52 protein-coding genes and 2 pseudogenes (2 of these 54 running past the window's edge) are annotated in these 56791 nt (G+C 65.6%); 32 read left to right on the plus strand and 22 right to left on the minus strand.

The annotated features are described in order from the left end of the window. From PQB87_RS21905 to PQB87_RS21920, 4 genes are all read left to right on the plus strand, one after another. Positions 1-791: the 3' portion of an aldehyde dehydrogenase family protein gene (locus PQB87_RS21905; protein ID WP_111939365.1), read on the plus strand. The gene continues 658 nt to the left of window position 1, outside the view; only the last 791 of its 1449 coding nucleotides appear in the window; its start codon lies beyond the left edge, outside the window; its stop codon occupies positions 789-791. Between the two features lie 192 nt (positions 792-983). Then, the gene (locus PQB87_RS21910; RefSeq protein ID WP_153489176.1) at positions 984-1484 is read left to right on the plus strand and encodes a hypothetical protein; all 501 of its coding nucleotides are present in this window, start codon (positions 984-986) and stop codon (positions 1482-1484) included. 318 nt (positions 1485-1802) lie between these two features. Then, positions 1803-3083 carry an NAD(P)/FAD-dependent oxidoreductase gene (locus PQB87_RS21915; RefSeq protein ID WP_226145451.1) on the plus strand — a complete coding sequence of 427 codons (1281 nt, stop codon included), beginning with the start codon at positions 1803-1805 and terminating at the stop codon, positions 3081-3083. A 38-nt stretch (positions 3084-3121) separates the two neighbouring features. Continuing rightward, positions 3122-3454 (plus strand): MDR/zinc-dependent alcohol dehydrogenase-like family protein, encoded by a 333-nt coding sequence (locus PQB87_RS21920; protein WP_489243788.1) that lies wholly within the window; start codon positions 3122-3124, stop codon positions 3452-3454. A gap of 390 nt (positions 3455-3844) precedes the next feature. On the opposite strand, the gene PQB87_RS21925 is transcribed toward PQB87_RS21920, so the two are convergent. Beyond that, complete coding sequence (locus PQB87_RS21925; protein WP_048023289.1) at positions 3845-4510, minus strand: TetR/AcrR family transcriptional regulator; 666 nt, start codon at positions 4508-4510, stop codon at positions 3845-3847. Between the two features lie 896 nt (positions 4511-5406). Between PQB87_RS21925 and PQB87_RS21930 the strand changes: the two genes are divergently transcribed. From PQB87_RS21930 to PQB87_RS21945, 4 genes are all read left to right on the plus strand, one after another. After that, positions 5407-6771, plus strand: coding sequence for a DUF1329 domain-containing protein (locus PQB87_RS21930; protein WP_048023288.1), 1365 nt, complete (start codon positions 5407-5409; stop codon positions 6769-6771). Positions 6772-6853: 82 nt separating this feature from the next. Next, positions 6854-8695, plus strand: coding sequence for a DUF1302 domain-containing protein (locus PQB87_RS21935; RefSeq protein ID WP_111939367.1), 1842 nt, complete (start codon positions 6854-6856; stop codon positions 8693-8695). 45 nt (positions 8696-8740) lie between these two features. After that, entirely contained in the window at positions 8741-11101 is a 2361-nt protein-coding gene (locus PQB87_RS21940) for an efflux RND transporter permease subunit (protein WP_060061335.1), read from the plus strand. A gap of 341 nt (positions 11102-11442) precedes the next feature. After that, on the plus strand, positions 11443-12411 hold the full coding sequence (locus PQB87_RS21945; RefSeq protein WP_175829772.1) for a WD40/YVTN/BNR-like repeat-containing protein: 969 nt from the start codon (positions 11443-11445) through the stop codon (positions 12409-12411). A gap of 170 nt (positions 12412-12581) precedes the next feature. Here the strand turns inward: PQB87_RS21945 and PQB87_RS21950 are convergent. After that, a pseudogene (locus PQB87_RS21950) lies at positions 12582-12833 on the minus strand (DNA cytosine methyltransferase); the annotation flags it as partial. Between the two features lie 34 nt (positions 12834-12867). Here PQB87_RS21950 and PQB87_RS21955 point away from each other — a divergent pair. The 4 genes and pseudogenes from PQB87_RS21955 to PQB87_RS21970 form a co-directional block, all read left to right on the plus strand. Next, a pseudogene (locus PQB87_RS21955) lies at positions 12868-13063 on the plus strand (hypothetical protein); the annotation flags it as partial. 579 nt (positions 13064-13642) lie between these two features. Next, a complete protein-coding gene (locus PQB87_RS21960; RefSeq protein WP_301863292.1) occupies positions 13643-14932 on the plus strand; it encodes an NAD(P)/FAD-dependent oxidoreductase in 1290 nt (429 codons plus the stop codon). 17 nt (positions 14933-14949) lie between these two features. After that, positions 14950-15507, plus strand: coding sequence for a helix-turn-helix domain-containing protein (locus PQB87_RS21965; protein ID WP_153489179.1), 558 nt, complete (start codon positions 14950-14952; stop codon positions 15505-15507). A gap of 151 nt (positions 15508-15658) precedes the next feature. After that, positions 15659-17005 carry a glutamine synthetase family protein gene (locus tag PQB87_RS21970; RefSeq protein ID WP_069254829.1) on the plus strand — a complete coding sequence of 449 codons (1347 nt, stop codon included), beginning with the start codon at positions 15659-15661 and terminating at the stop codon, positions 17003-17005. Between the two features lie 29 nt (positions 17006-17034). Here PQB87_RS21970 and PQB87_RS21975 read toward each other — a convergent pair whose 3' ends face one another. Further along, positions 17035-18207, minus strand: a complete 1173-nt coding sequence (locus PQB87_RS21975) for an FAD-dependent oxidoreductase (protein ID WP_489243792.1) — start codon at positions 18205-18207, stop codon at positions 17035-17037. A gap of 148 nt (positions 18208-18355) precedes the next feature. Here PQB87_RS21975 and PQB87_RS21980 point away from each other — a divergent pair, with 148 nt between their 5' ends. Next, on the plus strand, positions 18356-19291 hold the full coding sequence (locus tag PQB87_RS21980; RefSeq protein WP_059687023.1) for a LysR family transcriptional regulator: 936 nt from the start codon (positions 18356-18358) through the stop codon (positions 19289-19291). Here PQB87_RS21980 and PQB87_RS21985 read toward each other — a convergent pair. From PQB87_RS21985 to PQB87_RS22010, 6 genes are all read right to left on the minus strand, one after another. Then, a complete protein-coding gene (locus PQB87_RS21985; protein WP_489243794.1) occupies positions 19271-19816 on the minus strand; it encodes a GNAT family N-acetyltransferase in 546 nt (181 codons plus the stop codon). The two genes, PQB87_RS21980 and PQB87_RS21985, sit on opposite strands and share 21 nt — an antisense overlap. 50 nt (positions 19817-19866) lie before the next feature. Further along, a complete protein-coding gene (locus tag PQB87_RS21990; RefSeq protein ID WP_060156274.1) occupies positions 19867-20445 on the minus strand; it encodes a hypothetical protein in 579 nt (192 codons plus the stop codon). Between the two features lie 62 nt (positions 20446-20507). Then, on the minus strand, positions 20508-20897 hold the full coding sequence (locus tag PQB87_RS21995; protein ID WP_021163471.1) for a lysozyme inhibitor LprI family protein: 390 nt from the start codon (positions 20895-20897) through the stop codon (positions 20508-20510). Positions 20898-20951: 54 nt separating this feature from the next. Further along, positions 20952-21716, minus strand: coding sequence for an N-acetylmuramoyl-L-alanine amidase family protein (locus PQB87_RS22000; protein WP_059686740.1), 765 nt, complete (start codon positions 21714-21716; stop codon positions 20952-20954). A gap of 124 nt (positions 21717-21840) precedes the next feature. Beyond that, positions 21841-23460: an FAD-dependent oxidoreductase gene (locus PQB87_RS22005; RefSeq protein WP_301863296.1), complete on the minus strand. Its 1620-nt coding sequence runs from the start codon at positions 23458-23460 to the stop codon at positions 21841-21843. After that, positions 23460-24974 carry a polyamine aminopropyltransferase gene (locus tag PQB87_RS22010; RefSeq protein ID WP_059812807.1) on the minus strand — a complete coding sequence of 505 codons (1515 nt, stop codon included), beginning with the start codon at positions 24972-24974 and terminating at the stop codon, positions 23460-23462. Before PQB87_RS22010 ends, PQB87_RS22005 begins: the two co-directional genes overlap by 1 nt. A 121-nt stretch (positions 24975-25095) precedes the next feature. Between PQB87_RS22010 and PQB87_RS22015 the strand changes: the two genes are divergently transcribed. The 6 genes from PQB87_RS22015 to PQB87_RS22040 are packed head-to-tail and all read left to right on the plus strand — an operon-like array spanning position 25096 to position 29016. Then, positions 25096-25482, plus strand: a complete 387-nt coding sequence (locus PQB87_RS22015) for a DUF350 domain-containing protein (RefSeq protein ID WP_021163477.1) — start codon at positions 25096-25098, stop codon at positions 25480-25482. Positions 25483-25509: 27 nt separating this feature from the next. After that, on the plus strand, positions 25510-26550 hold the full coding sequence (locus tag PQB87_RS22020; protein ID WP_059686735.1) for an SPFH domain-containing protein: 1041 nt from the start codon (positions 25510-25512) through the stop codon (positions 26548-26550). Positions 26551-26559: 9 nt separating this feature from the next. Continuing rightward, positions 26560-28077 (plus strand): DUF4178 domain-containing protein, encoded by a 1518-nt coding sequence (locus PQB87_RS22025; protein ID WP_301863297.1) that lies wholly within the window; start codon positions 26560-26562, stop codon positions 28075-28077. Continuing rightward, on the plus strand, positions 28074-28223 hold the full coding sequence (locus PQB87_RS22030) for a hypothetical protein (protein ID WP_153489189.1): 150 nt from the start codon (positions 28074-28076) through the stop codon (positions 28221-28223). The genes PQB87_RS22025 and PQB87_RS22030 overlap by 4 nt, the downstream gene beginning before the upstream one ends. After that, positions 28220-28615: an adenosylmethionine decarboxylase gene (speD, locus tag PQB87_RS22035; protein WP_059485463.1), complete on the plus strand. Its 396-nt coding sequence runs from the start codon at positions 28220-28222 to the stop codon at positions 28613-28615. The genes PQB87_RS22030 and speD overlap by 4 nt, the downstream gene beginning before the upstream one ends. Before the next feature lie 14 nt (positions 28616-28629). Further along, positions 28630-29016 carry a hypothetical protein gene (locus PQB87_RS22040; RefSeq protein ID WP_059587004.1) on the plus strand — a complete coding sequence of 129 codons (387 nt, stop codon included), beginning with the start codon at positions 28630-28632 and terminating at the stop codon, positions 29014-29016. Between the two features lie 173 nt (positions 29017-29189). On the opposite strand, the gene PQB87_RS22045 is transcribed toward PQB87_RS22040, so the two are convergent. The 3 genes from PQB87_RS22045 to PQB87_RS22055 all read right to left on the minus strand — a co-directional run bounded on the left by PQB87_RS22045 (position 29190) and on the right by PQB87_RS22055 (position 31652). Next, positions 29190-29978 (minus strand): lysozyme inhibitor LprI family protein, encoded by a 789-nt coding sequence (locus PQB87_RS22045; protein ID WP_489243798.1) that lies wholly within the window; start codon positions 29976-29978, stop codon positions 29190-29192. 121 nt (positions 29979-30099) lie between these two features. Further along, positions 30100-30987 (minus strand): DUF4261 domain-containing protein, encoded by an 888-nt coding sequence (locus PQB87_RS22050; protein ID WP_489243800.1) that lies wholly within the window; start codon positions 30985-30987, stop codon positions 30100-30102. 212 nt (positions 30988-31199) lie between these two features. Further along, positions 31200-31652: a type II toxin-antitoxin system RatA family toxin gene (locus PQB87_RS22055; RefSeq protein WP_489243801.1), complete on the minus strand. Its 453-nt coding sequence runs from the start codon at positions 31650-31652 to the stop codon at positions 31200-31202. 181 nt (positions 31653-31833) lie between these two features. Between PQB87_RS22055 and PQB87_RS22060 the strand changes: the two genes are divergently transcribed. Together PQB87_RS22060 and PQB87_RS22065 are read left to right on the plus strand one after the other, a co-directional pair. Further along, positions 31834-32874, plus strand: a complete 1041-nt coding sequence (locus PQB87_RS22060; protein WP_027789549.1) for a bifunctional nicotinamide-nucleotide adenylyltransferase/Nudix hydroxylase — start codon at positions 31834-31836, stop codon at positions 32872-32874. A 74-nt stretch (positions 32875-32948) separates the two neighbouring features. Further along, complete coding sequence (locus tag PQB87_RS22065) at positions 32949-34382, plus strand: nicotinate phosphoribosyltransferase (protein WP_059686724.1); 1434 nt, start codon at positions 32949-32951, stop codon at positions 34380-34382. Positions 34383-34547: 165 nt separating this feature from the next. On the opposite strand, the gene PQB87_RS22070 is transcribed toward PQB87_RS22065, so the two are convergent. Next, complete coding sequence (locus PQB87_RS22070) at positions 34548-36005, minus strand: aminotransferase-like domain-containing protein (protein WP_059858256.1); 1458 nt, start codon at positions 36003-36005, stop codon at positions 34548-34550. Positions 36006-36131: 126 nt separating this feature from the next. Here PQB87_RS22070 and PQB87_RS22075 point away from each other — a divergent pair, with 126 nt between their 5' ends. Further along, complete coding sequence (locus tag PQB87_RS22075) at positions 36132-37019, plus strand: DMT family transporter (RefSeq protein ID WP_489243803.1); 888 nt, start codon at positions 36132-36134, stop codon at positions 37017-37019. A 58-nt stretch (positions 37020-37077) separates the two neighbouring features. Here the strand turns inward: PQB87_RS22075 and PQB87_RS22080 are convergent, their stop codons facing one another. Next, entirely contained in the window at positions 37078-37236 is a 159-nt protein-coding gene (locus PQB87_RS22080; protein WP_233344160.1) for a VOC family protein, read from the minus strand. 8 nt (positions 37237-37244) lie between these two features. Between PQB87_RS22080 and PQB87_RS22085 the strand changes: the two genes are divergently transcribed. Then, positions 37245-37445 (plus strand): WYL domain-containing protein, encoded by a 201-nt coding sequence (locus tag PQB87_RS22085; RefSeq protein WP_319003020.1) that lies wholly within the window; start codon positions 37245-37247, stop codon positions 37443-37445. A gap of 46 nt (positions 37446-37491) precedes the next feature. On the opposite strand, the gene lysA is transcribed toward PQB87_RS22085, so the two are convergent. Further along, positions 37492-38730 (minus strand): diaminopimelate decarboxylase, encoded by a 1239-nt coding sequence (gene lysA, locus PQB87_RS22090; RefSeq protein WP_489243806.1) that lies wholly within the window; start codon positions 38728-38730, stop codon positions 37492-37494. A 109-nt stretch (positions 38731-38839) separates the two neighbouring features. Here lysA and PQB87_RS22095 point away from each other — a divergent pair, with 109 nt between their 5' ends. Both PQB87_RS22095 and PQB87_RS22100 read left to right on the plus strand, forming a co-directional pair. After that, positions 38840-39754 carry a LysR family transcriptional regulator gene (locus PQB87_RS22095; RefSeq protein ID WP_059698619.1) on the plus strand — a complete coding sequence of 305 codons (915 nt, stop codon included), beginning with the start codon at positions 38840-38842 and terminating at the stop codon, positions 39752-39754. Between the two features lie 63 nt (positions 39755-39817). Then, positions 39818-40417, plus strand: coding sequence for a GNAT family N-acetyltransferase (locus tag PQB87_RS22100; protein ID WP_226145372.1), 600 nt, complete (start codon positions 39818-39820; stop codon positions 40415-40417). A gap of 108 nt (positions 40418-40525) precedes the next feature. Here the strand turns inward: PQB87_RS22100 and PQB87_RS22105 are convergent, their stop codons facing one another. Continuing rightward, complete coding sequence (locus PQB87_RS22105; RefSeq protein ID WP_111939383.1) at positions 40526-41095, minus strand: DUF4142 domain-containing protein; 570 nt, start codon at positions 41093-41095, stop codon at positions 40526-40528. A gap of 383 nt (positions 41096-41478) precedes the next feature. Further along, the gene (locus PQB87_RS22110) at positions 41479-42102 is read right to left on the minus strand and encodes an HAD hydrolase-like protein (protein WP_059587015.1); all 624 of its coding nucleotides are present in this window, start codon (positions 42100-42102) and stop codon (positions 41479-41481) included. Between the two features lie 203 nt (positions 42103-42305). Between PQB87_RS22110 and PQB87_RS22115 the strand changes: the two genes are divergently transcribed. Together PQB87_RS22115 and PQB87_RS22120 are read left to right on the plus strand one after the other, a co-directional pair. After that, the gene (locus PQB87_RS22115; RefSeq protein WP_060066591.1) at positions 42306-42749 is read left to right on the plus strand and encodes a GNAT family N-acetyltransferase; all 444 of its coding nucleotides are present in this window, start codon (positions 42306-42308) and stop codon (positions 42747-42749) included. Positions 42750-42806: 57 nt separating this feature from the next. Further along, entirely contained in the window at positions 42807-43025 is a 219-nt protein-coding gene (locus PQB87_RS22120) for a DUF1653 domain-containing protein (RefSeq protein WP_006480837.1), read from the plus strand. 73 nt (positions 43026-43098) lie between these two features. On the opposite strand, the gene PQB87_RS22125 is transcribed toward PQB87_RS22120, so the two are convergent. Both PQB87_RS22125 and PQB87_RS22130 read right to left on the minus strand, forming a co-directional pair. Next, entirely contained in the window at positions 43099-44310 is a 1212-nt protein-coding gene (locus PQB87_RS22125) for a winged helix-turn-helix domain-containing protein (protein WP_111939384.1), read from the minus strand. Between the two features lie 382 nt (positions 44311-44692). Further along, positions 44693-46081 carry an MFS transporter gene (locus tag PQB87_RS22130; RefSeq protein WP_059686706.1) on the minus strand — a complete coding sequence of 463 codons (1389 nt, stop codon included), beginning with the start codon at positions 46079-46081 and terminating at the stop codon, positions 44693-44695. Positions 46082-46603: 522 nt separating this feature from the next. On the opposite strand from PQB87_RS22130, the gene treA reads away from it, so the two are divergent. After that, positions 46604-48355: an alpha,alpha-trehalase TreA gene (gene treA / locus PQB87_RS22135; protein ID WP_111939385.1), complete on the plus strand. Its 1752-nt coding sequence runs from the start codon at positions 46604-46606 to the stop codon at positions 48353-48355. A 96-nt stretch (positions 48356-48451) separates the two neighbouring features. Here treA and PQB87_RS22140 read toward each other — a convergent pair whose 3' ends face one another. After that, a complete protein-coding gene (locus PQB87_RS22140; protein ID WP_226215946.1) occupies positions 48452-49939 on the minus strand; it encodes a carbohydrate porin in 1488 nt (495 codons plus the stop codon). 108 nt (positions 49940-50047) lie between these two features. After that, entirely contained in the window at positions 50048-50317 is a 270-nt protein-coding gene (locus PQB87_RS22145) for a hypothetical protein (protein WP_233344158.1), read from the minus strand. A gap of 1069 nt (positions 50318-51386) precedes the next feature. On the opposite strand from PQB87_RS22145, the gene PQB87_RS22150 reads away from it, so the two are divergent. Together PQB87_RS22150 and PQB87_RS22155 are read left to right on the plus strand one after the other, a co-directional pair. Further along, complete coding sequence (locus tag PQB87_RS22150) at positions 51387-51524, plus strand: hypothetical protein (protein ID WP_162923104.1); 138 nt, start codon at positions 51387-51389, stop codon at positions 51522-51524. Positions 51525-51640: 116 nt separating this feature from the next. Further along, the gene (locus tag PQB87_RS22155) at positions 51641-53287 is read left to right on the plus strand and encodes an Nramp family divalent metal transporter (RefSeq protein WP_153489203.1); all 1647 of its coding nucleotides are present in this window, start codon (positions 51641-51643) and stop codon (positions 53285-53287) included. Positions 53288-53414: 127 nt separating this feature from the next. Here the strand turns inward: PQB87_RS22155 and PQB87_RS22160 are convergent, their stop codons facing one another. After that, the gene (locus PQB87_RS22160) at positions 53415-54320 is read right to left on the minus strand and encodes a helix-turn-helix transcriptional regulator (RefSeq protein ID WP_059686700.1); all 906 of its coding nucleotides are present in this window, start codon (positions 54318-54320) and stop codon (positions 53415-53417) included. A gap of 283 nt (positions 54321-54603) precedes the next feature. Here PQB87_RS22160 and PQB87_RS22165 point away from each other — a divergent pair, with 283 nt between their 5' ends. Then, positions 54604-55437: a helix-turn-helix transcriptional regulator gene (locus tag PQB87_RS22165; protein ID WP_059686699.1), complete on the plus strand. Its 834-nt coding sequence runs from the start codon at positions 54604-54606 to the stop codon at positions 55435-55437. A gap of 260 nt (positions 55438-55697) precedes the next feature. Continuing rightward, positions 55698-56791: the 5' portion of an asparagine synthase (glutamine-hydrolyzing) gene (gene asnB / locus PQB87_RS22170; RefSeq protein ID WP_060066567.1), read on the plus strand. Its footprint extends 874 nt past the window's final position; the window shows 1094 of its 1968 coding nt (coding positions 1-1094); its start codon is at positions 55698-55700; its stop codon lies off the right edge, out of view.

Raw genomic sequence — 56791 nt, forward strand, 5'->3', positions numbered from 1 at the left:
CCGACTTGGATTTGGCCGTCAGCCGAATTGCTGCCACGCGTGTCGTGAACGGTGGGCAGGTTTGCCTTTGCCCGGACTATGTTTGGGTACCCAAAGGCATCGTGACGGAGTTCGTTTCCAAGCTTATCGCCGAATACAACTATATATTTCCCACCTATCTGGAGAATCCCGCGGTTGTTTCCGTTGTGAACGAGCGAAATTTCGATCGTATCGTTGGCCTCGTGGATGATGCGGTCGCGAAGGGCGCAAAAAAGTATATTGCGGCGCCTGAAAGTGAAGCCGAGCGGTTGCCTAATCGTACGGCGCGAAGAATTCCGCCGACTATCTTGGTCGATGTGCCTGAGTCGGCAGAGATTTCCGATGAGGAAGTATTCGGCCCCGTGCTTGTCGTATACGGTTACGACGACACGCAGGAGGCTATCGATTACATCACGGCACGTCCCGCGCCACTTGCCGCTTACTGGTACGGCGAGGATGGTGAAGACTTCCGGCGTTTCCTGGAAAGCACGACGAGTGGCGGGGTCACGCGGAATGATGGATTGCTGCATGCACTGCTGCCGGGGGCGCCGTTCGGTGGAATCGGCAACTCTGGCTCCGGCGCCTATCACGGCAAGGCCGGATTCGATACATTCACGCACCGTCGCTCAGTGGCCGCGGTCACCCGTCCTGACGGAGTCGCAAATCCGCTGGTTGGCGGATCGCTAGTTTCGGAGCAAATGCGAGGTTATCTCGACGGGGCGATTGCGTCCGCCATCGAAGCGTTCGAGGCCAGGCTGCCCGATACGAAATAAATCAGGTGTGTCGCGATGTCGGATCGCGACACACGTATATTTTGCTTCGATTTTACTCTTCACATCCTGAAAAATGGTGAATGTTTATTCGTGAGCGCCGTGCAAATCTTTTAAAATAGAAATCCGGTATTTCGAGGGCACTCACGACGAAACTGTTTCCTCGCCAGACATAAATCGCATGAGGTAATTGTAATGTGGCCTTCCAGTGAGTTTTTAGATGGATTTGATGGCGAAATCCAAAATAGGGCGTTTGCACTTCGCGCTATTGGGCGTCTTTCAAATCGTCTTGACGGCGATCCGCGCCAGCCACTCTGGGCAGCCTATCTGAAGTTGGAGGAGTTCAATGAGCCAATCTATCATGAAGCAGCAGCCCGATGGGCGATGGATGTGACTCCGAGAACCGGGACATTGATTAAGGCATGGATACTCGGCTCTGTTCCGAAATTTCTTTTAAGACCATTCTTGAAACTCGTCTATTCAAAAACGGTAAAATATTGCGATGAACTTCGCAAGATAAGAAGTATCGGGCCATTAAGCGCCAAAGAATTCCTTGATTACATGGTTGATCAGGAGGATTTCCAGATCGAAATGATGCGGCTCTCACTCGATGGCAAAGATGTTGTTCTGGCCCGGAAAATTGATTCGTTCATCGCAACGTACGATCAGAAATTCAAAGTCAGCCAACATGGCTAAAAGTCGACACATTTGACGCACCAGGGCTGCGACAGAGGTTCTGAGTTGTTGCTGCGATGACAAAGCGATCACTCCGACATCTGGGGCATACATCTCGCAATATACTCGCTCGCCGCTCGATGGCGCCTGAGCTCGACCATGCGCCGCATACGTTATCGGGCAACCATTTCGCTCCAACACCTGAGCAGAAGAAACTGGTTGATCCGGAATCCGATCCCGTCACGCGAAAACTCCGCTATGTCACCTGATCAAGAATCACTTCTTCAAAACCGGTCTTTTTGGCAGTATGCCTATGGAGCGTATTTGCCCAATCCCCCCTTGACGGAAGATCTCAAGGTTGACGTCGCGATCGTCGGGGGCGGCTTCACGGGGTTGAACACGGCATGGCAGTTCAAGAAAGACAACCCCAATACACGCGTAGTCGTGCTTGAAGCCGCGATTGTCGGCTTCGGCTCCAGCGGTCGCAACGCAGGCTTCAGTACCAAAATGTTCGGCCTTGAGCCCGAAATGGTCTTGCTGCGCTGGGGTAAGCAGAAGATGGTTGACGCCCATCGCTATTTGCAGCTCGCGGTCGAGCACACCAGATGCCTGATCGCGGAGCACAATCTTCAGTCGGACTACTGTCACGCTGGGCTGGTTCGTGCCACGTATACGAAGCAGCAGCTGGGCAGAATGCAAAAGACCTTTGAGCTATTCCAGCAGTTGGGCATCGACGACGACATGGTGTGGCGGAGCGCAGAGCAATTTCAGCAGGACTTCCACTCCGAGCGCTTTGCCGGCGGCATTTACGAATCGGGAACCGGATACCTCAATCCGTGCAAGCAGGTCCGATCCCTCAAGAGCCTGGCGGAATCAGTCGGTATATCTGTTTACGAAACGACCCAGGTCACAAATATCGAAAGGATGCCATCTGCAATAGTTGTCAGCACACCGAATGGAAAGATCACGGCGGACAAGCTGGTCATTGCGACAAACGCATACACCCGAGATATCCCCGGCCCGAAAAGGGTCCGCTCACGCCAGTATCCACTCTGGACCTACCAGGTCGTCACTGAACCTTTGAGCGAAGCCCAATGGAACAGCATCGGCTGGACCGAACGGCAATCCTTTGGCGATAACCGACAGATGCTGCACTACTTCAGACCGACGGCGGACGGTCGGATCATAATGGGCGGTGGCGATGCGATCACGTACAGGACAGGGGCATTGAAAGAGGTTTCCGCGCCAGCGGCGTGGCAGCATTGCGAAGATCATCTCAAATGGATCTACCCTCAGCTCAAGAACACGCGCATCGACTATCGTTGGGGCGGCCCTGTCTCGGTAACCGCAGACATGGCCCCCGAAATCAGCTTCATCGAAGACGAGCGCATCATCTACTCGGGCGGATGTTTTGGTCACGGTGTTGCGCTGACGCATCTCAATGGCCGAACCATCGCCGACCTGCTTGCCGGGACGCAATCGGAACTGACGGATTTCTGGATCGTGAACCGAAAGTCGTTGTCGATGACGAGCGACACACTCTCTTATCTCGGGGGCAGGGTGGCTCGCCAGGCACTAAAGTCTTGGGATTGGTGGGAGGAGAAAGGTCTTAAAAGGTGACGTCGGAGGGTGGTGGTCTCTTGGGCGGTGCATGAGCATTGACGACCAATACGGCTGATCGTAAAGCGCTATACCTAACATGGCAGCGACAGCTATTATTGATTGGTTTAACTGGTGGCGAATTGCCTTTATCGCTGCCACTATTGCCGCTCAAGCTAATCTCGATCGAAGGATGTTATATCGAGAGTTTGAACGAACTTCGCGAACTTGTAGAACTGGCTCGCCGTAGCAATCTTCCACCATTGCCGACATATTGCCGATCACTTCATGAGGCGGAGGCCTCGCTAGCGGATCACGAAGCTGGTCGAGTGATTGGTCGGGTCATTCTCGTTCCAGAAGTGGATGAGCCGAAGTTGGCTTTCCGGGTCTGAATTCGACTTGGCGATATTAATCGAATGGCGATCCCTAATTTTCCGAAATTTTCTTGGAATAAGTGCTGGGAAATCGATTATAAATCGCCACAAAAAGATCTCGTGACGCTATTTAGTTTGAAGCATCGTACTTACAGTCTCGGTGTGCTGCCCAACTTCGTTGCCACCTGAAAAACTGGACGCGTTTTTGGCAAATCGTTCGACCTTTGAGGAGTCGCATTAAATGCATCGATCGGGCCGGCATTGCTGGTGCGGCACAGTCTATTGAGTGGTTGCGCGATCCTGAGCCTCGCTTCAACCTACCCGCCGGGGCACCCAAGCGGGTGTGTGAAAAATTTCCATACTCTACCCCTTTGAGATTTGGCCGTATGTGTAGTGCTTTGAGCCCCCTCATGGCATGGAAGCGACTGTGATAATCGCTTTCACGGCCTCATCCTCGATACCTTTTATATCCGACGGGAAGCGATTGCGCTGAGGGATCAATACCAATAACCCTTCGATTTGCCCCGCAATAAGCGCAGCACGGCGCGCAAGCACATTTGGCGATAACTGCGGATTGACGGCCGCTACGAATCCACTAATCATACGGCGCTGGAACAGATACGCGTCTTCCATGCTCTTTCGCGCAAATTCCTGCATTTGCGCGAGCGCCCAGAAATTGACAAAGAGGCTTTGGGTTCGGGGCTGTTTGCCGTCTTCGATGAGCAAGCGGACAAGCTTCTCCAATCGTTGCTCGGGGCTGAGCGAAGCATCAATGCGAATGCTTTCATAGTTTCCCGAGTATTCTGCGATGGTCTCGGTAATGATCGCCGCAAAAAGATCTTCACGCGTCGGGAAGTAGTGCTGCAAATTCGATAGCGCCAAGCCCGCGCTGGTCGCCACCTTTCGCATGCTAAGCCCACCGTAACCCTCGGCCGCGAAAATCTCGATGGCACTCGCAAGGATGCGAGCAACCGTGTTCCGGCCACGGCCCGTCAACACACGTTTCGTGCCGGCGGCTTGTGGCTCAATGGACACATCCTGGTTGCGATTTTTTTGGGCACTTTCGTCTTTCATCGGTCTCACGGCTATTGGGTTAGCTTCCTGGTTTGAACGGCAAGCGTATTCTTCGGGTCGAAACAGTCAAATACAGGTCGCGTGACCTCATTCGTGCAGCGGTGGCTTGGCAAACTTTCGTTGTCTAACGCCGGGTAGAGGCGACGTGAGCCAGGGGCCACAACTTGCGCCGGAACGAAGGCATGCAGCAAGACCACATTGTAGGCTTGGCGTTCATGTTTCGCGTGCAAAAAGCAATTGTGGATCATTGTGCCGCGGTCGGGCGTGTGCCACCGAGGCCGTGTCGATAGGCTCTTGTCCTTCCTGATGGCGCATCACAGATCTGTGTTCCGTGCGCCCATCTTTCCCTTAAAAGCTCATTTTTAGGTCTTAACGACTAAATTCAGCGCGCACGACCATATCGTCGAATCGTCGCGGGAGCTGGGCGCGTGCTCGCAGGCATGAAGTTTGAGGGGGCACTTGCAGTCAAATTTTAGTCAATGAAATCAATGGCTAACTCTACCTCTCGCTCCCCGTTCGCTGTACTTCCACAACGGGCAAGGGTTTAGCCTTAGTTGCGACCAAAAAGTCCGCTGTGTATAACGTCGAATAGGTCATGCGACCCATTTGCGATCGAGCGACGAGCAATCAGCCGGGTAAGAGCGGCATACCTTCATGCGGAGTCCAGAACCCCCAGTGGCATCGCCTGGTGTCTTCCGGAAGCCCCGCCCAAAGCGGGCCTGCGCCGATCGCGGTGTCGCGGTCCGTCCATGGAGTTCATGGGAACCTGAAATGAAGTGGATTGCGTATCGACTATTCGCTATCTGAAGCAATAGCGTTCCTTATCGAGGTCCTGCATGGCTCACGGCGAATCGCCGTGTTCTGTGCGCGAGAAAGAAGGCAAAAGGAGAGTGGCAATGAACAAGCGGAAATTTTCAGTTGCGTCGTGTTTGACCGCCTCGCTGTTGTTGGCCAGCGTGGCAGCCGTCGCAGAAGGCGACCTGACGCCCGCAGGCGCGGAAAGTGCGGCAAGCAAGGACGGTCTCGTGCCGTCGTTCGCTGGGCGGCAAGCTCCTGCATCCGGTTGGGAGTGGGGCAAGTTTCGTGGTGGTTTCTGGAAACATCGTGCAGAGAAGCCGCTTTATTCGATCGATGCCTCGAACGTCGACAAGTACGCAGACAAGCTCTCTCCCGGTGAGATTCAGTTGGTCAAGCAACTGAAGGGCTATCGTATGGACGTGTATCCGTCACACCGCGAATGCCAATTGCCCGATTTCGCTGAACAAAACTCGAAAGCGAATCTAACGGCAGCGAAGCTCGATGCGTCCGGCGAAATGATCCAGACCGCCGCGTTTCCCGGTGTCGCGTTTCCCCAGCCGAAGACTGGGGCCGAAGCGATCCTCAACTACGAAACCCGGTATCGAGGCGTAGGAGTCGAATGGACGCCGATCATCACTGCGATTTCCCCGCGTGCGGGCAGTAGCGATTGGATCGATGCAATCGGCCCGCAGGTCTTTTACTTCCCCTACGGGAAGAGCGGCAAGACGGCACCGCAGGATGTAGATCAGCTCAGCCTGGCCGCTTACTTTTCGGCAACTTCCCCAGCCGCATTGGCCGGGCAAGCGTTTGTTCAGCGTCAGTATTTCAACCGGGATTCAGAAACGTACTACTACTTTCCGGGTCAGCGCCGCGTGAGACGCATGCCGGCCTATACGCACGACGCACCGCTGATCGGCTTCGAGAACCAGTACTTGATCGACGAAGCCAACATGTTCAACGGCTCGATCGACCGCTTCAACTGGAAACTCGTGGGCAAGAAGGAAATGATCGTTCCGTACAACGCATTCGGCATGTACGCGTTCAAGGACAAACTGCATGACGTGGCGGCACCTGGCGGAATTTCGCCGGACCACCGTCGTTACGAGGTGCATCGCGTATGGGTCGTCGAGGCGACGGTCAAGCCCACCGCACGCCATGCTGCGTCCAAGAAAGTGTTCTACCTCGACGAGGACAGCTGGCTCGCGCTCGTCGGCGAAGACTATGACGCGCAAGGCAAGTTGTGGAAGGTGCGCGAGAGCTACCCGATTCCGGTGTGGGAACTGGGCGGTGCCTGCGACAACGAACCGTTCGTCCAGTACGACTTGATCAACGGACGATACGTATTCGACGGATCGTCAGTCGGTCAGGGTAAGGACCTTCGCTGGTACGAGCGCGCCGACGATTCGCGCCTCAAGTCCGACTTCTTTACGGCGGAATCGCTGAGATCGGCCAGCGAACGCTGATTGCCGTAGTCAAAAAAAGAAAACAGGCCCGACGTGCGCACTCGCGCGTCGGCATCCGGTCTGGAGATGGGTGGGTGGTGCGATGAAAGCAAGCAATATCGTTAAGAGTACTACGGTGTCGATTGCCATGCTGGGTGCGGCAACGTCGACCGCGTACGGGTACGAGTTCACGCTCGGGGACGGCGCTGTTCAGGGGTCGTGGGTGACCAATCTCACGGCGGGCGGCGGGATCCGGACCAGGAGTCCGAGCTGCTCGCTGACCGGCGATCCGAACGCATACGGCTGCGGTGCGGCTGCCAACACGGATCAGTGGGGTTACGGCGACAACGGCGACCTGAACTACCGCAAGGGGCAGCCGTTCAGCACCTACGTGAGCGCGACCAGCGAACTGCTGCTGAAGATGCCGGGCGAAGGGCTCAAGTTCATGGTGCGCGGCACGGGCATGTACGACTTCCTCGCCGGGAGAACGGCCAGAACGCCGCTGTCGAGCACGGCGGCCGCGCAGGTGGTGTACAACGCGCAGCTGCTCGATCTGTGGGCGCAGAAGGATTTCACGATCGGCGGTCGCAACGCGCACGTGCGGCTCGGTAACCAGGTGATCAACTGGGGCGAGAGCATCTACGCGCAGAGCGGCATCAACGCGACCAACTCGATCGACGTCCAGAAGCTGCTGATCCCAGGTTCGCAGCTCAAGCAGGCGCTGCTGCCGGCGCCGATGCTGAGCCTCGCCGCCGATCTTTCCCACGGCTTCAGCACCGAAGCGTATTACCAGTTCCAGTGGAACGGCAACCGCCTTCCGCCGGTCGGTTCGTACTGGTCGCTGGCGAACGTCATCGGCCGCGGCGCCGAACCGTTCACGATCAACGCGAACAACCCCAATGTTGCTGGCCCGGGCGTCGGCACGATCGCCAATGCGATCGGCGGCGGGGCCGCGGCGGGTAACCAGGACACGCTGAACGCGATCAGGAACGGGCTCGTCAACGGCGCTTTCGCCGGGCCGCCGTTCAACGACCTCGGCATTCCGGTGTCGACGCAGCTGCCCGCGAAATACCGGCCGCAGTTCGGCGTGAAGTTCAATTACTCGCCGCGCTCGTTCGATGCGAACTTCGCGTTCTACTACCTGAACTACACGGACAAGTCGCCGGTGCTGTCGACGCTGTCGAACGGCACCGCGCAATGGTCGTATCTCCAGAACCGGCAACTGTTCGGCGCGAGCGCGAACTTCGGGGTCGGCCCGTGGGCCATCGGTACCGAGCTGTCGTATCGGCCGCGCGATGCGGTCGCGCTGTCGAGCTGCTACGGCGCGGGCGGCCCGACCGACCTCATCACGAACGGCGTGCAAGGCGTCAACTGCCAGCAATGGGCCGACAAGAAGAAGTTCCAGCTGGATGTCAACGGGCTGCTCGCGCTGACGCGCAGCGAGTACCCGTTCCTGAAGCTGATCGCCGCGGATTCCGCTGCGTTGACCTGGGAACTCACGTGGATCTACTACCCGGGCCTCGGTTCGGACGTGACGCGCACGGTGGACGGGCAGCCGGTCACGCAGGTGCCGGCCGCCGGTTATTTCCCGTGGCTGAACCACAACTCGGGGCTCGGCTATCCGATCACGCAAGGGCAGGGCACGTCGAGTTCGGTGGGCGCGACGGTCGACTTCAACTGGACGTATGACGGCTCGCTGATCCCCGGCTGGCAGGTGACGCCGGGCGTGACGTTCAGCACCGGCCTCTACGGGTACACGCCGACCTTCACCGCGAACTACATGCAGGGTGCGAAGTCGGTGAACGTCTACGTGCTGTTCAACCAGAATCCGCCGAAGTGGCAGGCAGGCATCAACTTCGCGGCGTTCTTCGGCGGTCACCAGTCGGTGGGCAATCCGTATGCGGACCGCAATTTCGTCGGTGTGTTTGCTACCCGGAACTTCTGACGCGCGCGCGTCGGGCATCGCCGGAATACATGAAGGGGTAATGCAGTGCTCAATCGTCTGGTCAGCCGCCTTGAAAGGCTATTCTTCGGTCATCGCGCGATCGTGCTCGCGGCGATCGGCCTGTTCACCGTCGTGATGGCCGTGTTCGCGATGCAACTGCGCATGGATGCCGGCTTCGAGAAGCAGATGCCGATCGGCCACGAGTACATCCGCACGTTCCAGCAATACCGGAACGACCTGCTCGGCGCGAACCGGATCACCGTCGTCGTGCGCGCGAAGCACGGCTCGATCTGGACGCCGGACGGGCTGACACGGCTGTACAAGGTCACGCAGGCGGTGACCTACCTGCCGAATGTCGACCGGATCGGCGTGCGCTCGCTGTGGACGTCGAACGCGTTCGTCAATGAAATCACTGACGAAGGCTTTCGCGCGGAGCCGATCATTTCCGGCACGATCACGCCGGACCAGCTGACGCCGGAGATCGTCGGGAAGATCCGTCGCGCGACGACGCTGGGCGGCTATGTCGGCACGCTCGTGTCGCACGGCGAGGACAGCGCGATGATCACGGCCGAGCTGAACGAGCGCGACAGTGCGGGCAAGGTGCTCGATTACGTGGCGTTCAATCACTTGCTCGAACAGAAGATCCGCCAGCCGTTCGAGGATGCCGGCTACGAGGTGCAGATCATCGGCTTCGCGAAGCAGATCGGCGACATCGCCGACGGCGCGAAGGCCGTGCTCGGCTTCTGCGCGATCGCGCTGCTGCTGACCGCGCTCGCGGTGTACTGGTATTGCCATTCGCTGCGCTTCACGGTGCTGCTGATCGCGTGCTCGCTGACGTCGCTGGTCTGGCAGTTCGGCACGCTGAAACTGCTGGGTTTCGGCCTCGATCCGCTCGCGGTGCTGGTGCCGTTCCTGGTGTTCGCGATCGGCGTGTCGCACGGGGTGCAGCAGGTGAACTTCATCGTGCGCGAGATTTCGCACGGGCACAGTTCATACGAGGCGGCGCGCCGCAGCTTCAGCGGGCTGCTGATTCCGGGCGTGCTGGCGCTGATCACCGCGTTCGTGTCGTTCATCACGCTGTTGCTGATCCCGATCCCGATGGTGCGCGAACTGGCGATTACCGCGTCGCTCGGCGTGGCGTACAAGATCGTGACGAACCTGATCCTGCTGCCGGTGGCCGCGTCCTGCTTCAACTTCACGAAGCGCTACGCGGACAGCGCGCTCAAGCGCGGCGAGCGGCGCTCGGCATGGCTGCGGCCGCTTGCGCGCGTCGCGCAGCCGAAGTATGCGGGGGCGACGGTCGCCCTGACGCTGGTCGTGTTCGCGCTGGCCGCGTGGCAAAGCCGCGATCGCGTGATCGGCACGCTGCAGCCGGGCGCGCCGGAACTGCGCGCGGATGCACGCTTCAATCGCGACGCGACGTCCATCGCCGGCAACTACGACATGGGCCTCGACTGGCTGACGGTCGCGATCGAGTCGGCCGGCAAGAGCTGCAACAACCCGGCGGTCGGACTGTACGAGGACGACTTCGCGGCGGCCATGCGCACCGAGCCGGGCGTGGTGTCCGTGCAGTCGTACTCGGGCATGCTGCGCGGCTACAACCAGGGCTACAACGAAGACTATCCGAAGATGAGCGTGGTGCCGATCGACCCGGAGAACTACGGGGCGGTGTCGGTCGACGTCGGGCGCGTGAAGGGCTTCATGAAGGCCGACTGCACGATGTCGGCCGTGCACCTGTTCCTGACCGACCACAAGGCGACGACGATCAACCGCATCCTCGACGACGTGAAGCAGTATCGCGCGTCGCATCCGTTCCCGGGCATCGCCGTGCGGCTCGCGGCCGGCAACGCGGGCGTGCTGGCGGCGACCAACGAGGAAGTCGCGGGCAGCGAGCTGCCGATGATGCTGTACGTGTACGGCGCGATCCTGATCCTCGTGTTCCTCGCATACCGCGACTGGCGCGCGATGATCGCGTGCTGCGCGCCGCTGTCGGTCGCGACCTTCATCGGCTACTGGTTCATGAAGGAGCTGCAGATCGGGCTGACGGTGGCGACGCTGCCGGTGATGGTGCTCGCGGTGGGGATCGGCGTCGACTACGCGTTCTATATCTACAACCGGCTGCAGGTGCATCTCGCCGGCGGCCAGCACATCGTGAAGGCCGTGCAGCACGCGATGCTCGAGGTGGGCGTCGCGACGATCTTCACGGCGATCACGCTCGCGATCGGCGTGGCGACGTGGAGCTTCTCCGCGTTGAAGTTCCAGGCGGACATGGGCAAGCTGCTCGCGTTCATGTTCATCGTGAACCTGGTGATGGCGATGACCGCGTTGCCCGCGCTTGCGTCGCTGCTCGAACGCTGGTTCCCGCGCCGCAAGCCGGCCCGCGCGCCGGGTTTGTTCAGTCACTGAAGCTCGTGAACCTGCCGATGGAGATTCGTTCATGGTCAAGACGCTAACTGTTTGCGCCGTACTTTGCATCGCGGCGGGTGCGTTCCCGCGATTTCATGAAACGGGCGCCGGTCGGAGTACGCCGGCTCGTGCGTTCGCGATGGACGCGACACGCACCGGTGTGCACCACGCCGCAACAGGCGAAACCGGTGTCGCCGCGTCGTCGAACGACGGCGGAGCCGAGCGAAGGACAGCGGCCGCGCAGGGCAACGGCAGGCCGCCGGCCGTGGTGCTCAGCGAAGCGAATGCCGGCTGGTCGGCGCTATTCAACCATTGATGCCCGCACACTACCGGGATTCACCATGATCAAGACGCTCATTTCCTGTATCGCGCTCTGCACGGCCGCGACGGCCTTCGCGCAACCGCAGGACGGAACGGTCGCGGCCTGGGCCGCGAAACCCGCGCACACGTGGGCCGCGCCGACGCACATGATGCTGATGGACGCGACGCGCGCCGGGTCGCGGATCGTCGCCGTCGGCGAGCACGGCATCGTGCTGCTGTCCGACGACGACGGCAAGACCTGGCGTCAGGCGCGACGCGTGCCGGTGTCGGCGACGCTGTCGGCCGTGTCGTTCGCGGATGCGAAGCATGGCTGGGCCGTCGGCCAGTGGGGCGCGATTCTCGCGACCGACGACGGCGGCGATACGTGGGTCACGCAGCGGCTCGATACGTCGGTCGACCAGCCGCTGTTCTCGGTGCTGTTCACGAATGCACAGGACGGCATTGCCGTCGGCCTGTGGTCGCTGATGCTGCAGACCCACGACGGCGGCAAGACGTGGACTCGTACGACCCTGCCGAAGCCGCCCGGCGGTGGCAAGGCTGACCGAAATCTCTATCACGTGTTTGCCGACCCTTCTCATGCGCTCTACGCCGTGTCGGAGCAAGGGATGGTGCTCAAGTCGGCCGACGGCGGCGTGAACTGGAATTACCTGCCGACCGGCGGCAAGGGCACGTTGTGGTCGGGTGTCGCGATGCCCGATGGCCGGATCGTGGTCGGCGGCCTGCTCGGCAGCCTGTACCAGAGCAGCGACGGTGGCGCGAACTGGACGGCCGTCGACAGCCGCACCCGGAGTTCGATTACCGGTCTGATCGATGCGGGCGACGGCCTGGTCGGCGTCGGGCTCGACGGCCTGGTATTGAAGCAGCGGGCGGCGTCCGCGACGGTCGAGGTCGCGCAGCGCCCGGACCGTGCGACGCTGACCGCCGCGCTGCCCGGCAAGGGCGGCGCGCCGATTCTTTTCTCCCAAGACGGCGTGCTGGTCGGGCCATAGGCGGACGTTTTTGCATCCGTCTCGTCAAAGACAGGATCCGCCAACACAACTCGAACACAGACACACGCGGCATCTCTCGGACTGTCACGGTCACCGGCGCCAACCGGCAAGATTCGATGGTTCTCGCGCGCACGCTCAATGCCATTCTGGCGATACCGGGACTGAGCGGTAAGCCGATCCCACGTTTTCCACTGCAGGGACGGGGTACGGTGCATCGGACCGCCGGCGCCGGTATCGCCGGGCAGCGGCATGCGACCGAGCAGCGTGCCGACGCCCTGCAGTCGCTTGATGGGCGGCTCGTACAGGAAGGGCGGCACCTTCTCGGTATGCCGCGCGATGAGCAAGAAGCGTTTCCGGCTCTGCGCGAGACCGCCGATCTCGCCACAGTCGTGCGTCGTCTCGTTCACGGCATAGCCGTAGTGACTCTCGGTATCAACGCGACACGCGGTTGGCCAGGGGAAATCCGGTCGTTGTGTCGCCGACGCCTATGTATTTATTGGCAAACGCGCCGTACAGCTTGGTTGCGAGCAACGGGCCGGATTCCCGGACTCAACGCGGCGCAAAGGACTCAGAGGGTCGACGCGGCCGCGAGACATGGGAAGCGCGGGGCCGCCCGCTGTCAAACTTCTTCGATATCATCCGCGCTAACGCTCGATAGGTCTCACCTAGGCGTTCGATCGAATACCGACGCAGCCCTCCGTACTTCGGCCTTGGACTATCGCGCAGCGCGGTAGCGTACCGGCGCAATGCCGAGGCATATCACGGCGAGTCACGTGAAATAAACTTCAATAGAATTAATCAGGAATCCAATTCATATAACAGACATTGGCGCCGAAAAGTCTGTGGTAGCCATAGGGAATTCCAGGTTCTGTACGCGTGCACTTCTGGTCACGTGTGTACCGCTGAATTGCAAGAGCGGGCGCTGGAGCAAGGAGATGCCGGCTTGATGCAGTCAACAGTCGCCCACACGCGACTTCAGCGCGCAGCAGCCGGTGCATCGGTCGGTGGTTGATCGCGTTGTAGCGCTGAGGGCGTGTGGCGACCTCTTCAAGCTATTGTTTCATTGAGGAATATTCGCAGGCGTTCGCGGCCGGCGTGGGCCCTTGCAAGTTCCGATTTGAACGAAAAAATTCCAAGTTGAACGCATCTGACATCCCGCCCGCTTGCTCCCGTGAAATTGTCATGCTAGTTTTTCATGAAATTTCTCGGCAAGAATTTCACGGGAGTCCGCATGTTCGTGCAGTCCGACCGTCACGTCGCAAGCTACTACGCCGGTACGTATCCGGAGCCGATCCCGCATCGTCCGGAACTGGACGAGCGCATCGACGCCGACGTGCTCGTCGTCGGCGCGGGGTTCAGCGGGCTGCATACGGCGCTGCGCCTTGCGCTCGCCGGCAAGCGGGTCGTCATGCTCGAAGCGAGCCGCGTCGCGTGGGCCGCGTCGGGCCGCAACGGCGGACAGGCGCTGCTCGGCTGGTCGTGCGACATGCAGCCGCTCGAGGATTCGCTCGGCCGCGACGGCGCGCGCCTGCTGTGGGACAGCATGCGCTGGGCCGCGACCGAGGTGCGGGAACTGCCCGGGCGGCATGGTTTCGACATCGACTATCGGCCCGGCAGCCTGTGGGCGGCGGTGCGGCCGCGCCGCGTCGCGATGCTCGCGCAGGCCCGCGACGAAGCGGCCGAGCGCTGGGGCTACGACCGGCTGCGCGTGATCGAGCGGGCCGACATGCCCGAATGGATCGGCGGCACGCGCTATCTCGCGGCGCTCTACGATCCCGAGGCCGGCCACCTGAACCCGCTGAAGCTCGCGCTCGGCCTCGCCCGGACGATCGAGCGCGCGGGCGGCCACATCTTCGAGCAGAGCCGCGTGCTCGACTGCCGCGAAACGGCCGGGGGGCACGTGGCCCGCACGGCGCGCGGTGAAGTACGCGCGGACGTCCTCGTGCTGGCCTGCAACGCGTATGTCGACCGGCTCGATCGCGACCTCGCGCGCCGGCTGCTGCCGGTCGGCACGTACCAGGTCGCGACCGCGCCGCTCGCGCCCGACGTCGCGCGTTCGCTGCTGCCGCGGAACAGCTGCGTGATCGACAACCAGTTCGTGCCCGACTATTTCCGGCTGAGCCCCGACAACCGGCTGCTGTTCGGCGGCGGCTGCACGTATCTCGGCGGCATTCCGGCCGATATCGCGGCGGCCACGCGCCCGCACCTCGAGCGCGTGTTTCCGCAACTGGCCGGCGTGCCGCTCGATTACGCGTGGGGCGGCCATATCGACATCAGCATGCGCCGCACGCCGGACATCGGCCGCCTCGGGCAGCGTTTCTGGCTGCAAGGCTTTTCGGGGCACGGCGTGCTGCCGACGCTCGCGGGCGCGCGCGCGGTGGCCGACGCCGTGCTCGGCGACGAACGCCTGCTTGCGCAGTACCAGCGCATCCGCAACCCGCGCTTCCCCGGCGGCGACCGGCTCGCCGCGCCGCTGGAAGCGGTCGGCAAGGCCTGGTACCGTCTGCGCGATACCGTTTGACTGCACCGGAACCCACCATGAACGAACAGGAAGAGATAGAAAGCCTGGCGATCCTGATCCGCGACCTGCGCAAGCATCGCAAGGTCACGCTCAACGATCTCGCGGAACGGATCGGCCGCTCGGTCGGCTTTCTGTCGCAGGTCGAGCGCGGGCTGTCGCGCCCGACGGTCGCGGATCTCACCGCGATCGGCGAGGCGCTCGGCGTGCCGACCACCTATTTCTACAGCCTGAGCAAGCCGCGCAGCGTGCCGTGGGTCACGCGGCCCGACGAGCGGCGCACCGTGTATTACGCGGCCGGCATTACCGACATCCTCGTGTCGCCGAACATGCGCTCGCGCTTCTCGATCCTCGAAAGCCATCTCGCGCCGGGCGCGAGCAGCGGCGAGCGGCCCGTCGACGACAGCGACGAGCAGGGCGGTTTCGTGCTCGAAGGAGAACTGACGATCTGGATCGACGGCGACGACACACCCGTCACGCTCGGCCCGAACGACGCATTCCAGCTTCCCGCGCACAAGCGCTTCCGTTATGCCAACCTGACCGACGCGCCGACGCGCATGATCTGGGTATTCACCTGAGTGGTCGGCGGGGCGGGCGGCATGACGGGCCGCCCCGCCAAGCAGCCTGTTTGCAGTACTGATCGACATGATGCATGCGACGTGATGCATGCGCGTGAATCCGGTTCGCCGCGCTGCGGCACCGCCATACAAGACATGGAAAGGATGAGACATGGCTGACGTCGTTCCCGCGCTGGTCGGTGAAGTCCGCGCATTCCGGCAGGCGCACCCCGAGATCCGTTATGTCGACCTGATCTGCCTCGACCTGCCCGGGCATTTCTACGGCAAGCGCTACCCGATCGACGCGCTCGAAAAGGTCGCGTCGGGCTCGTTGCTGAAGCTGCCGCAGAATTGCGTGCTGCTCGGCACACAGGGCGGCCTCTACAAGATCGGCGACTACTGCTTCAACGACGGCGACCCGGACGCGCCGCGCCGGCTGATTCCCGGCACGTTGAAGCCCGTGCGCTGGGAGCGGCAGCCGCTCGCGCAGATGCTGATCAGCTCCGACGGCACCGATTCGCCGATCGAGTTCGAGCCGCGCGAGGTGCTCGCGCGCGTGCTGCGGCGTTTCGCGGCGCGCGGCATCCGGCCGGTCGTCGCGTTCGAGCTCGAGTTCTACCTGTTCGCCGCGCAGCTCGCGGAAGGGATGCCGCAATATCCGCGCGACCGCCTGAGCGACGATCGCGACGATCAGCCGAACATGCATATCGAGCGCCTGTCGCGCTTCTCCGACGTGCTGCACGAGATGGTCGAGGCCGCGTGCGAGCAGGGCGTCGACGCGACGGTGATCACGGCCGAGCTTGGTCCCGGCCAGTTCGAGATCAATTTCGGCCACACCGACGATGCGTTGCGCGCGGCCGACTGGTCGGCACTGTTCTGCCGCAGCACGCGCGGCGTCGCGTTGCAGCACGGCTATCGCGCGAGCTTCATGGGCAAGCCGTACCTGCATGCGCCGGGCAGCGGGATGCACGTGCACGTGAGCCTCTACGACGATGCGGGGCGCAACCTGCTCGCGGCGGACGGGCAGCAGCCGCTGCGGCACGCGGTGGCCGGATGCCTCGCGGTGCTGCCGCACTGCATGCCCGTGTTCGCGCCGAATCACAACGCGTTCCGGCGCTACGGATCGATGGTGAATGCGGCGAGCCGCGCAAGCTGGGGCTTCGAGGATCGCGATGCGTGCATCCGGATTCCCGAGTCGGATGCGCGCAACCTGCGGATCGAGCACCGGCTCGCGAGCGCGGACGCGAACCCGTATCTGGTGCTCGCCGCGATTCTCACGGGGATGGAGCATGGGCTCGATGCACGGATCGAGCCGATCGCGCCGCTCAACGAGGATCGCGGCAGCGGGATCGATTTCCCGAAGGAGATGCTGTCGGCCGTCGCGGCGATGCAGGATCATCCGGCCGTGCGCGAAGGGCTCGGCAGCGAGTTCGTGATGGTGTATTGCGAGAACAAGCGGCAGGAGGAGCTGGATTTTCGCAATGAAATCGGCGCGCGGGAGTATCGGTGGTTCTTGTGAGCGGACGCTGCCGCGCGCGCGTCTTATCGTCAGCGCGCCTGCGCCATCGGCAGGTGCGCGCCCCACGCGTTTGTCAGGGCCTCGATTTCCGCGAGCGGGTCGATCTGTTGTCGAGCGCTTTCGTTCACACCGTCGCCGAACAGCAGGTGCGCGAAATCGCGTGCACGCTCGGTGATCGCCGCTGTTTTCGGGCGGCGCCGCAGCGTGAAAGACGAGAGCGCCGCATCGAGGTCGCTGTCGTTGCCTGCTCCGTGCTCGTCGAGACAACGGGCAAGATGCCACGCGTCCTCGAGTGCCTGGCAAGCGCCTTGTCCGGACGTCGGTAGCGGGGCGTGAGCGGCATCGCCGATCATCAGCACGTTGCCGCGGTGCCACACGTCGACCGGATCGAGATCGTGCACGTGGATCTTCGTGATCGTGTCCGACGGTGTCGCACGTATCACGTCCGCGACCGGTGCCGGCCAGGTCGCGAAGCGCCGTTCCAGCATCGCGCCCGGATCGCTTTCCATCGCGTCACCCGGATTGGTTTCGGGCCATGCCGCCGCCCAATACATCCGATGCCGGTCGAGCGCGACGATGCCGAAGCGCTCGCGCACGCCCCAGTAGTCGAATACCGACACCTCGTCGACCAGCGGCACATCACTTTGTGCAATACCGATCCAGTTGACGAATCCCTGGTAGACGGGCGCGTTGTGACCGACCACGTAGTGTCGCGCGACGGAATTCATGCGGCCGTCCGCGCCGATCACGAGATCGGGGGCGATCGTCGTTCCGTCGTCAAAGTGAACGATGGCGCGGCCGTCCGTTCCGGTTTCGATGGCCGTCGCCCCGTGGCCGAAGCGGACGTCGATGCCGCGCGCGGCGAGGTGCCGTGCCAGCACGGCCTGCAGGTCGCGCCGCAGGATCGAATACGTCGGGAAACCCATGCGGCGGTCGAGTTCGCGGATATCGGTAGCCTTGAGCGCGGTGCCGTGCCGGTCGATGCGTCGCATCGCATGCAGGTGGCCGCCAACCTCGACGATGTCCGGCAGCAGGCCGAGTTGCTCGAGCACGAAGCCGGCATTCGGCCACAGCACGACGCCCGCGCCCATCGTCGATTCCGATGGCCGGCGTTCGTACAACCGGATCCGGTGGCCGCGCCCGGCGAGTGCGAGTGCGGTGCTCATGCCGGCAACACCGGCGCCCAGAATGGCGATTTCCATCTTGTTCCTTCCTTGTGTCGTGCGAGCGCTCGCCGGGCCGCGGTTCGTGCGTCGGCGTCGCGTTGACGGGATGAGCATCGTAAATTATGGTCTCGGGCGGGATAAGCCGTGAAAATCGGCACGCTTTGATATCTGAAATGGGCTAATGATGCGGAGCAAGCTGGATCTGAATGCGGTGCGTGTGTTCGTGTCGGTCGTCGACGAAGGCAGTTTTGCCGGCGCCGCGCGCGTGCTCGCGATGCCGGGTTCCAACGTGAGCCGTCATGTGGCGCAACTGGAGTCGAGGCTCGGCGTGCGCCTGCTCGAGCGCAGCACGCGGCACCTGCGCATGACCGAGGCCGGGCGTTTGCTGCACGAGCGCGCGCGACCGATGCTCGATGCGCTGACGCAGGCCGAATCCGAACTGACGTCGCAGCAGACGGAGCTGCGCGGCGTGCTGAAGCTCTGCGTGCCCGGCGAAATCGGGCCGCGCATGCTCGGGCCGATCGTCGCGGAATTCGCGAGCCGCCACCCGCGCGTCGAAATCGACTGCGACACGAGCCTCGCCGGCGTGTCGACGCTGCGCGACGATATCGACCTGTCGATCATCGTCAATCGCGGGAAGCTGGACGACAGCGCATTCGTCGTCAGGCCGCTCGTGAGTTTGCCGAGCGTCGTCGTGGCCGCGCCGTCGCTCGTCGCGCGAGTTGGCTTGCCGACCCGGACGGAACAGCTCACGCAACTGCCGTGCATCACGACGTTGAGCACGCTGAAAGGGCAGCCGTGGCAATTTGCCGACGGTGAAGGGCGGATTCACAAGATTCCGGTGGCGAGCCGGTATCGCGTCAATAGCGGCGAGATGGCAGGGCTGGCTGCGGTGAGCGGGATCGGTTTTGCGATTCTCGTCGAGCGCATGTGCGCGGTCGAGTTGGCCGAGGGGCGGCTGGTGCGCGTGCCGCTGGAGATGACGCCTGCGCCGCTGGAGCTGCATGCCGCTTATGCGAGCCGGAATTCGGTCAACGCGAAGATCCGCGAGTTGCTGCGGATGATGCAGGAGCGGCTGGCGGTGGAGGAGGCGAAACCGTCAACGCGATCGCTTCGGTAACGCGCGCCAATAGCGCACCTCTTCGATAGGACTCCCGTCGATCTCGAACGTCTTGATGTCGTCCTCGGCGACGAAGCCTTCGCGTTCGTAGAACGCCCTGGCCCGACGGTTCTTGAGCAAGACCCACAGCGATACCCACGCATGGCCCAGGTCGTGCAACGACCGGCATGCATGGTCGACCAGCGCCGCGCCGATCCCCCGGCCGCAATACGACGGGTGCAGATAGATCGCTTCGATTTCTCCCCACGCACGATCCTTGTCGGTGTCGCGTGTCGGACCGTAGGCGATCCAGCCTGCCGGCGTGTTGTCCGCGACCGGGACCGCGAGTGCGACGTGCGGCCGCCCGGCGTCGAACGCACCGCGCCACGAGGCCGTGCGCTTGTCGACCGACAGGCCGGCGAGGAACGCCGCCGGCATGATGTCCGTGTAGGTCGCTCGCCACGATGCGACGTGGATGTCGGCGATGGCCGGCGCGTCGGCGGAGGTGGCCGTGCGGATGTCGATTGCCGTCGTGTTCGGTGTCATGCGTGCCTCGTCAGATCGTGTGCCGTTTGCCGCGTTGCCGCGCGCGGGATTCATTCCGCCGGATCCAGGCTGCCGTCGATCGCGAAACGGTAGCCGAGGTCCACTTGCGACGCGTCGCCCGGCGTATCGGTTCGCTTCAGCACGAACTCGAACGCGGGTTCGAACCAGCCGTTGCGCGGCACTTCGCCACCGAGGACTTCGACGTCGTACCAGCCGTTGTCGAGGTCGATCACGGGCCGGCCCGGTTCGCGATAACGCGCAAGCAGCGCGTTCACCGATTCGTCGTTGAAGCGTTCGAGAATGCGCCATGTGTAAAGCATCACCGAACGGTGTTCGACGCGCAGCACGTAACCGCCGCGCCGATGCTGCAGGCGGCTTCCGGCCTTCAGCAGTTCGGGCGTGTCGTCGTCCAGCGTGAAGATGACCGTATACGGATGGTTCTCGATACCGGCCAGCGGAATGACGACGCCTTCGAGCACGGCGTTGTCGCCGCTGTCGCCGGTCGTGAACGCGGACGCGACGTTGTCCGGCAGCCGATGGGTTTCCTTGTAGCGCTTCAGCAGCAGAAGATCGCCGACGAGGAAACAGTCGATCAGGTCGTTGAGGACTTCGGAGAATTCATGCCGCATCGTCGTGTCTTTCGAAGGCGGCGTGCCGCGACCTGCACGGCGGCACACCGCGTCCGGCGAGCTTACTCGCCGAGCCTGGACGTCACGCAACCCGTGCTCGAGCACTCGCGCTCACGCTCGCGCAGGAACGACAGCCGCGACTGCGTCATGTCGTTCGCGCACTGGATATCCACGAGGTAGCTGTTGTTGCGCGTTTCGCTGCACTGCGCATCGCGTTGCTTCAGCCATGCGAGCTGGCCGGCCTTCAGCGCGGCCTGCTGGTCGCCGCTCAGTTGCTTGCGCAGGCGGCCGTATTCGTCGTTCAGATCGCGATCGGACTGAGAGAACTGCGTGCTGGTGCAGTACACCTGGTCGAACGCGCTGCGCGGCTTTCCGCAGCCGGCCGCGTGCGCGGCGAACGGAACGGCAAGCGCGAGCAGTGCGCAGGATGCGAGCAGATTCTTCTTTTTCATGGTGATGCTCCTGACTGGGTGAAAACCGTTGGGCCCGATGGGCGATTTCATCGTTTATTGCGGCGCGGTGCACGCGTCGATCCCGCCCGCGATCGCGGCGGACAGCTTCTGGATCGTCTCGCGACGCGCAAGCCGTGCTTCCTCGTCCGGGTTGACGATCACGCCGGCCTCGACGAGCACCGCCGGAATCGGCGCGGTGCGCAGCACGACGAGATCGTCGAAGCGGTGAATGCCGAGTGCCGGGTCGATCAGCGGGCGGTTCTCGCCGCGGATCGGCTGCGCGTGATACAGCGACGGCCGTTCGCCGGCCGCGACCAGCCGCCCGGCGATCGCCTTCGCGCAACGCAGGCTTTCCGCATAGTGCGGATTGCGTTCCGACACGAACACCGAGAAGCCGCGGAATTCGCGCTGCCGGCCGGCGTCGATGAACTGCTGCTGCATCGAGTCGTGATGGATCGACACGAACAGGTTCGCGTCGGGCGCCTGGGTCGAGCGCTGGTCGAGCGAGATCTCGCGGCCGTCGGCCGACGTGCGCAGCACGCGGTCGCCATGCGCGGCGAGTTTTTCGGCGACCGCCGCGGACAGATCGAGGTTGTACAGGTATTCGACGCGGCCGCTCGCGCCGGTGGAGCCCGGGTGAGCGGGCGTATGGCCGGTGTCGACGACGATGTAGCGCCCGGAGGCGGGCGCGGTGCCGGCGGTGGCCGCGGTGTCGGCCGCATGCAGCGCCGGCGGCGCGCCGAGCAGCGCAGTGCAGGCGAGGACGCGCGCGGCGGCGCGCACGAACGGGCGAAGGCGTCGGATGGTTCGGTTCGTCATTGTTGTTGTCGAGGAGGGCATACGGCGCGTCGGACGGCGCGGCACCGTCGGCCTGCTCAATGCAGTCGGAATGTCGCGCGATTATAGCGGCTGGCGGCGGCGCCGCAATGACGGATGACGGCGGTCAGGCCAGCACGCGCCGGGCGGCGAGCATGCCCCAGTACGACGCTTCCTCGAACAGCGACAGCCCCGACAGGTCCGCATGCGCGAACACGACGGGGCCGTCGGCCTCGCGCAGCGCGAGCAGCCCCGGCCGGCTCAGGAAGCCGACGTCGGGTGTCGCCATCGCATGGCCGCGCACGGTGATCTCGAGCGCCGTCGCGTGCTTCCAGAGTTCGCGTCCGTAGACGGCCTGCAGGTCGATCGCCGCCTGTTCGCGCAACGCATCCGGCTTGGCCTGGGCAAGCCAGCGGCGCGTGTCGTCCGGCGTTTGCGTACTCAACGCCTGATAGGCGGAGAACACCGAACGCGTCGGCGGCGACATCCGGATCAGCTGGTGCGTCGACACGACATAACCGAGCGCCGCGCCGTCGTAGACGACGTTGTCCCACGCGAGCGGCACGCCCGCTTCCTCGGCCGGCATGCCGTCGAGCAGGAAGTTGGACACGAGCCACGGCGCGCGCGGCGGCAGGTCGCGCGCGGGGTCGAAGCCGTATGCGTCGAGCTGCGGAAACACGTGCGCCGCGACGAACAGCGGCATCGCGCTCACGACGCGCCGTGCCTTCAGCATGAACGTCGACAGCGCACCGTCGTTGCCGACGCGCGCGCACAGCACGTCGACGCCGCCCGCGCGTTCGGTCGCGCGCACCGCGAAGCCGTCGCGCGACCACGCGCCGGAGCCGGTGCGCGCGGTGATCGAATCGCTCAGCTTCGTCACCATCGTGTGCAGCCCGTCGGGCCAGGTCAGCACCGCGCCGTCGCTCGCATCGCCCGCGTGCCCGCCGCGCGACGAGAAGTAGTGCAGGCCGGCCCACGCGGACACGCGCTCGTACCCGGCGCCATAGTCGTCGCGGCAGCAGTAGTTCAGGTACCAGTGCAGCGCCTTTGCCGTGTAGCCTTCGTCGAGCAGCCACTGGCGGAACGAGCGCCGGTCCAGCGCACGCCAGCGCGGGTCGCGCGACGATTCGGCGATCGGGATGCAGAACACCTTGCGGCCATCGGCGCCGCGCGCGGTGCGCAGCCCGTCGGTGTAGGCAAAGAACTTCGCCTGTTGCGCGAGTTCGTCTGCGCCGAGTCCGGCGGTCGGCACGATGCCGTCCTGCCACTGGCCGGCGATGAAGAGCCGTTCGTCGGGCGCATGCACGAGCGCGCGTTCGTCGTACACGGGGCGTGCGGAGAACGGCACGGATTCGATCACGCCGAGATCGGCGAGCATGTCGCGCAGGTGCGCGGATTCGAGCGACGGCAGCGGCAGGTAGTGCGCGCCCTTTGGATAAGCGAGATCGCCGAAGCGGCCGCCGGCGGCATTGCCGCCGAATTCGGGGCCCGCGAGCACCGTGAAGCGCGTGTGCCCTGCGCGCGCGAGCTGCCATGCGCACGACAGCCCGGCGGCACCCGCGCCGAGGATCGCGACGTCGGTTTCGATCGTGCCGGAAGGCGGCGGCAGCGTCGCATGGTCGCGCAGCGCGTGGCCTTCCCGCATGCCGGGGTAGCCGACCTGCGGCGTCGTCTCGATCCAGCCGGTGCGCCCGCAGGCGGCGAGCGATGCGGCGGCCGACGCGACGAGGAACGTGCGGCGGTCCATCAGCGCAGCACGTGCTTCCAGTCGTCGTCGAAGCGGCGCACGAGCGGCTGGTCGTTGAGTTCGTTCGGCGACATCGGCAGCGCCGGCATGTCGGCCGGGAAGTGGAACATCTCGGCGGCCGTCTGCGCGTCGAGCCAGCGGGTGGGCACCGAGTAGTGCGTCGGGACCGTGAAATCGCGGCGTTTGCCGGCGATCACGAAGCCCCAGTCGCCGAACGACGGCACGTAGCAGTGGTACGGCCACGTGTTGAGCCCCGCTTCGTGCAGCGTCGCGATGATGGTCCAGTACGCGTGCGGCGCGAAATACGGCGACGTCGACTGGATCACCGCATAGCCGTTCTCCGACAGGTGGCGCGCGAGCAGCCGGAACACGGGCACCGAATACAGCCGGCCGAGCCCGAAGTTGGTCGGGTCGGGGAAGTCGACCACGATCGCGTCGTACACGTCGGCGTTCGATTCGAGCCAGCGTATCGCGTCGTCGTTGATCACGTGCACGCGCGGGTCCTTCAGCGAGCCCTGGTTCAGCTTGACGAGCGGGGCGGACGTCGAGAACAGCTTCGTCATCGCGGGGTCGAGATCGACGAGCGTGATCTGTTCGAGGTTGCGGTGCTTCAGCAGTTCACGCACCGCGAGCCCGTCGCCGCCGCCGAGCACGAGCACGCGCTTCGCCCACGGCAGTGCCTCGATCGTCGGGTGGATCAGCGCCTCGTGATAACGATGCTCGTCGCGCGACGAGAACTGCAGGTTGCCGTTCAGGTACAGCCGCATGTCGTCGTGCCACTGCGTGAGCACGATGCGCTGGTACGGTGTCGTTTCCGAATAGATCGTCTCGTCGCCGTACACGCCGTGTTCGGCCCAGTGCGTGATGCGGTCGGACAGCACGAAGCCGGCGACGAGCAGCCCGATCACGAGCGACGCGCGCATCAGCTTGCCGCGCACGTTGCGGATCTCGTCGCGGAACAGGTGCGTCGTCCACAGCGCGACGAAGGCGTTCAGGAGCCCGAACAGGAAGCTGGTGCGCAGCAGGCCCAGGCGCGGCGCGAGCACGAGCGGGAAGATCAGCGACACGGCGAGCGAGCCGAGATAGTCGAAGGTCAGCACTTCGCTGACGGTATGGCGGAATGCCTGGCGACGCTGCTGGAACGCGCGCATCACGAGCGGGATCTCCATCCCGATCAGCAGGCCGAGCGCGAGCACCAGTGCGTAAAGCGCCGCGCGGAACGGCGCGGCGAGCCAGGCGAATACCGCGAACAGCAGCGCGGCCGACACGCCGCCGAGCAGGCCGACCAGCAGCTCGATATCGACGAAGCGGTCGAGCACGTCGTCGTCCTCGACGAACTTCGCGAGCCAGGAGCCGATCCCCATCGCGAACAGGTAGCTGCCGATCACCGACGAGAACTGCAGGATCGAATCGCCGAGCAGGTAGCTCGACAGTGCGCTGCTGATCAGTTCGTAGCCGAGCCCGCACGACGCGAGCACGAGAATCGACAGGACGAGCGCACGCTTATGCAGCATGGCGCATCCGTTGTGCAGTGTTCGGCAATGTGGATATACTGGCGCGGAATTTTGTCCGCCGGCCCTGCGGGGGCCGGCCGGCGACGGGGCGGCGAACCGAGCACAAAATCCGAGGGAAAGAATGAATAGTGCCTATCTCTATGCGGTTCATTTACTGTCGGCGTTCGTGCTGCTTCTTGTGTTCGCGGCAGTGTACCTGAAGGTCACCCCGTTCGACGAACTGGCGCTGATCCGCGACGGCAACGCGGCCGCGACGCTGTCGTTCGGCGGTGCGCTGATCGGCTTCTGCCTGACGCTCGCGTCCAGCATCGCGCACAATTCCACACTCGGCGAAGTCGTGATCTGGGCCGTCGGCGCGATGGTCGTGCAACTGATCACCTATGCGGCGCTGACGCGCCTGATGCCCGGCATGAATCATGCGATCGAGGATCGCAACGTCGCAATGGGCGGCCTGATGGGCACCGCGTCGCTCGTCGTCGGCATCATCAATGCCGCCTGCCTGACCTGACGCGCCACGCGTTTCGAGGAGACCGACATGAGTCTGGGATCGTTTATCCGCAAGCAATTCATCGACGTCCTGCAATGGACGGAAGACACCGACGGCGTGCTGGCCTGGCGCTATCCGATGGAAGACCAGGAAATCCAGTACGGCGGCAAGCTGACCGTGCGCGAAACGCAGGTCGCGATCTTCGTCAACGAAGGCAAGGTGGCCGACGTGTTCCAGCCGGGGCTTTATACGCTGGAAACGAATACGCTGCCGGTGCTCACGTACCTGAAGAACTGGGACAAACTCTTTCAGTCGCCTTTCAAGTCGGACGTCTATTTCTTCAGCACGCGGCTGCAGCTCGGCCGCCGCTGGGGTACCGCGCAGCCGGTGACGATCCGCGACCGTGAATTCGGTTTCGTGCAGGTGCGCGCGTTCGGCATCTACTCGTACCGGATCGTCGACGCGGCCGCGTTCTATCGCGAGGTCAGCGGCACGCGCGCGCAGTACACGGTCGACGAGGTCGAACAGCAACTGCGCAACCTCGTCGTGACCGCGATGAGCACGACGTTCGGTTCGGCCGACGTGCCGTTCGTCGACATGGCCGCGAACCAGTCGCTGTTGTCGCAACGTGTCGCCGACGCGCTGGCGCCTGTGTTCACGCGCTACGGCCTCGCGCTCGACGCGTTCGCGGTCGAGAGCGTGTCGCTGCCGGCCGAGCTGCAGAAGGCGCTCGACCTGCGGATCGGCGCGGGGATGGCCGGCGATCTCGCACGCGCCACGCAATACCAGACCGCGCAGGCGATTCCGCTCGCCGCGCAGAACCCGGGCGGCATCGCGGGCGTCGGCGCGGGGCTCGCCGCGGGCGCGGCGATCGGGCAGGCGATGGCCGGACAGATCGCGGGCGCCGCGCAACCGGCGCCGGCCGCACCGCCCGCGCCCGCTGCAGCGCCGGTGGCGGCCGCGCCGGCGGAAGGCACCGACTACGTGCAGCGGCTCGAACAGCTGAAGGCGCTGTTCGACAAGGGCCTCGTGACCGAAGACGAATATTCGCGCGCGAAGGCCGAGATCCTCGCGAAGCTCACCCGGTAAGCGTCGCGCATGTTCAGTACCTCGTGCCCCCAGTGCGGCGCGCCGGTCGAGTTTCGCTCGGCGGCGGCGGTGATGGCCGTCTGCGCGTTCTGCCGCAGCACGCTGCTCAAGCGCGGGACCGACGTCGAGCGGATCGGCGAACTGGCCACGGTGCTCGACGATGCGTCGCCGATCCAGATCGGCACGGCCGGGCGCTACGGCAAGCGCACGTTCACGGTGCTCGGGCGCATCCAGATGACCTACGACGCCGGCGTGTGGAGCGAGTGGTATGTCGTGTTCGACGACGGCACGTTCGGCTGGCTGTCGGATGCGTCGGGCCAGTACGCGGTGACGGTGCGCGAGCCCGACGATGCGTCCGGCGGCGCGTGGCCCGCGTTCGGCACGCTGGAGCCGGGCATGCGGATCGACCACGGCGGCCGCGCGTTTCTCGTGTCCGACGTGCGCACCGCGCGCTGCACGGGCGGCGACGGCGAGCTGCCGTTCCGCGTCGATGCCGGCTGGGAGGCGCGCGTCGTCGACCTGCGAACCGGCAACGCATTCGCGACGTACGACTATTCCGACGCCGGTTCGAACGGCGGGAGTCCGGCCGTCTATACGGGCGAAGCGCTGGAGTTCGATGCGCTCGCGTTCACCGGGCTGCGCGATACCGACAACGATACGCGCGAGAAGCGCGGTGCGGAGATGGTGCCGTTCGCGTGCCCGAGCTGCGGCGCGCCGCTGTCGTATGCGCCGAACGTGGCCGACTACGTGGTGTGCGGCAGTTGCCATGCGGGCGTGCAGTGCACGGCCGAGCAGCAGACCGTGTTCGCGGCGCAGCGCAAGCTCGAAGCGGTGAAGGGGGCGCTGGAACTCGGCGCGATCGGCACGTTCGACGGCGTGAAGTACACGGTGATCGGGATGATGCGCTGCCGCGTGCCGGGCGACGAAGAGACGTGGGACGAATACCTGCTGCTGAACCCGAAGCGCGGTTTCCTGTGGCTCGTGCAGAGCGAAGGGCGCTGGGAGCGTGTGCAGGTGCTCGACCAGTGGCCGACGATCGGCAGCGAGTCCGACGTGACCGACGGCGGCAAGACCTACCGCCTGCGTGAGGAATACGACTCGGAGGTCGTCTACGTGGTCGGCGCGTTCAACTGGCGCGTGCAGGTCGGCGATCGCACGTCGATCATCGACTATGGCTGGCAGAAGGACAAGCTGACGCGCGAGCGCAGCGACGCGGAGATCGTCTGGTCGCGCGCGCGGCCGCTGTCGGGCAGCACGCTTGCCGAACGCTTCGGCACGCCGGCGCTCGCGACGGCCGCGGCTGCGGCGGCAACGGGCGCTACCGCGTCGACCGGCCTGTTCGGCCGGAAAGGCCCGCACAGTTTCGCGCCGCTGCCGCTCGTGTTCAGCGCGCTGCTCGTGATCCTGAACATGGGCTCGCTGTTCTCGTTCAGCGGCCGCTCCGTTTACGTGCTGGTCGGCCTGCTGGTGCTGTGGCTGCCTGAATGGCTGTGGAAGAGTTTTGCGTCGGACGGAGGCAACGCGTGATCCGGTACATCCTCTACGGTGTCTACGGCCTGATCGTCGTCACGCTGTTCAGCTGCGCATCGATCGGCGGCAGCGGTTCGGGCGGCGGGGGCTGGGGCAGTTCGTCGGCCCGCAGCGGCTACTCGTCGTACGGGTCGCACAAATGACCGCGCGCGACGGGATCGCGCCGCCGCGCGCGACGTTCGGCTCGCACGTGCTGGCCGACCTGGCCGGCATCGACGCGGCGTTGCTGCGCGACGCCGCACGGCTCGAGACGCTGCTCACCGAAGCGGCGCGGCAGGCGGGCGCGCGCGTGATCGGCGCGCATTTCCATCATTTCGGCGGCGAGCACGGCGTGACGGGTGTCGTGCTGCTCGCCGAATCGCACATCACGATCCATACGTGGCCCGAGCATCGCTTCGCGGCCGTCGACGCGTTCATGTGCGGCGCGGCGCGCGCGGCCGAGGCGGTCGATGCGATTGCCGCTGCGCTCGGTACGCAGGCGCAAGTCCGGCAGCAGGTTGCGCGCGGCGGTGCAGCCACGTGTGCGGGCGTTTGACTCTCGTTGCCGATATGCAGAACCACATTCGATTCTCCGCGTTGCTCGGCTGGGCACTGCTTGCCGGCCACGCTGCCGCCGATGTGCAGCCGAAGGCGCCGAGTCCGGTCGTGATGGTGCACTTCGATTACGACGAGAAGGACACGGCGCGCCTTCATGCGCTCGAGCAACGGCTGGATCGCGCGGTGAAGCGGGCAGGGGCCGGCGAACTGGGCGAGACCGAGCTGCATCGCGACGGCAACGACGGGTATCTGTACCTGTACGGCGCCAGCGCCGACCGGCTGTATGCGGTGGCGCGCCCGATCCTGAAATCGTCAGGATGGCTGACCGGCATGGAGGTGACGTTGCGCCGCGACGCCGGTGCGCAGACGTTCCCGTTGCGCCGCGACGGCGCCCGTTAGTGCGAAGGTGATCCGGGCGGCGCGGCGGGTGCCGCGGCCGTCGCGAATCGGGGCGGAAAAGGTGATTTCATCATGGCCGACGTTGGCGACATGCCGCCGGGGCGTCATCGAGATGACGCATCGCTGCCCGGCGAGTCGTATGCGGGAGGCCGGACACCGTGACGCTCCGGCCGCTAACGATCGAACCGGAACGTCAACACACTGTGCAGCGTCGCGTCGTCGGTGCCGACGAAGCCCTGCGTCCCCGCGACGGCCGAGCGCTTGCCGTTGCTCAGCACGGCCCAGTAGCATTTGCCGGCTGCCGAGTAAAAGCCGGTTTTCGGATCGCTGATGCGGCACATGATCGTCGCGCTCATGCCGTGCCAGCCGGGACCGGAGATGCGCTCGACTTCCTGCGGGATGCCGGGGCCGTACGACGTCACCCATTTGCCGTCATCCTGCTTCACGAATCCCGCTTCTTTTTCCGCGACCGGCTCCAGCGCGCCGTCGACGATCTCGAACGAGATGAACCTGCTGCTATAGGTCATGTTGCGGCCGACGATCGCGACGCAATGGTCGTTGCCGCCTTCCGGGCACGGCTTTTTCACCTGCCGGTTCGCGAGGTATTCGAACGAGATGCCGAGCGCCGGGTCGCGATAGGTTTTCCAGCCCGCGTGTTTCACCTGCTTCAGCGCTGTCGTGCGGTCGCGGTATGCGGTAGCGATGCAGGCTGTGTCGGCGCAGGCATTGCGCTGCGTGAGCCATGCGCGTTGCGACCGGATCACGGCCTGCTGATCGGCGGCGATGCCGACTGCATCGAAGTAGGCGTTCGACAATGCATTGTCGGCCGACATGAGTGCCTCGTCGGCGCAGATCAGGTGCTCGGCGCGCGTCGTCGCACGTGCGCATTGGATGCCGTCGGCATGGGCCGACCACGAGAGGCCGATGGCGGCCAGCGCGAGAGCGGAGCGAATGCCGAACATGGACGACTCCTCAACGGATTCGAACGGCGACTGTCGCGCCGCCGTCAGGTGACGCAATGGCGCACGCGGTTCGCGAAGCGTTGAACCCGTGCGCCATGCAGCGGGATACGACGGGGCGAAATCAGCGATTGATTTCGTCCGCCGAGATCAGCTCGGCCACCAGCACCGGCGCCGGCCCCTGCAGGTAGTACTCCTGCTCGAGCGGCTCACGCAGCTTCATGAACGTTTCCGCGCCGACCTGCATCGTTTCGCCCGCATGCATGCGCGCGCCGCTTTCCAGCAGGTAATGCATCACGCTGTTGAAGATGCCCGAATAGCGCTCGCCTTCGTGATGACCTTCCGCGAGCGCGGCGAAATCCGGCAGGCCGAACACGTCGGCGCCATAGGTGCGCATCCACACGCCCTGGACGCCTTCGACCTCGTATTTCACGAAGCCGCAGAAGAACAGGTTCAGCGGGATATTTCGCAGCACTTCGAGGCTTTCGTCGCCGAGTTCCTTCGCGTTGAAAACGCCCGCCGGCAGCGACGTGTGCGCGTGCTCGTTCAGCACCGCGAGGCCGTTCTGTTCGGCCAGCGCGCCGGCGACGGCCACCAGTGCGACGTACTGGTCGAGCGGATTCGTTTCGTGCCCCGCGTAGTAGAGGATCACGTGGCTGCGGCTCGCGCGCACCTGCTGTTTCAGGTCCTGCCCATAGTGGGCGGGCGCGACACACGCTTCCAGCGCGTCGGACGGATAGGGCGCATCGAAGCCGACGAGCCGGACGACGTGGTTGCCCCAGCCGGCGAGCCCGAACACCTGCGAGAGCGTCGGCTCGGTTTCGACGCGCGCCTGCTTCATGCTCGGGTGGTACGCGCGCAGTGCGGCCGTCAGCGCGGCGATATCGACCTGCAGCGGGCCGTCGAAGACGACCGTCACACTCAGCGGATTCTCGACGTCGGGTGCCGCGGCCAGCGCGACGGGGTTTTCGGGTACTTCCTTGCGGCCAAAGAATCGGGATATCAGGCTCATCGGATTATGTTCGTGTCGAAGCCGTTTCAGGGAGGGGGCCCCGTTCTCTCGGTCGGGGCGCGCCGTCAGGGTGACGGCCGCCCGTAGTTTCCACGGGTTCGGCGAATCTGGCAAATGCGCGGTGAATGCTTGGCGGTGAGGCGACGGCGCGTTCGATTGCGTTCGGCAGGCGGGGCGCAGACACGCCGGGCCGTGCGGCCCGCGCTCGCCGGTCAGTGCGGCAGCGCTTCCGCTTCGGCCCAGCGCTTGAACGAATCGAGACGCCGGCGCGTCTGCACGAGATAGAACGCGCCGATCAGCGGTTCGAGCAGCCAGCGCAGCCAGGCCGGCTGGGCGCGGAAGTGGTACGTGAATTTCACCTCGGTCGTGCCGGGCGTGTGCTCGGTGAAGTTCCAGCTGCCGCTGAAGCGTTCGAGCACTTTCGGGCCGTCGACCATTTCGACGGCCGCGACCTGCGGCGGACGGTACGAGATGTAGCGCGACACCATCGTCGCGCCCGACTGGCTGCGGCAGAACGCGTCGACGCCGACGTCGGCCGTCGTGCCGTCGAGCAGATAGGCATCGGTGAGGAAGCTGTCCCACACGAGCCGCCGCGCGTAATCCTGCGACCACGTGAAGAGGCGCCTGCGATCGACGCCGACGGTCCGGCTGACTGAGATCCTCATGATGGCGGGTGCAATGGCGCGGATTGGGATGGAATCGAGTGTAACCCGCCAATTCACGGCATTTCTTCATACTTCGTCAAGTCGAGCAAAGGCTCGATTGACGCCCTCCGGGATTTCCCCTACGATTCACACCAACCCTTCGGGAAAGACCCGAAGCGTTTCAATCTCTTGAGGGAGCCTCATGAGTACGCAACAGAACCGGCGCTTCGACGCGCTCGTTTTCATTGGTCGTTTCCAGCCTCCGCATCGTGGTCACCTGAACGTGCTGAAGTCGGCACTGAGCCGGGCCGAGCGCGTGTGCGTGCTGATCGGGTCGACCGACAAGCCCCGCACCATCAAGGATCCGTTCTCGTTCGACGAGCGCCGCCAGATGCTGGCTTCGCTGCTCGACGCGTCCGAGCGCGACCGCGTGACGATCGCGCCGTTGCAGGATTCGACCTACAACGACGGCGACTGGGTGCGCTGGGTGCAGGACGCCGTCGCGTCCGCGCTCGGCGACGTCGCGCAGCGCAAGGTCGGGCTGATCGGCCACGAGAAGGACGCCACGTCGTATTACCTGCGGATGTTCCCGCAATGGGAGCTCGTCGACGTCGACGCGACGGAAGACATTTCCGCCACCGAGATCCGCGACCAGTATTTCGCCGAACGCACCAACAGCTTCGTGCAGTGGGCCGTGCCGGAACCCGTGTTCGGCTGGCTCGAGCGTTTCCGCACGCAGCCGGAATTCGCGCAGCTGAAGTCGGAAGCCGAATTCATCGCCGCGTATCGCAAGGCGTGGGCGGCTGCCCCGTATCCGGTCACGTTCGTGACGGTCGACGCGGTGGTCGTGCACTCGGGCCATATCCTGCTGGTGCGCCGCCGCAGCGAACCGGGCCGCGGCCTGTGGGCGCTGCCGGGCGGGTTCGTGAACCAGGACGAGCGGCTCGACGCGGCCTGCATCCGCGAGCTGCGCGAGGAGACCGGCCTGAAGCTGCCGGAGCCCGTGCTGCGCGGCTCGATCAAGGATCGCCAGGTGTTCGATCACCCGACGCGCTCGTTGCGCGGCCGCACGATCACGCACGCGTGCCTGTTCAATTTCCCGACCGGCGAGCTGCCGCGCGTGAAGGGCAGCGACGACGCCGACAAGGCGCGCTGGGTGCCGCTGAACGAATTCGCGCAGATGCGCAACGTGATGTTCGAGGATCACTTCGACATCGCGTATCACTTCCTGGGGAAGCTGTGATCCGCTGATTCCCCGCATTCCGGTCCGCCGCGACAGACGCGGCGGCACTTCAACGGCCTAGAGGAGCTCTAGCCATGCAAAACGATCCCGGCGGCTTTGCCGCGGTTCTCGCCAATCCGATCCTCAACACGGATTCGTACAAGGCTTCCCACTTCCTGCAATATCCGCCCGACGCACAGGCGATGTTCTCGTACGTCGAATCGCGTGGCGGCCGTTACGACCGCACGGTGTTCTTCGGACTGCAGATGTTGCTGAAGGAATATCTGTGCAAGCCGATCACGCACGCGATGATCGACGAGGCGCGCGATTTCTTCACGGTGCACGGCGAGCCGTTCAACGAAGCAGGCTGGCGTTATATCGTCGAACGCTACGACGGTTATCTGCCGGTGACGATCCGTGCGGTGCCGGAGGGTTCGGTCGTGCCGGTGCACAACGTGCTGATGACGGTCGAATGCGACGACCCGCAGGTGTTCTGGCTCGCGTCGTATCTCGAGACGATGCTGCTGCGCGTCTGGTATCCGGTGACGGTCGCGACGCGCAGCTGGCACCTGCGGCAGACGATCCGCCGCTTCCTCGAAAAGACCGACGACGATCTCGCGCAACTGCCGTTCAAGCTGCACGACTTCGGCGCGCGCGGCGTGTCGAGCGCTGAGTCGGCCGCGATCGGCGGCGCGGCGCACCTCGTGAACTTCATGGGCTCGGACACGGTGCTCGGCGTGCTGGCCGCGAACCGCTTCTATCGCGAGCCGATGGCCGCGTACTCGGTGCCGGCGGCGGAGCACAGCACGATCACGTCGTGGGGGCGCGAAGGCGAGGCCGACGCGTACCGGAACATGATTGCGCGCTTCGGCTTGCCCGGCGCGATCGTGTCGGTCGTGTCGGACTCCTACGATCTGTTCGCCGCACTCGACCTGTGGGGCGGCGAGCTTCGGCAGGCCGTGCTCGATTCGGGTGCGACGCTGGTCGTGCGTCCCGATTCGGGCGACCCCGTGAAGATCGTGCTGCAGACCGTGCGTGCGCTGGACGCGTCGTTCGGCTCGACCGTGAACGGCAAGGGGCGGCGCGTGCTGAACCGCGTGCGCGTGATCCAGGGCGATGGTGTCGACGAGCTGTCGATCGAAGCGATCCTTTCCGCGCTCGACGAAGCGGGTTACGCGGCCGGCAATGTGGTGTTCGGCATGGGTGGCGCGCTGCTGCAGCAGGTGAACCGCGATACGCAGCGCTTCGCGATGAAGTGCTCGGCGATCCGGCGCGGCGGCGAGTGGCACGACGTTCGCAAGGATCCGGTCACCGATCAGGGCAAGCGCTCGAAGAAAGGGCGGCTCACGCTGCTGCGCAATGATCGAACCGGCGAGTATCGGACGACGACGCTGCCGGTTGCGTGGGACGACCGGATGCTGGAAGGCGAGTGGGAAGAAGCGCTCGAGACGGTGTTCGATACGGGGCGCCTGCTCGTCGATACGTCGTTTGCCGAGGTGCGGGCGAGGGCGCACGCAGGGGAGGTGTGACGCGGGCGGCGGGGTGTCCCGCCGCGTCGTTCGCGTTCAGGCGGCGTGGGCGACGGGCGTGCACGGCACGGCGTCCGCGTCGACTTCTCCCGTCAGTACGTTCGCAGGCGCCGGCACGAAATTGATGTCGCCTTCATCGAAACCATCGAGCGCGCTCGCCTGCCGTCACGATTCGCGGGCGAGCGCGCGCCCCGCCGTGTCCTCCGCCCGCACCGCCTCCATCGCCCGCGCCAGCGCGTCGAACACCGCCGGCCCCTTGCAGCGCGACACGTTGAAGCGCATAAACGAGGTCGCGCCGTGCGACGCGCTGAACACGTTGCCCGGCGCGAGCACCACATCGTGATCGAGCGCATGGCGTGCGACACGCGCGGCGTCGAGCCCGTCGGGCAACTCCGCCCACACGAACAGGCCGCCGCGCGGCTCCGTCCAGATCCCGAGGCCCGCGCGTGCGAGGCGCCGGATCGTCTCGCCCATTGCATCCGCGAGACGCGCGCGCAGGCTGTCGAGATGGCGCCGGTACGTGCCGTCGACGAGCAGCCGGTGCACGACGTTCGCGCCGATCTGCGCATGGCCGAACGACGTCGCGAGCTTCAGGTCGACGAGCGCCTCGATCCACTCCGGGCGCGCGGCGACGTAGCCGCAGCGGACCGCGGCCGACAGCGTCTTCGAGAAGCTGCCGATCGACACGACACGCGACAGCCCGTCGAAGGCCGCGAGGCGCGGCGCGGGCGTGCTCTCGAAATCCGCGAAGATGTCGTCCTCGACGATCAGCAGGCCGTGCTCGGCCGCGAGCGTCAGCAGGCGGTGTGCGACGGGCGGCGCGAGGGTCGCGCCGGTCGGGTTGTGCAGCGCCGCGTTGGTGATGTACAGGCGCGGCCGGTGCTCGGCCAGCACCTGCTCGAAGCGCGCGAGGTCGGGCCCGTTCGGCGTGTACGGGACGCTGACGATCCGCGCGCGATGCGCGCGCAGGAGCGCCTGGAAGTTGAAGTAGCACGGATCGTCGAGCACGACCGTGTCGCCCGGCTCCAGCAGCAGGCGGCACACGAGGTCGAGCGCATGCGTGCCGCCGTCGGTCAGCATGATCTGCGCGGGTTCCGCGTGGACGCCGTGCTGCGCGAGCCGCCAGGCGAGCTGCTGGCGCAGCGCGGGCAGGCCGAGCGGCGTCGCGTAATCGGTCAGCGCGTCGGATTCGTCGCGCGACACGGCGCGCAGCGCGCGGCGCAGGCTCTCGTCCGGCAGCCACGACGGCGGCAGCCATCCGCAGCCGGGCTTCACGGTCGTCGGCGCGGCCTCGAGCGACTGGCGCGACAGCCACAGCGGGTCGAGCTCGCGATCGAGACGCGGGCCGAGATCGGCGAGCGCGAGCGGCGGCGCGTGCCCCGACACGTAGAAGCCCGAGCCGCGCCGCGCGACGAGCACGCCTTCGCTCGCGAGCCGCTCGTATGCATCGACGACGGTCGATTTCGACACGCCCAGCCCGTCGGCCATCATCCGGATCGACGGTACGCGCGCTCCGGGCATCAGCGCGCGGCTCGCGATCCGCGCACGCAAGGTGTCCATCACGGTTTCCACGCGCGTGCGCGACGGCGCGGGCGGAACGGGAAGCGGGGCGGAATGGCTCATGGCGAAGAATGAACTGTACGGACGGTTGTCCAGTACAGTTTGTCGGAATTGTATTGGGCTGTAGCTTACGCGCTTTTCACGGGCGGCGGATCATCGGTGATCCACTTTCCCCGTTCAGGATTTCCCGTGCAAAAGACGACCAACGGATGGCTCAGCGGCCTGCTGGGCGTGATCATCTTCAGCGGCTCGCTGCCCGCGACGCGTATCGCGGTGCAGGGGCTCGACCCGCTGTTCCTCACGTTCGCGCGCGCGACGATCGCCGGCGCGCTCGGCCTGCTGCTGCTCGTCGTGCTGAAGCAGCGGCGGCCGACCCGCGCCGAGGCCGTGTCGCTGGCCATCGTCGCGCTCGGGGTCGTCATCGGTTTTCCGTTGCTGACGGCGCTCGCGCTGAAGCATGTGACGTCCGCGCACGCGATCGTGTTCGTCGGGCTGCTGCCGCTCGCGACCGCGCTGTTCGGCGTGTGGCGCGGCGGCGAGCGGCCGCGGCTGCCGTTCTGGATCTTCTCGATCGTCGGCAGCGGTGCGGTGGCTGCGTTTGCGTTGCGCAACGGCGGCCAGGCGTCGGTGGTCGGCGATGCGTTGATGCTGGCCTCGATCGTCGCATGCGGGCTGGGTTACGCGGAGGGCGCGCGCCTGTCGCGCCAGCTCGGCGGGTGGCAGGTGATCTCGTGGGCGCTCGTGCTGTCACTGCCGCTGATGCTGCCGCTCACGTGGATTACCTCGCCTGCGTCGTTCGACGGCGTCGATGCCGCCGCACTGTGGGGGCTCGCGTACGTGTCGCTGTTCAGCATGCTGATCGGCTTCGTGTTCTGGTATCGCGGGCTCGCGCTCGGCGGGATCGCGAGCGTCGGCCAGTTGCAGCTGCTGCAGCCGTTCTTCGGCCTGCTGCTGGCGGCCGGGCTGCTGCACGAGACGGTGCCGCCGTCGATGGTCGTCGTGACGGTCGTCGTGGTCGGCTGCGTGGCGGGCGCGAAATACTTCTCGAAAGTGGCACCCGTGCAGCGCGCGGGCTGACGCGCGCGCCTGGTAGAGGGAACGGGCGCGACCCGCCGCAGGTCGCGCCCGTTCGCGCTCAATCGTCCGGGGTGCACACGCGCAAGCGGTGGCCGTCCGGGTCGAGCGCGACGAACGTGAGGCCGAACACGGCTGTCATCGGCGCCTGCTCGAACGTCACGCCGAGCGCCTTCCACGCTTCGTACAGGCGTCGTATCTCGTGGTCGTCGTCGACCATAACGGATCGTGTGGCCATTCGCGCTCGGCTATTTCAATGACGTGCGCATCCTGGCGGCGTGGTGCGAAGGCCGTAACGGTTTCCGGCATTTCCGGACGGATCGCATCGTCGCGCTCGAACGGCTGGACGTGCGCTATCCGCGGCGACGCGCGGCGTTGCTGAAGGCGTGGCGTGCGGCGGGCGCCGACGTGCGCGTGACGGTGAGGTGAGGGGGCGAGGTGCGCAGGCCGCGCACCCCGTTCCGTCGTGCCGGCCTTACTCGAACGTTTCGAGCGCGAGCAATTCGTCGATCGTCTGCCGGCGGCGGATCAGCCGCGGCGTGCCGCGATCGACGAGCACTTCCGGCGCGAGCGGCCGGCTGTTGTAGTTCGAGGACATCGACGCGCCGTACGCGCCCGCGTCGTGCAGGAACAGCAGGTCGCCGATCTGCGGCTGCGGCAGCTTGCGGTGCGTGACCACGCCGCCCGCGTCCTGCGTGAACACGTCGCCCGATTCGCACAGCGGCCCCGCGATCGCGAGGTCGACCAGCGGCCGTCCGGCCGGCAGCGCGCCGTCGTGCGCGTGCACCGACACCGCGTGGTAGCTGCCGTACATCGACGGGCGCATCAGGTCGTTGAAGCCCGCGTCGATCAGCACGAAATCGTGCTTCGGCCGGCGGTTGACGGCCTGCACTTCGGTGACGAGCGTGCCGGCTTCGGCGACGAGGAAGCGGCCCGGTTCGATCTCGATGCGCACCGGGTGGCCGAGATGCCGTTCGATCCGCTTGCGCGCGGCGTCCCACTGGCTGAAGTAGTGACCGACGTCGACGCGCGGCTCGCCGTCGCGATACGGGATCGACAGGCCGCCGCCGGCCGAGATCGCGTCGATGTCATGGCCGAGGGACGTGACGAGGTCGACCATCGCATCGCATACCTGCGACAGGTGGCCGTAGTCGACGCCCGACCCGATATGCATGTGGATGCCGACCAGCTTCAGCCCGTACTGGCGCACGATCTCGATCGCGCGGGGCACGTCGTCGATCCAGATGCCGTGCTTGCTCTGCGGGCCGCCGGTGTTGGTCTTGTTGCTGTGGCCGTGGCCGAAACCGGGGTTGACGCGCAGCCACACGCGGTGGCCGGGCGCGTGCTCGCCGATGCGCGCGAGCATGTCGAGCGAACCGGCGTTCACGGTCACGCCGTGCTTCAGCACCGCCGCGAGCGTCGGGCGGTCGATCAGGTCGGCCGTGAACACGACGCCTTCCGGCTCGCCGGCCGGGCTGAACCCGGCCGCGAGGCTGCGCTCGATCTCGCCGAGCGACACGGCATCGACGCACGCGCCTTCCTCGCGCATCAGCTTCAGGATATGGACGTTCGAGTTGGCCTTCTGCGCATAGCGGATCACGTCGAACTGACGCAGTTGGGCGATGCGGTCGCGGATGACGTCGGCGTCGTACACCCACAGCGGGGTGCCGTATTGCTGCGCGAGCGTCGCGAGCTGGCGGGAATCGAGGGACATGGCGGATGAATCGGGTCGAATGAACGGATAACGTGAATGATGCGCCTGTTTATCTATGCAGTAAAATGCACATTTGTCGAAATTCAATTCACATTTGATATAGACGATCATGCTCACGCACCGCCATATCGAGGTCTTTCGCGCGCTGATGGTCACCGGCAGCACGACGCGCGCGGCCGAGATGCTCTATACGTCGCAACCGACGATCAGCCGCGAGCTCGCGCGCATGGAGCAGGTCGTCGGCTTCGCGCTGTTCGAGCGCGCGCACGGCCGGTTGCGGCCGACGATGGCCGCGCTCACGCTGTTCGACGACGTGCGGCTCGCGTATGTGGGGCTTGAACGCGTCGCGGCCACGGCCGCGCGCCTGCGCGAGTTTCGCGACGGTCAACTGTCGGTGATCGCGCTGCCGGCGTTCTCGCACGCGATCCTGCCCGGCGCGGCGCGCCGGTTTCGCGACGCCCATGCGGGCGTCAGCCTGTCGGTCGAAACGCAGGAATCGCCGATGCTCGAAGAGTGGCTCACCGCGCAGCGTTACGACCTCGGGCTGACCGAGCACGACGTCGCGCCGGCCGGCACCGTGCTCACGCCGCTGCTCGAAGTCGACGAAGTATGCGTGCTGCCCGACGGCCATCCGCTGCTCGCGCAGGATGCGATCGATCTGCCGGATCTCGCCGATCGCCCGTTCGTGAGCCTGTCGCTGAACGATCCGTACCGCATCCTGATCGACGAGGCGTTTGCGCAGCTCGGTGTGGCGCCGCGCTCGGTCGTCGACACGCCGTCGGCCGTGTCGGTGTGCGCGTTCGTGCGGCAGGGGCTCGGCGTCGCGATCGTCAATCCGTTGACCGCGCTCGATTTCGTCGGGCGCGACCTGCACGTGCGGCCGCTCACACGGTCGTTTCCGTACCGCGTCAGCGTGATCGTGCCCGAGCACCGGCCGAAAAGCCTGCTCGTCGATGCGTTCACCGATGCGCTGCGCGGCGAGGCGAAGGCGATCCGCCGCCGGTTGGCCGCGGTCCTCGGCTGACGCGGCCGTATGATGGGCGTTTCGCCGCCATCGCCGTTTTTTTCGTCTTTTCCGGAACCGCTCATGACCGATGTTTCCGCTTCCCTCGAACAACCGATTCTCACCGGCGAACGCGTCGAACTGAGGCCGCTCGAACGATCCGATCGGCAGGCGCTGCTGGACGCTGCTGCGGACGGCCGGTTGTGGAACCTGAAGGTCACGGTCGTGCCGGGCCCGGACACGATCGACGCCTATATCGACACGGCATTGCAGGGGCGTTCGGCCGGCACCGTGATGCCGTTCACGATCGTCGATCGCGCGTCGGGCCGTGCGATCGGCAGCACGCGTTTCTGGAAGCTCGATCGCAAGAACCGCAAGCTCGAGATCGGCCATACGTGGCTGAGCGAATCGGCGCAGCGCACGCGTGCGAACACCGAAGCGAAATGGTTGCTGCTGGGTTATGCGTTCGACGTGCTGCAATGCGTGCGCGTGCAGTTCACGACCGACGAGCTGAACGAGAAATCGCGCGCGGCGATCCTGCGGCTCGGTGCGAAGCAGGAAGGCATCGTGCGGCACGAACGGATCATGCCGGATGGCCGCAAGCGCAATTCGGTGCGCTTCAGCATCATCGACGACGAATGGCCGGAGGTGAGGGCGAGGTTGATGGCGAAGCTTGCGACGTAACGTGTCGCGTATGACGCCTGGCGTGCGTCGCGTCGCCGGAGGGGGGCGACGCGACGACAGGGGAAGAAGCCGTGCGCCGCGCACGATGCGCGGCGCGGCGGCGGCGCGTTACTGCGCCGATGCGAGGTGGTGGCGCTCCGCGAGCTTCTGCGCGTCGGCGTAATGCTTCTGCAGGATCGGCAGCGACTGGCGTGCGACTTCCTTCAGCTTCGTGTCGCGGCCCGATGCGATTTCGGCCTGGAAGGCCGAGATGGTCTTCTGCTGGCCGGCGAGCGCGACCTGCTCGATGTACGCCTTGTCGAACTCGGCGCCGCGCAGGGTCTTGATGCTGTTCAGCACGGCCGTGTCGGGGTCGTTGGCGGGCACGTCGACGCCGCGCGGGCTGGCTGCGCGCATCGCCTGGATGATCTTTTCATCGTCGGCCGACACGCGTTGCGCGAACGCCTTGACCTGGCTGTCCGACGTGCGCGAATCGGCGATGCGCGCCGCGTCGTGCTGCGTCGACACCGTTTTCGTGCCGTCCGTGATGAATGCCTGGTCGGCTTCGTGGATGCGCGTCGCGGCGGCGGCCGGCGCGGCCGGTGCCGGTTGTGCGGTTTGCGCGGTCGCCGTCACGGCGACGAGAAGCAGGCCAGCGGCAGACAAAGCAAGGCGCGAGACGTGGGGAAAGCGGTTCATGGGACCTCCTTTCAATCGGGGCTCTGGTTGAAAAACGGATCGGGTGATCCGTTGCTGTGCGAGAGACCGGGCGCGCCCGGGCCGGATTCGACCGCCGCTCTGCCGCGGCGCCGGTCGAAGTGTTTCCCGGCCCGACTGATTCTAGGAGCGCGATCCGGTAGCAGGTGCAACCGCGCTGTGGTTTGTGTAACGGTTGGTAAGACGAATCGATGAGCACGCGTGCCGGCAGGTATTGCGTACCTGTTGCGTGCGCGGCGGCGGCAATTTTTGCGCGCATGCGGCGTGCGGGATGCACGTGGGTGTCATCTGCCAGTCATCGACTTGCCGCGGTGACGTGCGCATCGAGCGTCGACGCTGGCCGGCTCGCGATGCGCGCGAACGCGTCACACGCGGTCGAGCAATGCGTCGAGACGCGGCAGCAACGGCGTCGCGCAATGTGCCTGCAACGCGTCGGGCGCGGTGTAGCCCCACGCGACACCCTGGAATGCGATGCGCGCGCGTCGTGCCGCGTCGGCATCGCGGATTTCATCGCCCACGTACAGCACTTCGTCGTTGCGCAGGCCGGCTTCATGAACGAGTGCGCGCAGGCGACGTGCCTTGCCGAACAGCGGGATGCCGCATGCGAAATGTTCGACGCGGCTGCTGGCGTGTGGGCCGAGCCGGTCGCGCACGATCTCCTCGGTGTTCGACGTCGCGATCGCGATGCGGATGCCGCGCGCGGCGAGCGCGTCGAACGTTTCGCCGACGCCGGGGAACAAGGCCACTTGCGCGACGCGCGGCCGCATCAGGCGACGCATGTCGATCGTCACGCGCGGCACTTTCCACATCGGCACGTCGAGCGCGCGAATGATGTCGCGCGCCGACATCCCGCGTAGTGCCGGGCGCAGCTCGGGCGTGGCGTCGCGAAAGCCGTGCATGCGCGACGCTTCCGACAGCGCCGCGAGAAAACTGTCGAGCGAATCGGCGAGCGTGCCGTCGAAGTCGAATGCGATGAGGCGGTAGGGCATGAAGCGGCGTGGCAGGTTATCGGGCAGACGACATTGTCACCGAATCGGGGCCCGTCGCCTGCACGGTTGATTGCGCCCGCGGAGAAACGAGAGGTCGAGCAGCTTCTTCGCGTCGTCCGGATGATCGGTGCTGTCCCTTGTCTCCCGCCGCGCTGCGCGGTATCGTCGACGCTTCGTTTTCCACCCACCGACCGGAGACCGACGTGCCTGCTGCCACCCCCGCCACGCTGAGATTTTCCACCGACAAGCGCGAACTCGACGTCGACGCGATCTTCGACTTCCTGCATCGCGATGCGTACTGGTCGCAGGGCATTCCGCGCGACGTGGTGGAGAAGGCGATCGAGGGTTCCCTGTGTTTCGGCGCGTATGTCGGCGACCGGCTCGTCGGCTTCGCGCGCCTCGTGACCGATCACGCGACGTTTGCGTACCTCTGTGATGTGTTCGTGCTGCCGGCCGAACGCGGCAACGGCTATGGCCGCGCGTTGATCGACCACGTGTTCGCGCAGGAGATGGTGCAGGGCCTGCGCCGCATCATGCTCGTGACGTCCGATGCGCACGAGCTGTACCGGCCGGTCGGCTTCGAGCCGTGCGCGAACCCCGAGCGGGTGATGGAGATTCGCCGCCCGGACATCTACGCGAAACGCTGACGTGCGGCGCAGCGCATACAATACGCGCTTTCCGTTTTTGCCGAAGAGAAACCCATCATGACCGAACAGGAAGCCGAACAGCTCGCGACGCATCGCCATTACAAGGGCGGGCTGTATCGCTACATCGGCGTTGCCCGCCATTCCGAAACCGAGGAATCGGTGGTCGTGTACGAACACCTGTGGCCGCATGCGCGCGGGCTGTGGGTGCGCCCGGAAGCGATGTTCAACGGGAACCTCGAAGACGGCACGCCGCGTTTTCGCAAGCTGCGCGACTGATCCTCGGCCGGCCGCGTAAGCCGGCCCTGTGAGCCGGCTGCGCGAGCCGAATGTCGAGCCGAATGTGCGGGTATCAGCCGGCGGCCAGCGCCTTCACCAGTTCCGGCGGTGCGTGCCGGGTCGTGACTTCCGGCGTGCCGTGCCATGCCGCGAGTTTCTTCACCGCCTTCGCGACATCGGCGGCGAGCCCCGTGCCGAACCGCACGCCCGGCTCGACATGCACGGCCTTCAGTTCGAACGTGCGGAGCGTGCGATGCGCCTTCGCGTCGACGCGCCCGACCAGCCGGCCGCGATGCAGCACGGGCAGGCAGAAATAGCCATAACGCCGCTTGTGCTCGGGCGTATAGCATTCGATCGTGTAGTCGAAACCGAATAGCGTCGATGCACGCCGCCGGTCCCATACGACCGGGTCGAACGGCGACAGCAGCGTCGTGACCGTCGAGCGCAGCGTGTCGGCCTCGGCGGCCGGCAGCAACGCTTCGAGCGAGCGATGCACGTAGGCCGGCTCCTTCCAGTCGTCGATCGCCACCGGGATCAGGTCGCCCGCGTCGGCGAGCTGCTCGAGCTCCGCGCGGTACGAGCGGCGCGGCAGCCGATAGTAGTCGGCCACCCAGTCCGCGCGCACGACGCCGAGTGCACGGCACGTGTAGTCGAGCAGCGCGGGCAGCACGGCTTCGCGCGGCGGCAGGTCGCGCGTGTCGTCCCAGCCGGGCAGCACGCGCTCGCGCACGTCGTACACGCGCTGGAAATTGCGGCGTTCCGACACCATCAGGTCGCCCGTCGTGAACAGCACTTCCAGGTGGCGCTTCTCGGGCTTGCGATCCCACCAGCCGTTGCCCTTCACGCCATCCTCGCGGACGAAATCCGCCGACTTCACCGGGCCTTCTTCGCGAATCCGCGCGAGCAGCCGCTCGATGTCGGGACGATTCTGTTCATGCCATTCGGCTGCATATTTCCAGCCCATCCCCGACGGATCGAGCATCTTGTAGCGCATCAGGCCGAACTGCTCGACCGGCAGGAAGCACGCTTCGTGCGACCAGTATTCGAACAGGCGCGCCTCGGCGAGATGCTCGTCGAGCCACTGCGGCGAGAAATCGCCGAGACGGCTGAACAGCACGAGATACGGGCTGCGCGCGACGACGTGGATGGTATCGATCTGCAGCTGCGCCATCCGGCGGATCGTGTCGAGCACGTCGGCTTTGGTCGCCTTGCGGCGGGGCGGTGTCAGCAGGCCCTGCGCGGCGAGATGCAGGGCGCGGGCGGCGGCGGGCGAGAGCGTAAGCATCGGAGGGGCGGCCGGGAGTGATGGTCGGGAACCACTTTAGCGCGAAAGCGGCGCGCGCGTGCGACGTGCCGAGGCAACGTGTCTGACAATGGTTGACAGATACGTTTCGCAAGTTTCCCTATAGTGCAGTCCATGGCGCGACGAAATGTGCGCGCAACGATTCCGCTTCCGACGCACATATGTCCATGGCACGCAGGAAGCGAATCCGGGATTCTCAACCCCCATCGGGAGACCCGGAACCCTGAGCGGACATCCATGCGGCTGTGCACCGGCCCCGTGTGGATGTCCGCTGATTTTTTTGTTTTTTTCCGGTTTGCTTCGCGGGCGGTTTTCCCTGCTGCCCGTTCTGCCCCGTCGCTATTCCCGCTCGTCCGACTGATTGCTACTGGCGCTTGCCGCGCGCGACTTCGTCGCCGGCGCCGGGCGGCAGCCGCCGCGTGATCGGAATCGATGCGAACGAGCACAGCCCGACCACGACGAACGCGGGCCAGAAATCCGACCACACCATCTTCTGATGACCCTGCAGCCAGTGCGAAATGTGCAGCACGAGGCCGGCCACCGTCACGCCAAGGCCGAGCGACATCTGCTGCACGACGCTGCCGAGGCTGGTCGCGCGGCCTGCGTCGCGCGGCGAGATGTCCGCATAGATCATCGAGTTCAGGCTCGTGAACTGCAGCGCGGGGAAGATGCCGCCGACGAGCACGATCAGCCAGATCGCCCAGGTCGCCATGCCGGGATGGAACACGCCGTACGCGGCGATCGCGAGCCCCGCGAATGCCGCGTTGTAGATCAGTACCGTGCGGAAGCCGAAGCGGCGCAGCGTATGGGTGGCCGTCGAGCGGCTCATCGCGCCGCCGAACGCGGACGCGCACGTGATGAGCCCCGAATGGAACGCGCTCATGCCGAGCCCTTCCTGCAGCGCGAGCGGCAGCAGGAACGGCACCGCGCCGAGGCCGATGCGGAACAGCGAGCCGCCGACGACGCTCGCGTGATACGTCGGGATCTTGAGGAAGCTGAGGTCGAGCACCGGGCGTTCCTTGCGGCGCGCGTACGGCACGTAGAGCGCGAGCAGGACGGTGCCGGTCACGCACATGGCGAGGGCGTTCGAGCGCGACGTGAGCGCACCGTCGATCAGCGTGAGGCCCATCAGCAGCAGTGCGGCGCCGCTGGCCGACAGCAGGAATCCGAACCAGTCGAGCGGGCCCGGGTCGGGCTCGTGCGTGTTCGCGATGTGCTTGCTCGCGAGGTAGATCCCGTAGATGCCGATCGGCACGTTGATGAAGAAGATCATCCGCCAGTGCAGGTAGGTCGTGATGAAACCGCCGACGAGCGGCCCGACCGTGGGCCCGAACAGCGCGGGAATCGCGAGGTAGTTCATCGCGCGCACGAGATCCGAGCGCGGCACGGCGCGGAAAATGATGATGCGGCCGACGGGCACCATCATCGCGCCGCCGACGCCCTGGATGAAGCGCGCGAACGTGAGCACGCCGAGGGAATTGGATGCCGCGCACATCAGCGAGCCGACGACGAAGATGCCGATCGCGGTGCGGAACACGGAGCGCGCGCTGAAGCGGTCGGCCAGCCAGCCGCAGATCGGAATGAACACGCCGAGTCCAACCACGTAGGCCGTGATCGCAATGTTCAACGTGACGGGGTTGTGCCCGAAGTCCCTCGCCATCGCGGGCAGGGCGGTGACGATGATGTTCGCGTCGACGCTTTCCATGAACAACGCACAGGCAACGATGAGCGGTGCTAGAAAGACGGGCGACATGGGCTGGGCGCGCGGTAAAGACGCCATTATGCCCACAATGTGACCGTTGAGTCACGTACGACAACAGATGTTCCGCATAGTGCAACAGTCGTTCTTTTCGCGGGCGGCGCGGAAAGAACGACTGCGAAAACGCCGCGCATGCATCGCGTTTGTGCACCGCACGCGTCGCGGATCGGGTCCACGCGACGCATGCTGCATGCGCTCGGGTTGCGCGCCGCACATCGCCGTGCCGGACGTCGTCACGCACGATCTGCTCGCGATCGTGAAGGGGATCGTCGATGCGGCGGGCGCGCGCGGCGAGACCGAAGCGGAGGCACTCGACGCGCGTGCGTGGCGGGCCGGACGCAGGTTGCCTGCGCGAGCCGCGCGAATCGAAACTTGCTTGATGTGCACGTTTCGTGCGACAGTCAGGCCCACTCGCAACACAAAACGACGCGCATCGATCGAGGGCCATCGAGACGAGCGCGCGCGCGAACGAGACCTCGTGCCGACCCACTCACCATCGAAAGGAGGGGACACGTCATGACGTCACGTCGTGCCGCATCGATTGCATCTGGCATCTCAACGCGCATCCCAACCCGCTTTCCGCTCCATCGCTCACCGCCGCTCGGGCGCCCCGCGCCGCGTCTTCGCTGGGCCGCCGCACTGGCCGTCGCGTATCTCGCCGTTGCCGGCTGCGCCGCGCAGGCCGACAACGCGAACCGGGCCGCCGCGCAGGCGGTCGATCAGTCGGCGGCGCCCGCGACGGCCGCGGTTGCCGGCCCCGCGTCGGGCACGCTGCTGCCGCCGCCGAGCCAGCTCTACGGCGACCTGTTCGTCGCGGTGCAGACCGCGCAGATCTATCCCGACCAGAAGACCTTCGTCGACGCGACGCCCGACAGCGATCCCGCGACGATCGTGCAGTTGTATCAGCAACAGAAATCGCAGCCGGGCTTCTCGCTGAAGGCATTCGTCGGCCAGCATTTCACGCCGCCCCCGGAAGGCGGCGTCACGCCGCCGCCGAACCAGACGCTGCGCCAGCACATCGACTGGCTGTGGCCGCAGCTCACGCGCACGAGCACGACGGTGCCGCCCTACAGTTCGCTGATCCCGCTGCCGAAGCCGTATGTCGTGCCGGGCGGCCGCTTCCGCGAAGGCTACTACTGGGATACCTATTTCACGATGCTCGGGCTGCAGGTGTCGGGCCGCGAGGATCTCGTCGACGACATGCTCGACAACTTCGCCCATCTGATCGACACGATCGGGCACATCCCGAACGGCAATCGCACGTACTATGCGAGCCGCTCGCAGCCGCCGTTCTTCGCCTATATGGTCACGCTTGCCGCACAGGCCGAAGGCGACAAGGTCTACCAGAAATATCTGCCGGAGCTGCGCAGGGAGTACGCGTACTGGATGCAGGGCGAAACCACGACGCCACGCGGGCAGGCCGCGCGCAATGTGGTCGCGATGCCCGACGGCGCGGTGCTGAACCGCTATTGGGATGCGAGCGATACGCCGCGCGACGAGTCGTATCTCGAGGACGTGACGACCGCGAAGTCGGCGCCGGGGCGTCCGGCGAACGAGGTGTACCGCGACCTGCGCGCGGGCGCCGAAAGCGGCTGGGACTACAGCTCGCGCTGGTTCGGCGACGGCAAGACGCTCGCGACGATCCGCACGACGTCGATCGTGCCGGTCGACCTGAACAGCCTGATGTTCCATCTCGAGACGACGATCGTGAAGGGCTGCGCGCTCACGCGCGACGTGGCCTGCGTGACCGATTTTTCCGGGCGCGCGGCGCGGCGTGCGGCCGCGATCAACCGCTATCTGTGGAACCGTCGCGGCTACTACGGCGACTACGACTGGCAGTTGCGCAAGCCGCGCGACGCCGTGACGGCCGCCGCGCTGTATCCGTTGTTCGCGGGCGTTGCCTGGCCCGAGCGCGCGAAGGCGACCGCGCGCGAGGTGCGCAAGACGCTGCTGCAGCCGGGCGGCCTCGCGACGACCACCGAGAACACGGGGCAGCAGTGGGACGCGCCGAACGGCTGGGCGCCGTTGCAGTGGATCGCGATCGACGGGCTGCGGCGCTATGGCGAACCGGCGCTCGCGAAGGACATCGGCACGCGTTTCCTGTCCGACGTGAAGCACGTGTATGCGACCGAAGGCAAGCTCGTCGAGAAGTACGTGGTCGAAGGCGCCGGCACGGGCGGCGGCGGGGGCGGCGAATATCCGCTGCAGGACGGCTTCGGCTGGACCAACGGCGTCACGCTGAAACTGCTCGGGCTGTACGGCGAGTGACGCGCGGCACGGGCCGCGCGCTTGCACCGCGAGAGAACGCACGGACCGGACTGTCGCGTGAGCGGCCGTCCGGCCCGTGTCTGCATCCGGCGTGCGTCAGAACACGATCGTCGTGCGCACGCCGACCACCGTTTCGTCCCCGATGCGTGCACCGGCCGCGTTCGGGTTCGGGATGCCGCCGCCCGGACGGAAGAAGTGCTGCAGGTCGGCCTGCAACTGCCACCACGGCGTGACCTGGTACTGGTACGTCGCCTCGACGACCGTTTCCGCGCGGCGTACCGGATAGCCGGGTGTCGTGTATGCGCCGGTGTCGCCGTCGAGGCCGCGCGCATGCGAGCCGATCTTCGTGTAGCCGACCGCGAGACCCGCGACGTCGTTGTCGCGTCCCTTGAACGGCGCCTTCAGCGTCACGCCTGCATTGGCGGCGAAATCGACGGTATTGCGATCGCCCGGCGCGCCCATCACGCGCGCGAACACGCCCACCGAGCGCGGGCTGTCCGGCGCCGGCCGCCACACCATCTGGTCCGCGACCGCATAAAAACTGTAGTTGCCGCGATGCGTGGCCGGCATGCCGTTGCTCGCCGGATTCGCGAGCGACAGGCCATCGGTGCCGTAGCGCGGATCGTTCGCATGCTGCGACTGATACCAGAAGCCGAGCTTGTACGTGCCCGGCAGGCCGGCCGGCTGCGGCGCCTTCGGATCGGCGGGCGGCGCGTTCAGCGCATACTGCACTTCGCCGATCACGAACGCGCCGCTGCGCAGGTTGAAGTGGGTGCCGTGCGCGTTCAGCACCTGCGCATCGCCGTCGGTGCGGCCGGCCGGGTTGCCGTCGAACACGCCGACCATCGCGGTCCACGCATCGGCGGGCTTCACGCGCAGCCGCACGCCGAGCGACGACATCGGATACGCGGGGCCGCCGGCCGGCAAATCGGTCGACGGCAGCACGGGCCAGCCGAACGTGGCGTTCATGAAGGCCGACGCGTTCTGGCTCACCATGAATTCCTGGTCGACGCTCTGCTGGCCGACCTTCACGTCGACCTTGTCGTCGAGCAGCGACTGCTGGTACCAGAGCTCCCACAGGCGCGTGGTCGAATTCGCCTCGATGCCGGTCGCGGTCTGCAGCGTCTGCAGATAGCGCTGCGTGAGGTTGGTGCCGTGAATCTGCAGCGCCGACACGTTGAACGTGCCGCCCGGCAGGCCGATCGCCTTGCCGGTGTCGACGTCGAAGCCGAATTGCGTGAGCCCCTGGTAGGCACCGCCGCGACCCGTGCCGCCCGACGTGTTGTACAGGTACTCGCTGGTCTCCTGCAGGCTCAGCGTGATGCCGTGATCGCCCAGCACGTCGCGCAGGCCGCCCATGTTGCCGAGCAGGTTCGAGCGCTCCCGGAAGCCGGTGGGCGCGGGCGCGGCAGCATCGGCGGCCTGTTGTGCGGGCGCGGCGGCGTCACTGGCGCCGGCCGCCGGTTCGGCCGCGGCCGGCGGCGACGATTGCGCGAACGCGGGCGCGGCGGCGAGCGACAGCAGCAGCGCGGCGAGCGCATTGAGGCGGAACGAGCGCGGGACGGGTTCGAGGTAGTTCTTCATGTGGGTTCCGTCGGTGGTTTGATTAGTTAGGCTGAAGAAACGAAAACGTGGTGCGGAGAGCTTGACGCGGCGGTACATGGCACATGCCACCGCCGCGCGGGGCGGGGCTTACGGCAGCCAGCCGCCGATACGCCACACCTGCGCGAAGCCGAGGCGCGGCGCGGCCGAGCACAGCAGCGCGACGAGCGCGACCGCGGCCGCCATCACGGCGAACAGCAGGCAGTCGAGCGGGCGGGGCGCTGCCGGCACGTGGGCGAGCGCCGAGCTGCGCCAGTTGCCGAGCGCATGGGCGAGCGGCGAGAGGTCGGAAACGAACGAGCGGTCGCATGCGACATGCACGATGCGCTTGAGCCTGACCGCGAGCGATTGAAGAAACATGACGCTGCCTCCGTCCGGTCCGGCGAAGGCCGGACGACGTGATCGAGCGCGGGCGCGTGACGCGGCCTGCGATCGGAGGGTGGAACGTAACGGAGCGTGCAACGGACGAACCGGCGATGGCCGGCCCGGAAGGAAGCGCGCTAACCCGACGAATGCGAGCTAGCGGCGTAAGACATGCGTCTGGCTGCTATCTCGCGATGGCTTGGCCGGCCTGGACCGGCGTCGAACTGCAACTAGAGCATGTGTCCACGGAGGGACTCCTGTGATGAATTGCGGCGGATTGTATTCGCGTCGTTTGCTGCAGTGCAAGTAAAAAACGCATGAAAGGCGCCGTGTGTGGCGGACGCATCGCCGTGGAGCGCGCGGGTGCGAGGCCGCCACGACGAGGCGACGGCCGGGTGCCGCGCCGTTGTTCGCACACATCGAACCGTGACCGTGACATGACGCGCTGAAAGGTTTCGGCACGCCATTTCAAGGGCAATTCTTTCAGTGCCGCGAAGGCGGAAATTTATTTCGGGAAATGGGGTTGGGCGGGGTTGACTTCACTTTCGGGCCGTCCATAGAATCCGGCATCTTCACTCTTGGGGCCGCCGCCTTGGACGCCTGCAGTAGTCGATCTTCGAACGAAATTTCCGCCTGAGCGACCGACGTCCGCGCCTCATCGAAGCCGCCGTTTGTCCCCCGGGCAAACGGTGCGCGCAGCAGTATTCCGCAGCAAATTCCTACGTGCACCCTGATTCGCGCCGGTTAGCGTGATGCGTTTTCGCATGCGCCGCCCGGTTTCACCGCCGCCTGGCAGGCGGCCGCGTTCGCGCACGCCTTTCCCTGGCGCGCGAATGCCGGCCCGCACGCCTGACGGCGGTCAACCGTGTTCTCCGGAACACCGCACAGGAGCCGCCATGAACGACAGTGACAGTTGTCCCTTATGCCCGTTGCACGCACAGACCCTTTTGAACCCGGGTCGCAGGGACAATCCGGCCGACTAGCCTGACACGTCGTTCAGGCGCCGGACTGGCCCCGCGCCCACCACGCGGCCGGCACGCTTGCCGTCGCCGCACGGAGCCAGATCATGAACTTCGGCCTTCTGCTGTCGAATCTCCCGCACGTCACGGAATCGCGCAACCACTACGACGCGATGCTGATGCTCGACGCCCGTCCTCGGGTGTTCTCCCGCCTGTTGAACCGGCTGAAATCGCTGATCCGCTGAAAGAAGCGTCGAGCGCGCCTCGGCATGCGCACGCGCGGCCGCCATCGGGCGGTCGCCCCGCGCGCATCCCAAGGTCGCACGCTCACCAGATAACCATTAGCCGTACGGAACACATCATGTCCACGCCATCCAACGTTTCTCCACCGATCGCCGTCGAACGCGCCGCCGTGCTCGACGAGGCCCACCTCGGCGACATCCGCGGCGCGCTCGGTACGATCGCGCATCACGACACCGGCACGCGCGGCTCGTGGTGGGCGCGTCTGCGCACGCTGCTCGCGATCATCGGCCCGGGCCTCATCGTGATGGTGGGCGACAACGACGCCGGTGCATTCGGCACCTACACGCAGGCCGGCCAGAACTACGGCACGACGCTGCTGTGGACGCTGCTGCTGCTCGTGCCCGTGCTGTACGTGAACCAGGAAATGGTGCTGCGCCTCGGCGCGGTGACGGGCGTCGGGCATGCACGGCTGATCTTCGAGCGCTTCGGCAAGTTCTGGGGCGCGTTCAGCGTGATCGACCTGTTCCTGCTCAATGCGCTCACCATCGTCACCGAGTTCATCGGCATCACGTTCGTGCTGGATTTCTTCGGGCTGCCGAAGGTCGCCGGCGTGTGCGTGGCCGCGGCGCTGACCATGGCCGCGGTGAGTACCGGCGATTTCAGGCGATTCGAGCGGTTCGCGATCGGGCTGTGCGTGCTGAGCCTGCTGCTCGTGCCGGTGCTCGTGTCGATCCATCCGCCCGTCGCGCAGATGACGCGCGATTTCTTCGTGCCGAACTGGCCCGCGCACGCGAAGCTGTCGGACGTGATGCTGCTCGTGATCGGCATCGTCGGCACGACCGTCGCGCCGTGGCAGCTGTTCTTCCAGCAGAGCTACGTGATCGACAAGCGCATCACGCCGCGCTTCATGAAGTATGAAAAGGCCGACCTGTGGATCGGCATCGCGTTCGTGCTGATCGGTGCGGTCGCCATGATCGGTTTCAGCGCCGCGCTGTTCAACGGGCATCCGGAAGCCGGCAACTTCACCGACGCGGGCGGCATCATCGCGGGCCTCGAGAAGTATGCCGGCCGCACGAGCGCAACGCTGTTCGCGGTGGCGCTGCTCGACGCGTGCATCATCGGCGCGGCGGCCGTGTCGCTGTCGACGGCCTATGCAATCGGCGACGTGTTCAAGATCCGTCACTCGCTGCACCGCGGCGTGTCCGACGCGAAAGGTTTCTATCTCGTGTATTTCGGCATCGTCGCGGCCGCGGCCACGCTCGTGCTGATTCCGGGCAGCCCGCTCGGCCTGCTGACGGAAGCGGTGCAGACGCTCGCGGGCGTGCTGCTGCCGAGCGCGACGGTGTTCCTGCTGGTGCTGTGCAACGACCGCCAGGTGCTCGGCCCGTGGGTCAACTCAACGAAGCTCAACGTGTTCACCGGTGCGGTGGTCTGGGTGCTCGTGCTGCTGTCGATCATCCTCACTGCGTCGGTGATGTATCCGGATATCAGCGGCGAAGCGATCCTCGACGTGCTGGTCGGCGGCACCGTGCTCGCGATCACGGGTTATATCGCGACGGTATTGATTCGTCGCAACAAGCGCGTGATCGAACCGGCGATCGATCGCACGTTGCGCGACACGTGGCGCATGCCGCCGCTCGATACGCTCGAGCCGCAGAACATGACGCTGGCGACGCGAATCTGGATGGCCGTGCTGCGCGGCTATCTCGTGATCGCGGTCGGTCTCGTGATCGTCAAGGTGGTGCAGATGACGCTGCTGAAGTAACGCAGGCCGTCTGCCAGGAAGCGGCGCCGGGCCCGGCACCGCGCCGCAACCCGCACATGCCGGCCTTCGTGGCCGGCATGTGCGTTTACGCGCTTGCTTGCGGCACGTCGCACGCGCCGCGCGACGGTCAGATCAATTCGAGCTTCGACGTCAGGTACGTGAGCTGGATCCGGTTCGCGACGCCGAAGCGCTTGCGCAGCTTGCGCAGGTGATAGTCGACGTTGTGCGCACTGGTGTCGAGGCGCCGGCCGATCTCCTTGTCGGATGCGCCTTCGGCGATGCCGAGCAGCAGTTCCTGCTCGAACGGCGTGAGCCCGTTCACCGCGCGCTCGCGCGAGGTCGAGATCAACTGCGGCGACGCGAACTTGTGTACCGACAGCCCGATCGACAGCGCCTGCTCGATCGTCGCCGGCGTGATCCATTCGCGCGTGCGGCGCGGTGCGGTGAAGCTCATGAACGCGTGCAGCCGCGTGCCGGGCACGGCCATCGAATACATGATGCCGCTGCACATCCCGTCGTCCTGCATCGTCTGCAGGAAGCCGTCGAGCGCGGCCGGCGTCACGCGCGGGCCGGCGTCGCGCTCGCGGTGTTCGCGGCGCAACTGCTGCAGGTCCCACACGATCGGCATGTTGCACACGCGTGCGCCGAGCGTGCGCGGATCGACGTCGTGATGCTGGTGGCGCACGTAGTCGCCGCGGTAGGTGGACGGCGTGAATGCTTCGTGCAGATAGAGACTTTCGACCCTCTCGTGCGCGAATTCGAGCGCGAAGTACGCGAACGTCGAGAAGCCCGTGAGGTGCAGCAGGCTTGCGACGATCCGGCTGCGCTCGGCCGTGCTCTGCGCGTGCGCGAGCGTATCGGCCACGCCGAGTTTCGGCGCGTGCGGCTGCGTGACGTCGCCGCGTTTCACGTCGTCGCACCAGACGACCTGCACGGGGCGCTCTCGCAGCGCGTCGGGGCATGCGCCCGGCCCGTGCGACGGGCGGGGAAAGGTTGAGGCGACCGCTTCTTCATGCAATGCAATGTCGGACATGTGCCATCCCTCGGAATCGACGCATAACGCCTGGCGGCGGCCGTATCGTGTATGGCCGTCGCGGCGGTGCGATCGAGCATCGGTGTGATATGCGCGGATCGTCATCCATGACGCAGCGCGGGGCATTGTACAAAAACGCTTGTGTACGCGTAATATGCCGTAATACTAATGGCGGCGGAAGATTCCTATTCGCACGCAAATAACGAAGACCAGAAAATCCATCGAGACAAGACCAGATCGTGACGGGGCGCAGGTTCATATATTGGGAAAGGGCGGGCTCCTCATGACATACGCTGACGGCGCACCACGCGTCGAGTGGTTTTCGCAGGCCGATATCGCAACGGCCGCGGCTTATTCGAATGAATATCAGGCAATCGGACACGACGTTTTTACCGGCGCGCAAATCGAATTCGGTAAAACCGACCCGGCTTTGGTCGATTTCGCGTCATGCCATGCGCGCTTGCGGCAAATCGGTTTCAGTACGCTCGGTTACGGCGCTTTCGAAATGATCGGGCGGCGCATCCTGTGCGCGCACCTGCTTCGCGATCTCGCTCCCGCGACGTTCATGCAGCCGTTTTTCGAGGGCATGCTCTACGAGAGCGACCCGCGGTTCGCGCAGGTGCGGCAGAGCGGCTTTCCGGTTGCGTGGCAGCTCGACGAGATCGAGGCGGCCGCGCAGGGCAGCGGCGACCGTAAGATGCTGGCGCTCGCCGGCCATCTGCGTGCGCACGCGATGAACAGCGGCGTGCTGTTCGGCCTGTCGGCGCCGCGCCTCGACCTGCGTGTCGCGGTGAACGTGACGTCGGAGACGCACGGCACCGAATGGATCGACGATCGCGTGATCGGCGGTGCGCTGTCGGTCAGCCTCGCGGTGCATCGTGTCGCGCTGCCGTTCCTCGAGGCACGCATCGCGCGCATGCGCGGCTTCGCGCTCGGTGACGAGCAACTACAGGTGCTCGACCGTCTCGTGCATGGTCTGTCCGACCAGGAGATCGCGAGTGCACTGCGCACGTCGCTGCACAAGGTCGGCCACCATATCCGCTCGCTCGAAAAACTCTTCAACGTGCAGAACCGCGCGCAGCTCGCATACCTGGCGGCCCGCCGGCTGCCGTCCTGACGCCGCGCGTCCGTCGCGTTCGTCCCCGTTTTTTCCGTGACCGATGAACGTCGGGCCGGCCCGACGGGCCGCTGCGGCCGCGCGCGCCGGCGCGCTCTGCAGACGATGCTTGACAGCATTTTTTTCGAGTGATTGGCGAGTTCACCTATGAATTATTGCTGATTTATTTCTTCGTAATATGGCCCGGTCGTCACGCCGGACGGCGGGCCGCGAGGTTGCGCCGTGCGTGACGGAACTGGTCAACAGGGGCGGACAAATCAATGTGCGGAATCGACGGCTTTTTGAATAGCGTCGCCTGCGATGAGGAGACAGCGCGCGGCACACTCGCGCGCATGACGGCGAGCCTTGCGCATCGCGGGCCGGACGGGCAGGGGATCTGGGTCGACCCGGAGGCCGGCATCGCGCTCGGCCACCGACGGCTCGCGATCGTCGACCTGTCGGTACACGGCCGACAGCCGATGGCATCCGCGTGCGGTCGCTACGTCATGGTCTTCAACGGCGAAATCTACAACCATCGCGAACTGCGCGCGGAGCTCGAGCGCGCGGGGCGCGCACCGGCGTGGCGCGGCCACTCCGACAGCGAGGTGCTGATCGCGGCGATCGTCGCGTGGGGTGTCGACGCGACGCTGCGGCGCGCGACCGGCATGTTTGCGTTCGCGCTGTGGAATCGCGCATCGCGGGTGCTGACGCTCGCGCGCGACCGGATCGGCGAAAAACCGCTCTACTACGGCCGGATCGGCGACGCGCTCGTGTTCGCGTCCGAACTGAAGGCGCTGCGCGGCTATCCGGGCTTCGACGGCGCGATCGATCGCGATGCGCTGTGCCTGTACCTGCGCCAGTCGAGCGTGCCCGCGCCGCATACGATCTATCGCGGCATCCACAAGCTGCCGCCCGGCACATATATCCAGTTCGAGCATGCGCGCGACACGCCGCGCCTGCGTGCGTACTGGACGCTCGAACAGGTGATCGAGGACGGTCGCGCGCAGCCGTTCGAGGGCAGTGCCGACGACGCGGTGGGCCAGCTCGACGTGGTCCTGCGCCAGGCCGTCGCGCGGCAGATGGAAGCCGACGTGCCGCTCGGCGCGTTCCTGTCCGGCGGCGTCGATTCGTCGACGATCGTCGCGCTGATGCAGGCGCAATCGTCGACACCGGTCGATACGTTCACGATCGGCTTCCACGAGGCCGGCTACGACGAGGCCGGTTATGCAAAGGCCGTCGCGCGCCATCTCGGCACGCGCCATACCGAGCTCTACGTCACGGCCGACCACGCGCTCGGCGTCGTGCCGAAGCTGCCGTCGATCTACGACGAGCCGTTTTCCGATGCGTCGCAGATCCCGACCTTTCTCGTGTCGGA

Source organism: Burkholderia sp. KL41 (assembly GCF_057005415.2).

Excerpts from the sequence above, each read along its gene's own strand:
- PQB87_RS22015 (WP_021163477.1), top strand. The coding sequence starts at position 25,096 with ATGAATAGTGCCTATCTCTATGCGGTTCATTTACTGTCGGCGTTCGTG.
- PQB87_RS22050 (WP_489243800.1), bottom strand. The coding sequence starts at position 30,987 with ATGAGCCTGATATCCCGATTCTTTGGCCGCAAGGAAGTACCCGAAAAC.
- PQB87_RS22060 (WP_027789549.1), top strand. The coding sequence starts at position 31,834 with ATGAGTACGCAACAGAACCGGCGCTTCGACGCGCTCGTTTTCATTGGT.
- PQB87_RS21945 (WP_175829772.1), top strand. The coding sequence starts at position 11,443 with ATGATCAAGACGCTCATTTCCTGTATCGCGCTCTGCACGGCCGCGACG.
- PQB87_RS21910 (WP_153489176.1), top strand. The coding sequence starts at position 984 with ATGTGGCCTTCCAGTGAGTTTTTAGATGGATTTGATGGCGAAATCCAA.
- PQB87_RS21970 (WP_069254829.1), top strand. The coding sequence starts at position 15,659 with ATGGCTGACGTCGTTCCCGCGCTGGTCGGTGAAGTCCGCGCATTCCGG.
- PQB87_RS21985 (WP_489243794.1), bottom strand. The coding sequence starts at position 19,816 with ATGACACCGAACACGACGGCAATCGACATCCGCACGGCCACCTCCGCC.
- PQB87_RS21930 (WP_048023288.1), top strand. The coding sequence starts at position 5,407 with ATGAACAAGCGGAAATTTTCAGTTGCGTCGTGTTTGACCGCCTCGCTG.
- PQB87_RS22100 (WP_226145372.1), top strand. The coding sequence starts at position 39,818 with ATGACCGATGTTTCCGCTTCCCTCGAACAACCGATTCTCACCGGCGAA.
- PQB87_RS21975 (WP_489243792.1), bottom strand. The coding sequence starts at position 18,207 with ATGGAAATCGCCATTCTGGGCGCCGGTGTTGCCGGCATGAGCACCGCA.
- PQB87_RS21965 (WP_153489179.1), top strand. The coding sequence starts at position 14,950 with ATGAACGAACAGGAAGAGATAGAAAGCCTGGCGATCCTGATCCGCGAC.
- PQB87_RS22120 (WP_006480837.1), top strand. The coding sequence starts at position 42,807 with ATGACCGAACAGGAAGCCGAACAGCTCGCGACGCATCGCCATTACAAG.
- treA (WP_111939385.1), top strand. The coding sequence starts at position 46,604 with ATGACGTCACGTCGTGCCGCATCGATTGCATCTGGCATCTCAACGCGC.
- PQB87_RS22025 (WP_301863297.1), top strand. The coding sequence starts at position 26,560 with ATGTTCAGTACCTCGTGCCCCCAGTGCGGCGCGCCGGTCGAGTTTCGC.
- lysA (WP_489243806.1), bottom strand. The coding sequence starts at position 38,730 with ATGTCCCTCGATTCCCGCCAGCTCGCGACGCTCGCGCAGCAATACGGC.
- PQB87_RS22110 (WP_059587015.1), bottom strand. The coding sequence starts at position 42,102 with ATGCCCTACCGCCTCATCGCATTCGACTTCGACGGCACGCTCGCCGAT.
- PQB87_RS22160 (WP_059686700.1), bottom strand. The coding sequence starts at position 54,320 with ATGTCCGACATTGCATTGCATGAAGAAGCGGTCGCCTCAACCTTTCCC.
- PQB87_RS22005 (WP_301863296.1), bottom strand. The coding sequence starts at position 23,460 with ATGGACCGCCGCACGTTCCTCGTCGCGTCGGCCGCCGCATCGCTCGCC.
- PQB87_RS21935 (WP_111939367.1), top strand. The coding sequence starts at position 6,854 with ATGAAAGCAAGCAATATCGTTAAGAGTACTACGGTGTCGATTGCCATG.
- PQB87_RS22165 (WP_059686699.1), top strand. The coding sequence starts at position 54,604 with ATGACATACGCTGACGGCGCACCACGCGTCGAGTGGTTTTCGCAGGCC.
- PQB87_RS21990 (WP_060156274.1), bottom strand. The coding sequence starts at position 20,445 with ATGCGGCATGAATTCTCCGAAGTCCTCAACGACCTGATCGACTGTTTC.
- PQB87_RS22065 (WP_059686724.1), top strand. The coding sequence starts at position 32,949 with ATGCAAAACGATCCCGGCGGCTTTGCCGCGGTTCTCGCCAATCCGATC.
- PQB87_RS22150 (WP_162923104.1), top strand. The coding sequence starts at position 51,387 with ATGAACTTCGGCCTTCTGCTGTCGAATCTCCCGCACGTCACGGAATCG.
- PQB87_RS22000 (WP_059686740.1), bottom strand. The coding sequence starts at position 21,716 with ATGACGAACCGAACCATCCGACGCCTTCGCCCGTTCGTGCGCGCCGCC.
- PQB87_RS21960 (WP_301863292.1), top strand. The coding sequence starts at position 13,643 with ATGTTCGTGCAGTCCGACCGTCACGTCGCAAGCTACTACGCCGGTACG.
- PQB87_RS22155 (WP_153489203.1), top strand. The coding sequence starts at position 51,641 with ATGTCCACGCCATCCAACGTTTCTCCACCGATCGCCGTCGAACGCGCC.
- PQB87_RS22040 (WP_059587004.1), top strand. The coding sequence starts at position 28,630 with ATGCAGAACCACATTCGATTCTCCGCGTTGCTCGGCTGGGCACTGCTT.
- PQB87_RS21995 (WP_021163471.1), bottom strand. The coding sequence starts at position 20,897 with ATGAAAAAGAAGAATCTGCTCGCATCCTGCGCACTGCTCGCGCTTGCC.
- PQB87_RS22055 (WP_489243801.1), bottom strand. The coding sequence starts at position 31,652 with ATGAGGATCTCAGTCAGCCGGACCGTCGGCGTCGATCGCAGGCGCCTC.
- PQB87_RS22140 (WP_226215946.1), bottom strand. The coding sequence starts at position 49,939 with ATGAAGAACTACCTCGAACCCGTCCCGCGCTCGTTCCGCCTCAATGCG.
- PQB87_RS22020 (WP_059686735.1), top strand. The coding sequence starts at position 25,510 with ATGAGTCTGGGATCGTTTATCCGCAAGCAATTCATCGACGTCCTGCAA.
- PQB87_RS22125 (WP_111939384.1), bottom strand. The coding sequence starts at position 44,310 with ATGCTTACGCTCTCGCCCGCCGCCGCCCGCGCCCTGCATCTCGCCGCG.
- PQB87_RS22095 (WP_059698619.1), top strand. The coding sequence starts at position 38,840 with ATGCTCACGCACCGCCATATCGAGGTCTTTCGCGCGCTGATGGTCACC.
- speD (WP_059485463.1), top strand. The coding sequence starts at position 28,220 with ATGACCGCGCGCGACGGGATCGCGCCGCCGCGCGCGACGTTCGGCTCG.
- PQB87_RS21980 (WP_059687023.1), top strand. The coding sequence starts at position 18,356 with ATGCGGAGCAAGCTGGATCTGAATGCGGTGCGTGTGTTCGTGTCGGTC.
- PQB87_RS22070 (WP_059858256.1), bottom strand. The coding sequence starts at position 36,005 with ATGAGCCATTCCGCCCCGCTTCCCGTTCCGCCCGCGCCGTCGCGCACG.
- PQB87_RS22145 (WP_233344158.1), bottom strand. The coding sequence starts at position 50,317 with ATGTTTCTTCAATCGCTCGCGGTCAGGCTCAAGCGCATCGTGCATGTC.
- PQB87_RS21925 (WP_048023289.1), bottom strand. The coding sequence starts at position 4,510 with ATGAAAGACGAAAGTGCCCAAAAAAATCGCAACCAGGATGTGTCCATT.
- PQB87_RS22130 (WP_059686706.1), bottom strand. The coding sequence starts at position 46,081 with ATGTCGCCCGTCTTTCTAGCACCGCTCATCGTTGCCTGTGCGTTGTTC.
- PQB87_RS22105 (WP_111939383.1), bottom strand. The coding sequence starts at position 41,095 with ATGAACCGCTTTCCCCACGTCTCGCGCCTTGCTTTGTCTGCCGCTGGC.
- PQB87_RS22045 (WP_489243798.1), bottom strand. The coding sequence starts at position 29,978 with ATGTTCGGCATTCGCTCCGCTCTCGCGCTGGCCGCCATCGGCCTCTCG.
- PQB87_RS22080 (WP_233344160.1), bottom strand. The coding sequence starts at position 37,236 with ATGGTCGACGACGACCACGAGATACGACGCCTGTACGAAGCGTGGAAG.
- PQB87_RS22010 (WP_059812807.1), bottom strand. The coding sequence starts at position 24,974 with ATGCTGCATAAGCGTGCGCTCGTCCTGTCGATTCTCGTGCTCGCGTCG.